The organism is Heyndrickxia sp. FW510-T9 (assembly GCF_058781025.1).
In genome coordinates, this window is sequence record NZ_JBYSWK010000006.1 from 1 (window position 1) to 57,671 (window position 57,671).

Annotated in this window: 54 protein-coding genes (1 of these 54 running past the window's edge); 3 read left to right on the forward strand and 51 right to left on the reverse strand. The window is 35.5% G+C overall.

From position 1 onward, the window contains the following. Nucleotides 1-604: 604 nt before the first annotated feature. The 23 genes from phnE (AC3WJF_RS04635) to dltX all read right to left on the reverse strand — a co-directional run bounded on the left by phnE (AC3WJF_RS04635) (nt 605) and on the right by dltX (nt 27,140). A complete protein-coding gene (gene phnE, locus AC3WJF_RS04635; RefSeq protein WP_492449954.1) occupies nt 605-1,402 on the reverse strand; it encodes a phosphonate ABC transporter, permease protein PhnE in 798 nt (265 codons plus the stop codon). Continuing rightward, nucleotides 1,399-2,175, reverse strand: coding sequence for a phosphonate ABC transporter, permease protein PhnE (gene phnE / locus AC3WJF_RS04640; protein WP_492449955.1), 777 nt, complete (start codon nt 2,173-2,175; stop codon nt 1,399-1,401). The genes phnE (AC3WJF_RS04635) and phnE (AC3WJF_RS04640) overlap by 4 nt, the downstream gene beginning before the upstream one ends. Beyond that, nucleotides 2,175-2,945: a phosphonate ABC transporter ATP-binding protein gene (gene phnC / locus AC3WJF_RS04645; protein ID WP_492449956.1), complete on the reverse strand. Its 771-nt coding sequence runs from the start codon at nt 2,943-2,945 to the stop codon at nt 2,175-2,177. Before phnC ends, phnE (AC3WJF_RS04640) begins: the two co-directional genes overlap by 1 nt. A 435-nt stretch (nt 2,946-3,380) precedes the next feature. Next, a complete protein-coding gene (locus AC3WJF_RS04650) occupies nt 3,381-3,518 on the reverse strand; it encodes a hypothetical protein (RefSeq protein WP_492449957.1) in 138 nt (45 codons plus the stop codon). Nucleotides 3,519-3,588: 70 nt separating this feature from the next. After that, nucleotides 3,589-4,824: a DEAD/DEAH box helicase gene (locus tag AC3WJF_RS04655; protein ID WP_492449958.1), complete on the reverse strand. Its 1,236-nt coding sequence runs from the start codon at nt 4,822-4,824 to the stop codon at nt 3,589-3,591. Nucleotides 4,825-4,946: 122 nt separating this feature from the next. Further along, a complete protein-coding gene (asnB, locus tag AC3WJF_RS04660; protein WP_492449959.1) occupies nt 4,947-6,794 on the reverse strand; it encodes an asparagine synthase (glutamine-hydrolyzing) in 1,848 nt (615 codons plus the stop codon). A 288-nt stretch (nt 6,795-7,082) separates the two neighbouring features. Further along, entirely contained in the window at nt 7,083-7,526 is a 444-nt protein-coding gene (locus tag AC3WJF_RS04665; RefSeq protein ID WP_492450085.1) for a threonine/serine exporter family protein, read from the reverse strand. 329 nt (nt 7,527-7,855) lie between these two features. Next, nucleotides 7,856-8,611, reverse strand: a complete 756-nt coding sequence (locus tag AC3WJF_RS04670; protein ID WP_492449960.1) for a threonine/serine exporter family protein — start codon at nt 8,609-8,611, stop codon at nt 7,856-7,858. Nucleotides 8,612-8,924: 313 nt separating this feature from the next. Then, nucleotides 8,925-10,334: an MBL fold metallo-hydrolase gene (locus tag AC3WJF_RS04675; RefSeq protein WP_492449961.1), complete on the reverse strand. Its 1,410-nt coding sequence runs from the start codon at nt 10,332-10,334 to the stop codon at nt 8,925-8,927. Between the two features lie 213 nt (nt 10,335-10,547). After that, complete coding sequence (locus tag AC3WJF_RS04680; RefSeq protein WP_492449962.1) at nt 10,548-11,864, reverse strand: ABC transporter substrate-binding protein; 1,317 nt, start codon at nt 11,862-11,864, stop codon at nt 10,548-10,550. 251 nt (nt 11,865-12,115) lie between these two features. Then, on the reverse strand, nt 12,116-12,940 hold the full coding sequence (locus tag AC3WJF_RS04685; protein ID WP_492449963.1) for a carbohydrate ABC transporter permease: 825 nt from the start codon (nt 12,938-12,940) through the stop codon (nt 12,116-12,118). A 187-nt stretch (nt 12,941-13,127) separates the two neighbouring features. Beyond that, entirely contained in the window at nt 13,128-14,018 is an 891-nt protein-coding gene (locus AC3WJF_RS04690) for a carbohydrate ABC transporter permease (RefSeq protein ID WP_492449964.1), read from the reverse strand. A gap of 13 nt (nt 14,019-14,031) precedes the next feature. Continuing rightward, the gene (locus AC3WJF_RS04695; protein ID WP_492449965.1) at nt 14,032-15,123 is read right to left on the reverse strand and encodes an ABC transporter ATP-binding protein; all 1,092 of its coding nucleotides are present in this window, start codon (nt 15,121-15,123) and stop codon (nt 14,032-14,034) included. A 213-nt stretch (nt 15,124-15,336) separates the two neighbouring features. Further along, entirely contained in the window at nt 15,337-17,208 is a 1,872-nt protein-coding gene (locus AC3WJF_RS04700) for an ABC transporter ATP-binding protein (protein ID WP_492449966.1), read from the reverse strand. Next, entirely contained in the window at nt 17,205-18,932 is a 1,728-nt protein-coding gene (locus AC3WJF_RS04705) for an ABC transporter ATP-binding protein (protein WP_492449967.1), read from the reverse strand. Before AC3WJF_RS04705 ends, AC3WJF_RS04700 begins: the two co-directional genes overlap by 4 nt. 9 nt (nt 18,933-18,941) lie before the next feature. Beyond that, a complete protein-coding gene (locus AC3WJF_RS04710; RefSeq protein ID WP_492449968.1) occupies nt 18,942-19,409 on the reverse strand; it encodes a MarR family winged helix-turn-helix transcriptional regulator in 468 nt (155 codons plus the stop codon). 217 nt (nt 19,410-19,626) lie between these two features. Next, on the reverse strand, nt 19,627-20,838 hold the full coding sequence (locus AC3WJF_RS04715; protein ID WP_492449969.1) for a serine hydrolase domain-containing protein: 1,212 nt from the start codon (nt 20,836-20,838) through the stop codon (nt 19,627-19,629). 310 nt (nt 20,839-21,148) lie between these two features. Further along, a complete protein-coding gene (locus AC3WJF_RS04720) occupies nt 21,149-22,591 on the reverse strand; it encodes an amino acid permease (protein WP_492449970.1) in 1,443 nt (480 codons plus the stop codon). A 210-nt stretch (nt 22,592-22,801) separates the two neighbouring features. Continuing rightward, nucleotides 22,802-23,968 carry a D-alanyl-lipoteichoic acid biosynthesis protein DltD gene (gene dltD / locus AC3WJF_RS04725; RefSeq protein ID WP_492449971.1) on the reverse strand — a complete coding sequence of 389 codons (1,167 nt, stop codon included), beginning with the start codon at nt 23,966-23,968 and terminating at the stop codon, nt 22,802-22,804. Further along, nucleotides 23,965-24,198 carry a D-alanine--poly(phosphoribitol) ligase subunit 2 gene (gene dltC, locus AC3WJF_RS04730; protein ID WP_492449972.1) on the reverse strand — a complete coding sequence of 78 codons (234 nt, stop codon included), beginning with the start codon at nt 24,196-24,198 and terminating at the stop codon, nt 23,965-23,967. Before dltC ends, dltD begins: the two co-directional genes overlap by 4 nt. A 92-nt stretch (nt 24,199-24,290) precedes the next feature. Beyond that, entirely contained in the window at nt 24,291-25,457 is a 1,167-nt protein-coding gene (gene dltB / locus AC3WJF_RS04735; protein ID WP_492449973.1) for a D-alanyl-lipoteichoic acid biosynthesis protein DltB, read from the reverse strand. Further along, nucleotides 25,454-26,974 carry a D-alanine--poly(phosphoribitol) ligase subunit DltA gene (gene dltA, locus AC3WJF_RS04740; protein WP_492449974.1) on the reverse strand — a complete coding sequence of 507 codons (1,521 nt, stop codon included), beginning with the start codon at nt 26,972-26,974 and terminating at the stop codon, nt 25,454-25,456. The genes dltB and dltA overlap by 4 nt, the downstream gene beginning before the upstream one ends. Before the next feature lie 19 nt (nt 26,975-26,993). Beyond that, the gene (gene dltX, locus AC3WJF_RS04745; protein ID WP_492449975.1) at nt 26,994-27,140 is read right to left on the reverse strand and encodes a teichoic acid D-Ala incorporation-associated protein DltX; all 147 of its coding nucleotides are present in this window, start codon (nt 27,138-27,140) and stop codon (nt 26,994-26,996) included. A 390-nt stretch (nt 27,141-27,530) separates the two neighbouring features. Between dltX and AC3WJF_RS04750 the strand changes: the two genes are divergently transcribed. Both AC3WJF_RS04750 and AC3WJF_RS04755 read left to right on the forward strand, forming a co-directional pair. After that, a complete protein-coding gene (locus AC3WJF_RS04750) occupies nt 27,531-29,048 on the forward strand; it encodes a GGDEF domain-containing protein (protein WP_492450086.1) in 1,518 nt (505 codons plus the stop codon). Between the two features lie 36 nt (nt 29,049-29,084). Further along, nucleotides 29,085-29,918: an HAD family hydrolase gene (locus AC3WJF_RS04755; protein WP_492449976.1), complete on the forward strand. Its 834-nt coding sequence runs from the start codon at nt 29,085-29,087 to the stop codon at nt 29,916-29,918. Between the two features lie 57 nt (nt 29,919-29,975). Here AC3WJF_RS04755 and AC3WJF_RS04760 read toward each other — a convergent pair whose 3' ends face one another. The 28 genes from AC3WJF_RS04760 to AC3WJF_RS04895 form a co-directional block, all read right to left on the reverse strand. Continuing rightward, entirely contained in the window at nt 29,976-31,646 is a 1,671-nt protein-coding gene (locus tag AC3WJF_RS04760; RefSeq protein ID WP_492449977.1) for a methyl-accepting chemotaxis protein, read from the reverse strand. A 147-nt stretch (nt 31,647-31,793) separates the two neighbouring features. Next, the gene (locus tag AC3WJF_RS04765) at nt 31,794-32,849 is read right to left on the reverse strand and encodes a sensor histidine kinase (RefSeq protein ID WP_492449978.1); all 1,056 of its coding nucleotides are present in this window, start codon (nt 32,847-32,849) and stop codon (nt 31,794-31,796) included. Next, nucleotides 32,846-33,520, reverse strand: a complete 675-nt coding sequence (locus AC3WJF_RS04770) for a response regulator transcription factor (RefSeq protein ID WP_492449979.1) — start codon at nt 33,518-33,520, stop codon at nt 32,846-32,848. The genes AC3WJF_RS04765 and AC3WJF_RS04770 overlap by 4 nt, the downstream gene beginning before the upstream one ends. Nucleotides 33,521-33,541: 21 nt before the next feature. Next, on the reverse strand, nt 33,542-35,305 hold the full coding sequence (locus tag AC3WJF_RS04775; protein WP_492449980.1) for an ABC transporter ATP-binding protein: 1,764 nt from the start codon (nt 35,303-35,305) through the stop codon (nt 33,542-33,544). A 118-nt stretch (nt 35,306-35,423) separates the two neighbouring features. Further along, nucleotides 35,424-36,458, reverse strand: a complete 1,035-nt coding sequence (locus tag AC3WJF_RS04780) for a SepM family pheromone-processing serine protease (RefSeq protein ID WP_492449981.1) — start codon at nt 36,456-36,458, stop codon at nt 35,424-35,426. A gap of 363 nt (nt 36,459-36,821) precedes the next feature. Then, the gene (locus AC3WJF_RS04785; protein WP_492449982.1) at nt 36,822-37,301 is read right to left on the reverse strand and encodes a methylated-DNA--[protein]-cysteine S-methyltransferase; all 480 of its coding nucleotides are present in this window, start codon (nt 37,299-37,301) and stop codon (nt 36,822-36,824) included. After that, nucleotides 37,288-38,202 carry a DNA-3-methyladenine glycosylase 2 gene (locus AC3WJF_RS04790; protein ID WP_492449983.1) on the reverse strand — a complete coding sequence of 305 codons (915 nt, stop codon included), beginning with the start codon at nt 38,200-38,202 and terminating at the stop codon, nt 37,288-37,290. The genes AC3WJF_RS04785 and AC3WJF_RS04790 overlap by 14 nt, the downstream gene beginning before the upstream one ends. Beyond that, on the reverse strand, nt 38,189-38,764 hold the full coding sequence (locus AC3WJF_RS04795; protein ID WP_492449984.1) for a bifunctional transcriptional activator/DNA repair enzyme AdaA: 576 nt from the start codon (nt 38,762-38,764) through the stop codon (nt 38,189-38,191). The genes AC3WJF_RS04790 and AC3WJF_RS04795 overlap by 14 nt, the downstream gene beginning before the upstream one ends. Nucleotides 38,765-38,781: 17 nt before the next feature. After that, nucleotides 38,782-39,558, reverse strand: a complete 777-nt coding sequence (locus AC3WJF_RS04800) for an isocitrate lyase/PEP mutase family protein (protein ID WP_492449985.1) — start codon at nt 39,556-39,558, stop codon at nt 38,782-38,784. A gap of 173 nt (nt 39,559-39,731) precedes the next feature. Further along, on the reverse strand, nt 39,732-40,250 hold the full coding sequence (locus AC3WJF_RS04805; protein ID WP_492449986.1) for a hypothetical protein: 519 nt from the start codon (nt 40,248-40,250) through the stop codon (nt 39,732-39,734). Beyond that, a complete protein-coding gene (locus AC3WJF_RS04810) occupies nt 40,237-40,899 on the reverse strand; it encodes an ATP-binding cassette domain-containing protein (RefSeq protein ID WP_492449987.1) in 663 nt (220 codons plus the stop codon). The genes AC3WJF_RS04805 and AC3WJF_RS04810 overlap by 14 nt, the downstream gene beginning before the upstream one ends. Before the next feature lie 6 nt (nt 40,900-40,905). Further along, nucleotides 40,906-41,754, reverse strand: a complete 849-nt coding sequence (locus AC3WJF_RS04815) for a DUF2705 family protein (protein ID WP_492449988.1) — start codon at nt 41,752-41,754, stop codon at nt 40,906-40,908. 2 nt (nt 41,755-41,756) lie between these two features. Next, nucleotides 41,757-42,554, reverse strand: a complete 798-nt coding sequence (locus AC3WJF_RS04820; protein WP_492449989.1) for a hypothetical protein — start codon at nt 42,552-42,554, stop codon at nt 41,757-41,759. Continuing rightward, entirely contained in the window at nt 42,541-43,347 is an 807-nt protein-coding gene (locus tag AC3WJF_RS04825; RefSeq protein ID WP_492449990.1) for a hypothetical protein, read from the reverse strand. The genes AC3WJF_RS04820 and AC3WJF_RS04825 overlap by 14 nt, the downstream gene beginning before the upstream one ends. Before the next feature lie 61 nt (nt 43,348-43,408). Next, a complete protein-coding gene (locus AC3WJF_RS04830) occupies nt 43,409-44,251 on the reverse strand; it encodes a hypothetical protein (RefSeq protein ID WP_492449991.1) in 843 nt (280 codons plus the stop codon). A 113-nt stretch (nt 44,252-44,364) separates the two neighbouring features. Next, entirely contained in the window at nt 44,365-45,201 is an 837-nt protein-coding gene (locus AC3WJF_RS04835) for a hypothetical protein (protein ID WP_492449992.1), read from the reverse strand. A 227-nt stretch (nt 45,202-45,428) separates the two neighbouring features. Then, complete coding sequence (locus tag AC3WJF_RS04840) at nt 45,429-45,848, reverse strand: DUF2712 domain-containing protein (RefSeq protein WP_492449993.1); 420 nt, start codon at nt 45,846-45,848, stop codon at nt 45,429-45,431. Between the two features lie 369 nt (nt 45,849-46,217). Next, a complete protein-coding gene (locus AC3WJF_RS04845; protein ID WP_492449994.1) occupies nt 46,218-46,526 on the reverse strand; it encodes a hypothetical protein in 309 nt (102 codons plus the stop codon). Nucleotides 46,527-46,800: 274 nt separating this feature from the next. After that, a complete protein-coding gene (locus tag AC3WJF_RS04850; protein ID WP_492449995.1) occupies nt 46,801-47,607 on the reverse strand; it encodes a hypothetical protein in 807 nt (268 codons plus the stop codon). 61 nt (nt 47,608-47,668) lie between these two features. Beyond that, nucleotides 47,669-48,505 (reverse strand): hypothetical protein, encoded by an 837-nt coding sequence (locus AC3WJF_RS04855; RefSeq protein WP_492449996.1) that lies wholly within the window; start codon nt 48,503-48,505, stop codon nt 47,669-47,671. Nucleotides 48,506-48,720: 215 nt separating this feature from the next. Further along, nucleotides 48,721-49,146: a DUF2712 domain-containing protein gene (locus AC3WJF_RS04860; protein WP_492449997.1), complete on the reverse strand. Its 426-nt coding sequence runs from the start codon at nt 49,144-49,146 to the stop codon at nt 48,721-48,723. Nucleotides 49,147-49,285: 139 nt separating this feature from the next. Next, complete coding sequence (locus tag AC3WJF_RS04865; RefSeq protein WP_492449998.1) at nt 49,286-49,918, reverse strand: response regulator; 633 nt, start codon at nt 49,916-49,918, stop codon at nt 49,286-49,288. Between the two features lie 29 nt (nt 49,919-49,947). Further along, nucleotides 49,948-52,287, reverse strand: coding sequence for a sensor histidine kinase (locus AC3WJF_RS04870; RefSeq protein ID WP_492449999.1), 2,340 nt, complete (start codon nt 52,285-52,287; stop codon nt 49,948-49,950). Then, nucleotides 52,271-52,426, reverse strand: a complete 156-nt coding sequence (locus tag AC3WJF_RS04875; RefSeq protein WP_492450000.1) for a hypothetical protein — start codon at nt 52,424-52,426, stop codon at nt 52,271-52,273. The genes AC3WJF_RS04870 and AC3WJF_RS04875 overlap by 17 nt, the downstream gene beginning before the upstream one ends. A gap of 15 nt (nt 52,427-52,441) precedes the next feature. Continuing rightward, complete coding sequence (locus AC3WJF_RS04880; protein ID WP_492450001.1) at nt 52,442-53,209, reverse strand: polyprenyl synthetase family protein; 768 nt, start codon at nt 53,207-53,209, stop codon at nt 52,442-52,444. A gap of 661 nt (nt 53,210-53,870) precedes the next feature. Further along, nucleotides 53,871-54,929 (reverse strand): NAD(P)/FAD-dependent oxidoreductase, encoded by a 1,059-nt coding sequence (locus AC3WJF_RS04885; protein WP_492450002.1) that lies wholly within the window; start codon nt 54,927-54,929, stop codon nt 53,871-53,873. A 173-nt stretch (nt 54,930-55,102) separates the two neighbouring features. Continuing rightward, complete coding sequence (locus AC3WJF_RS04890) at nt 55,103-55,594, reverse strand: hypothetical protein (protein ID WP_492450003.1); 492 nt, start codon at nt 55,592-55,594, stop codon at nt 55,103-55,105. Nucleotides 55,595-55,654: 60 nt separating this feature from the next. Next, a complete protein-coding gene (locus AC3WJF_RS04895; protein ID WP_492450004.1) occupies nt 55,655-57,139 on the reverse strand; it encodes an amidase in 1,485 nt (494 codons plus the stop codon). Nucleotides 57,140-57,375: 236 nt separating this feature from the next. Here AC3WJF_RS04895 and AC3WJF_RS04900 point away from each other — a divergent pair, with 236 nt between their 5' ends. Further along, nucleotides 57,376-57,671 carry the 5' portion of a hypothetical protein gene (locus AC3WJF_RS04900; protein ID WP_492450005.1) on the forward strand. It continues 172 nt past the right edge of the window, so only the first 296 of its 468 coding nucleotides appear in the window; its start codon is at nt 57,376-57,378; its stop codon lies beyond the right edge, outside the window.

A 57,671-nucleotide genomic window follows, 5' to 3' on the forward strand; every position in this document is an offset into this window, starting at 1 on the left:
GGCCTTTAAGGCCAAGGCCGGTAAGAGAGGCTTTCAGCCGCAGAGCAAACCACCAGTTCACACTGGTGGTTTTGATTATATAATGAACAAATGCGCAGGACTCCATATGGTTGCGTGAAATTTAAAGTGTAGTTATCACCTTCGTAGAAAAAGGCGAGATATTAGAAACACAACGAGGTTGTTCACGAGCTATTGAAATTAGCACTTCAAATTTCACCGAGTAAAATTTGAAGTTTAATTTTACAGAGTAAAGTTTGAAGTGCCAATTTTACCTGACCCCCAAATCAATAGGGATGCGACGTTGAAATCCGCTGGCTGGTAGGCGCTGAACTAGACATAGACAACTTTTAAAAGGTTATCCACTGTTTGTGACTCCCACTGCTAAAGCCGCAAGCCCTACACCTTTCGATGTGACGGGTGGGATTCTTGCATGACTAAGCGTTCGCAATTCATTTCTGCTTTGAACAGCCTGCAAGGTTGGGGTGTCCCATCACCCCTCCTAAGACAGTACCTGTAGCATCTTAGGCTGAATAATATTTGCTAATTTCCTAAAGCACTAAAAGAGGAATGAAGAATCAAATTGATTCTCCATTCCTCTTCTAAATTAAACGATTCTTTTACGAATCTGTGCCGAAATAATGTCGATAATTGTTACCATAATAATAATTCCGTATAAAATGATTCCAACACGACTCCATGAGTGACCATTTAATGCGAATACTAATGGGGCACCGATTCCCCCCGCTCCTACGATACCAAGTATAGTCGCAGAACGGACGCTGATTTCAAATCGATAAAGTGTATAGGATAAGAACGCCGGCATTACTTCTGGTATAATTGCAAACCATAATGTTTGAATTTTATTCGCTCCAGATGCAATCAACGCTTCCCTGGCGCTGAACTCGGTATTTTCAATAGATTCTCCGAATAGCTTACCTAACATTCCAATTGAGTGAAATCCAAGAGCAAGAATCCCTGCGAAAGGTCCTAATCCTACCGCTTTAATAAAGATTAGCGCCATAATAAGTTCTGGAAACACACGAATACAACTTAGAACAAATTTACCAACACTCGAAATAGCACGATTTTTGCTCATATTCCGTGCACCCCAGAATGCAAATGGTACACATAAAACGGCAGATATGAATGTTCCTAGAACAGCAATTTCTAATGTTTCAAGAAGGGATCTAAGTAAATCCTCACCCTCAGGGTCATATATATATCCCCAATCTGGATGTGCAAAACCATTTAAGATTCCTTTTAATGCTTGTTTTGCAGAATCTTTTATTTCAATATGTGGTGCTCCCCAAAACGCCCACACATAAATGGCGACAACAATCGCAAGAATGACCCAATTCATTACACGTTTTTTTAATGGCTTTTTTATCGATATTTGGTTCATAGCAACTTCTCCCGTATCTTATTACTAACGGCATCCACAAAAATAACGACAATTAGAGTATAAATGATGATCGTAAAAACACGATCGTATTGGAAAAACCCTAATGCAGTATTTAATACTAGCCCAATACCACCTGCACCTACATACCCTAAAATAGCCGCCGCCCGAATATTGATTTCAAAGCTGTATAAGAAAAAGGACATATAGTGAGCGATAACTTGCGGAATAACACCAAAGAAAATCCATTGAATTTTATTTGCCCCTACAGCTGTCATCGCCTCAAGTGGACCAGGATCGATAGCTTCAATCGCTTCATAGAAAAGCTTCGCAATAATACCAAATGAGAAAACGGCAATTGCTACTATACCCGGAACTTCCCCGATTCCAAACACTGGCACAAAAAGTGCAGCTAATAAAAGCTCTGGAATCGTACGAATTAAGTTCATTATAAATCTGAAAACTTGGTAGATAACTGGAACTTTCACAACATTGCTAGAGGATAGAAGTGCGAAAGGAATAGCAACAATTCCTCCAAATGTTGTTCCCAATACAGCCATTCTAATAGTTTCCAGCATTTGGTCTGTGATTGAAACGAAATAACCCCAGTCTGGTGGGAACATTTCCTTTATTAACTCTATTATGTTGGGAAATCCATCCCAAAGGTCGATAAACGATATTTGGGTGCCGATAATACTCCCCCAAATAATGGCGATAATTAATATAACAGTTAAGAGTGTTTTTAATTTCATTTTTTTCGGCTTTACTGTTTCCATTATTCTGTCTCTCCTAACAGCTCGTCCTTATTAATTTCGCGTCCATAAATTTCAGAGAAAACTTCATCTGTTGCCTCTTCAACAGGACCATCATACACAACCTCGCCAGCACGAATACCAATAATTCTTGTAGCATACTGTCTAGCCAAGTCTACAAAGTGAAGGTTTACTATCGTTGTTATTCCGAGCTCTTGGTTAATTTTCTTTAAATCATCCATTACTTGTCTAGTCGTAAATGGATCAAGGGATGCAACCGGCTCATCGGCAAGGATGATTTTTGCTTCTTGTGCTAAAGCACGGGCAATCGATACACGTTGTTGTTGTCCCCCAGAAAGCTCATCAGCACGTGAATACGCTTTCTCTTGAATATTAACGCGATCTAATGCTTTCAATGAAAGATCAACATCGTGTTTTGGAAAAAGTCCAAGTAAAGTACGAATTGTTGAATGGTATGCTACTCTTCCTGACAACACGTTTCGAATAACACTAGAACGTTTAACAAGGTTGAAATTTTGGAAAATCATCCCGATATCTCTGCGAATATGGCGTAAAGACTTCCCTTTAGCTGCAGTTATTGATTTGCCATCAATGAATATTTCCCCTTCTGTAATTTCATGCAATCTATTTATAGATCGAAGAAATGTTGACTTACCAGCCCCAGAAAGCCCTACAATTACAACAAAGTCTCCCTTATTAATCGTAAGGTTTACATTTTTCAGACCTTTTGTCCCATTCGGATATACTTTTGATACATTCTTGAATTCGATCATTTTTTTTTCATTTCCCCTTCTCTTCAAAAAGTAAGTTTGAACATTGCGGGCATTAAACCCCCACTAAGCAGCTTGCTAGAGTGAGGGCTTTGTCCCAATTGTACTATCTATAAACAGATATGAATAGAAAAAAAGACAAAAAACAACAAATTACAACATTAAATGTACTAGAGAATTCTAGTAAACTCAAGTTAGTTTTTTGTAAATAATTTATAAAGCAATATTTCTATGTCTATTATATAACAAAATCCCTAAATGAACTTATTAAATATAATAAAAAAGGATGTACTTTTTTCCATACATCCTTCATAACTACACAGCTATTGGTAATATTTCCGCATTTTGCAAACGATTTCAATGCATAATCTATACTCACAAAGTTCTTAGATCATTAATAAACATTATTTTAAAATACAATAGACAACTCTCTCTTGCTTATTTTTTTCCCGATTCATTTCCTTTTTGAATTCTCTTATGGGTATTAAATTCAACTAATTCATCACTCATTACATTCTGAGTCTTCACATTGTTATTTCTTTGTGCGTTTGCATTACCATGTTTGGTTCTTCCCATGCTCTTCACTCCTTTTTTCAACTACTACATTTTGTAGTTTGATGAAAATACAAATAATTATGCAAAGGATTTACCTTTTAGAGTTTTGTTTTTTTCGCCTGTCATTTCTTTTTTTCTTTACGGTGGATGGATTAGGTTTGCTTTTCATTTTCATCTGCATGTCACCTTTAGTGCTAGGTGAGTGCTTCTTTTGATTGGTCGATACCCTTTTTTCGATTTTAAGATGGATACCTTTCTCAATCATGTCTAGATAAGAGCGATCCTTTGGAGCTACCAGAGTAAAGGCAGTGCCCGTATCTCCAGCTCTGCCTGTTCGACCAATTCGGTGAATGTAGCTTTCCACATCTTCTGGGATATCGTAATTAAAAACATGAGTTACCCCTTCAACATCGATCCCTCTTGCTGCTACATCTGTCGCCACCAACAATTGTATCTTTGCATCCCTAAATAATTTCATCACTTTCTCCCGCTTCGCTTGCGAAAGATCGCCATGCAGCTCCTCAGATAAATATCCGCGTGCTTTTAAAGCATCATTTAATTTACTTGCACGTCTCTTTGTGCGGCAAAAAATAATCGCAAGAAATGGTCGATGCTGATTAATTAAATCGCACAGAGTGTCTTGTTTCGCACGATCAGTCGTTTCGATAACAAGCTGCTTAATATCATTTACTGATATTTCCGGACTCTTCACCCGTACATCAACTGGATTCTTCATGTATTGATTGGCTATTGCTTTAATTTGCTTTGGCATGGTTGCGGAAAATAGCATCGTTTGCCGATTCGTTGATAATCCTCTGATAATATCTTCAATTTCAGGTAAAAACCCCATATGAAGCATTTGATCTGCTTCATCTAAGACAAACATTGAAACATGAGAAAGATCTATTGTACCTCTCCGCATATGATCAAGCAGTCTTCCAGGGGTTGCAACGACAATGTGGATTGCCCCTTTTAACTTCCTCATTTGCTGGTCCACATCTTGTCCACCGTATACAGCTAAGATATGGATGCCGGCTAGCTTCTCCGTTAGTTTCTTTAATTCCGCCGTAATTTGAATGGCCAATTCTCTTGTGGGAGAAACGATTAAAGCTTGTACAAACGGACTTTCTGGATTCACTTTTTCAAGTATTGGTAAAATAAAAGCAAATGTTTTTCCTGTACCTGTTTTTGCCTGTGCAATTACATCCTTTCCTTCAAGAAGAAGTGGTATTGCCTTTCGTTGAATAGGAGTAGGTTCCAGTATCCCAAGGGAGCTCAGTATCTGGTTATATTTTGAACTTACACCTAGTTTTATAAAGTCGGACAAACAGTTCACACCCTTAATTTAATCTAGTCTTTATCATTTAATCATATCATTATCTATTATAAAAAACTCTGTCCTGCTTTTGGTAAAAAGGCAGCTCATTTTCTGAGCTACCCCAATGGATCCTATGCTTTGATATTAATTCCGTACTTTTCAAACCAATAGTGGATTTGAGCAAGATAGGCAAGTAATTGTGGACCTGTCATTAATTGACCAAACCAAGGTACTTGAAAAGCTTTCCCTTCCGATTCGATAATCTCTTGTAATTTTTCTCTTTTAAATAGCTCATAAAGAATCGAATTTTTATCTTCTAATATTTCATTTAGCCAGTTTTTCACTACTAGAGTATACGCTGGGTTATGTGTTTTAGGATAAGGGCTTTTCTTTCTATATAAAATCTCATTAGGTAATATTCCTTCCAATGCCTTTCGTAAAATACCCTTTTCCTGATTACCGTACATTTTCACTTCCCATGGAATATTCCATACATACTCTACAAGACGATGATCTGCAAATGGGACGCGAACCTCTAAGCTTGCCCCCATACTCATTCTATCCTTACGATCTAATAACGTAGTCATGAACCATGTCATATTTAAATAAAACAACTGCCGCCTTTTTGCTTCTATAAGGCTTTCACCATCAAGTACTGGAGTTTCCTTTACCGTACTCTCATATTGTGTCATTACATAATCCTTCAAGTTAAGCTTTCGATTCCAATTATCCTTTAATAAACCAACGCGTTCATCCACTGAGCGCATCCATGGAAATCCTTCGCGCTCCAAATCATCCTTGCGATAAAACCACGGATATCCTCCAAATATTTCATCTGCACATTCACCAGATAAACTTACGACGAAATCATTTTTAATTTCCCTGCAAAACCATAGTAATGACGAATCTACATCGGCCATCCCAGGGGTATCTCTCACAAGGACTGCTTCCTTTAAAAATTCAGTAAGATCCCCTATACTAATGAGACAATGATGATGCTTTGTTCCGAACGTTTTTGACATGAGATCTATCCAACTGCTATCTGCATCTGGCTGAAATTCATTCGATTTAAAATTTTGATCATTTCCTTCATAATCGATGGAATACGTGTGAAGTGGTCCTTTTCCTTCTGCTTGGAAATGATTAGATGCTATTGCGGTAATGGCACTCGAATCTACACCACCTGATAAAAAAGTACAAATAGGTACATCTGAAACTAATTGTCGTGTGACAGCATCTGTAAATAATGAACGTACATTTATCGCCGTTTCTTCCACACTATCTGTATGGAATTCACTTTTCACATTCCAGTATCTCCAGATTTTCAATCCATTTTTTGAAAAAGTTAATGCATGGGCCGGCTTTAATTCTTGAATCCCAATAAATATTCCATGTCCTGGTGTTCTTGACGGACCAAGTCCAAGTATCTCTGTCAAGCCGTCCATTCCAATTTCCGCTTTCATTTCTGGGTGTGCCAATATCGCCTTTATTTCAGAGCTAAAAAGAAAACGTCCGTTTTGTTCAGAATAAAACAATGGCTTCACACCCATACGATCTCTGGCCATAAATAAATGCTGTCTTTCTTCATCCCATATACCAAATGCATATATACCATTTAAAAATTGAACACAATCCTCTTTCCATTCCAGATAGGAAGTCAAAAGCACTTCTGTATCAGAATGACCTTGAAACTGATACCCTTTTCTTAATAGTTCTTTTCTAATATCCTCTGTATTGTAAAGTTCACCATTATAGCATATTGTGTAGGAGTATTCACCTTTTGTACGGGTCATTGGTTGAATGCCCCCTTTAGGATCCACAACAACCAATCGCTTATGTCCGAAAGCGGCATGTGGTGTTACCCATACATTCGTGTCATCAGGGCCACGCTTCGCTAATGTTTCGGTCATTTTTAGCAAGACCTTATACTCTGTTCTTAAATCCCCCAGGTAATCAATCCATCCGGCAATACCACACATAAAGTATCATCCTTCCAGTTATTCATAAAAAACTATACTTATCGTATGAGCATTAGCCTATATGGAAAGTTGTACTAGAGTAAAAAAAGCAATGTCTTTCCTACCCAAGTGATTGAAAAAAGGAAATGCAGGGGAACAGTACAAAATAGTGACCAAACGGCACGATTTTATGCTTCAGCAGCACGAAACTATGTTTGAGCCGTGCAAAAATGTATGTAAACAGCACGTTTTAGCTCTTTTCACCTACAAAACTCCATTAAAAAACACCCAATTCTATGTGGGTGCTTACTAATTTCGAGCAGACCTAGGCTTTCTAAATAATTGCTTCACAACTTCTGAAAAAACAATGCCAATAGCAATTGCGCCCGACAGCATAAATGCCTTTGCTGCTAATTGGATGGCCGAATTATAGTCATTTTCAACAAAGTGCCTCATTGCATCATAAGCTCGTCCGCCAGGAACCATTGGAATAATACCAGATACACTAAAAATAATAATCGGTTCCTTATATATTCGAGCAAAGGTTTGGCTAATAATTCCTACTATAAAAGCCGCAATAAACGTAGCAATGACAGAATCTGTATGGAGGTATATGGTAAGAGCAATATATACGATCCATCCGAGCATACCTACAAGTCCACATAATAAAAGCTTACTACGCGGAACGTTAAAAATAACCCCGAACGCTGCGGTTGAAATAAAGCTGGTTACAAGCTGTCCAAGCATCATCATCAACTTTTGCCACTCCTTTCTTACATAGGCTTTTTTCTTAAATTTTGTTGTTTTTAAAGGCTCTTTTCTTAAACTATGTTGCTTTTATATTAGAAAATCATATAAACTGCTTCATTCACCTTTAGAATAGGTATCTTTTTTAAGAAAAGATGCCCCGAAGCTAGTCTATGTTAGGATTCAAAACAAATTGCGAAAAGCAACAATTTATTCGAAAACAGCCTTTTTAAAAGAATACTTTACAATTTTCGAGATAGTAATCGATGCATTCAAAGAATAAATGCCAAAAGATTTTTCCAAAATAACGAAATCTAACTCCATACTAAAGCATCTTACCTAAAGGAAAGCACTACTGCGATTCCTGCTCCTATTGCAAATGCTGTTAAGAAGGCTTCTGCTCCTTTGGAAATTCCAGCAACTAAATGCCCCACCATTAAATCCCGGATAGCATTCGTGATTAATAACCCTGGTACCAACGGCATTACAGAACCTATAATAATTTTATCTATTTCGGTACCTATGCCTATTTTTACAAACAGGGCCGCAACTAATCCCAGGATAAACGAACTTAAAAATTCAGCAAAAAAACGTATTCGCGCAATCTTGTCAAAATATAACAGACCAAGATATCCTATTCCACCTGTAATCATCGCCGGAATAAAATCCTTCCACTGACCTTGAAACATGATAAGAAAACAACCGCTTGTCAAAGAGGCGGCCGCAATTTGAATCCATATTGGAAATTTATAATCCGCTTTCTCTGCTTCCTTTAATTTTTGATAGGCTTCCTCTAACTGTAGTTCGCCGCTAGCAATTTTCCTCGAAATACTGTTAACTACCGTGACCTTTTTTAAATCCGTGGATCGCTCCTCAATCCTCACTAACTTTGTCGGTTCCACCCCATCAATGGAAAATATAATTCCTGTTGGGGTCACAAAACAATGAGAACCATATATTCCGAATGCATTCGCAATTCTAGTCATCGTATCCTCCACACGATACGTTTCCCCACCACTTTGCAGCATAATTTTCCCCGCAAGTAAACATACATCTACAACTTTATATGTCTCACTATATTCTCGTTCCATTTTTTACTCCTATACATTCATATTCATGAAATCCTTTATCATCTTAAAGGAAATACGAGTTATTTATCAACACAATTTTTTATAGTGTTTCCGAATTAATTGTTACATTTCTTCAATTGTTTTAAATCCTAAACAATATTGGATTCGGGGCACCATTTCTTATTCATTTCTAATCCAAATATGGTCTTTACCAAGAGTCTTTATATGCAAAGGCATCAAAGTTTAAGAAAAGAGCCTTTCTTAATGTTACTATACCGTTTGTTACAAATAAAAACGAGGCTTATTTTATAGCCTCGTTCGTTGAAGTGAATAATTATTCATTTACCAAAATTTGATGATCCTTTAAAACATATTCTACATTATAATCAGGTAGCAGTTGAACCCCTGATTTTGGTTTTAATCTTTCCGGATTAAAACTGTGTAATGGTATCAAAATTTTCGGATCAATTTGATCGACAATGTATTTCAAATGGTTAGGAATAGCATGACCGGATGTTCCGATAAAATCATAACTAATTTCCATTTTACCTAAGAGTTTCTTCAAATTATCAAACGCAGGATCAAAAGCTCCTAATGGTACACCATTGGAATGAATGTATAGCCCTTCGTTTACATGGATATCAAATAACTCTAAGACATTTTCATATGTGTTTTGCACAAAATATTGTCCTGGATTTTGATTGATTTCTTCTGCTTGGATTGTTTGATACTTATTTAATAAGTCAGCCTTCCAAACTGGTAAAGTGCCTGTTTCTTCTTCAAAAACAGTATCAGAAGATTTATAAACAAGAAAGTTATCATCATTCGTTAAAGCATCAAGTAAATACGCTGTTTCAGGTTCATAAACAGCTTTTCTAGAAGAAGCTTGAGCTGCTTGGATAATCCCTAATAACCTGTCAATATTACGATGATATACATTAAAAATCCCAAGACCAGTTGTCTCTTTCAACCTCTTACTCATTTGCTCTGGTATTGTTATTTCCGTTAACATTCCCTCAGGAAGGGTATTATCCACAACAATCGCCGCTCGCAATTCTTCTACACTTCCCAATGTGGTTCCTTCCATAATAAGAGCATCAAGCCCCAGCTTCTTCACTTCATTTATAAAATGCTCTATTCTTTCAGGGTTTTTCCCATGTAGTCTTAAATCACCTGTATAAACAATTGATCCATCTGGAGTTTCGATATGAAATGCACATGCCCCAGGGATATCGTGGTCAACTTGGATTGGAGTAATTTTAATTTGCCCTATTGTGAATGGCACACCATATTCACATGTTTGATAATCACGATCTCCAGGAACACCTTCACCTATTACTTCTAAAGCACTATAAAGTTTATGACTTTCTTTTGTTACGTAGACTGGAATAGAAGGAGCAATTAATCCCATTGCGCCGATGTGATCGAGATGGAGATGTGAAATGATGACTGCCGTTTCCTGATAATAGCTTTCAGCAGGAATCAACTCTTGATTTTTGCCTAGACTCTTTGTAGAATAAATCCCATCGATAGGGGGGATTAGCTTTAACTTTAAATTGTCACGTACCATTCCATGAAGACGTTTTTTTATTTGTCCGTCAAAAATATTCGCTCCTGGGTTAAAGGTCATACCAAAATCAAAAATAACACGCGCATCTTTATACTCCACGGTAACAACTGTACCGCCAATAGTCTTTAATCCACCCCAAAATCGTATTTTTGTGTGTTCTAACTGTTTTTCCATTTATTAGGTCACCTCATTTGTTTCATTGAGTTTTTTCAATAATTAATGCTTAACGTCATTTGCTATTTTCTTACCGAGTTTATATTTTTTTCACCCAAATTTCGGTGTTATTTAGAATTTTGGGTATAAAAGCAACAAAATTTAAGAAAAGAGCCTTCACTGAAAGAAGAAGGGAACCATATAAGAGTCCCCTTTTCATTGTGTATTTAACTGTTATTGTTTCGCTTTATCTAAAGCATCTTGTGAATCTTTGGTCGCAGTCGCCAGACCTTGGTCAACTGTTTTTTGTCCAAGCAACACAGCTTGTACTGCATTAGAATAAGCTGTTTGCATTGCATATGCACCATCGATATGTGGGAAATAATAACCAGAATCGAACTGTGCTTCAGCCGCTGCATAATTAGGATTTTGCGCAATAAATTGCTTCCAATCAGCATCACTTAAAGCAGATTCACGTACTGGAACATACCCTGTGTTTTTAGCCCAGAAAATAGTTTCATCTTTACTTGTAAGGAATTTCATATATTCCCAAGCAGCAAGTTTTTGTTGATCTGTCGCTGAATCGAATACTACAAGATTTGTTCCTTGGAATTGTGTAGATGCTTTTTCACCCTTTGGAAGTGGAGCAGTCGCCCAATTAAAATGTCCTTTTGTAGCAGCGCCTACAAATGGTATTCCTGCTGAAGAACCAATATACATCGCTACATCTTCGCGACCAAATGGATCTGACATATAATTATCTTCTCCTGCTAATCTAGCAACCTTTTTCTTATTTACCATATCATTTAAAAATGTTAAAGCTTTCTTACCTTCATCAGAATTAAACGCTACTTTATTGTTGTCTACATCTACAAATTGGCCTCCCGCTTGTTGAACCCATGTAGGAAAATCAAGACCAATGGAATTTTCGAAGCCTAGCCCGACAACTTTTCCTTTCGTAAGCGTTGCTGCAGCACTTTCAAGTTCATCCCATGTTGTAGGAACATTTACATTATTGTTTTTGAACATATCAGCGTTGTAATAAAGAACTTCTGTACTTTTATTAAATGGTACACCATAGTATTTTTCATTCCACATATTTTCTTCACGGAAAACTGGTACGATATCGTTTAGATCAGCATCTGACCAGCCTACTGTTTTATTAGTAATATACGGCGTTAAATCCGTTATTAAATTATTATGAATATATTCTTGCATCCAATCTTCATAAGCTTGTCCCATAACTGGTGAAGTATGTGACTTCGCTGCTGCCATTAACTTTTTATTAAGGTCGCCATAATTACCTTGATTTACTAACTTAACCGTAATATTTGATTGTGACTTGTTAAATTCATCAGTCATCGTTTTTAATGTTTTTTCTAAGTCGCCACTCATGGCATGCCAGAATTCAATTGTTACAGGCTTATCAATTTTTGTCGGGATTTTTGCAGCACTCTCTTTTTCATTTGTCGATGGTTTTTTTGCTGTTGAACAAGCACCAAGACTTAACGCCAACATAAAAACTAAAAATAATGATACAATTTTTTTCATTATTGCTAACCTCCAAGTTTTTTATAAAGGGCTGTTTTACTATTTATAAATTGCTATAAATACTAATTTAGACTTAGTTCTGGGGCATTTTTTCTTAAATAAGTTATTCATTCTTAATCAAAATAAGGATGTTTATGAGGTTCCTTTCTACAAAAACAACACAGTTTAAGAAAAGAGCCTTTGATAAAGATAATGTCTGTATAATCCATTAGCACACTAAGGGCAAACCACCCCCTTCAATGTCCGTCCTTTTACCCCTTAATACCAGCTCTTGCAACACCTTCAATGATATATTTTTGTAAAACAATATAGAGAATGATCATCGGCAAAATAATCATAGTGGAAGCTGCCATTAACAATTGATATTTCGTTCCAGTATCCGTACTAAAAGCTATTAATCCTACCGGTAAAGTCCTCATTTTTTCAGAGTTAGTAACAATTAATGGCCACATAAATGCATTCCAGCTTCCGATCGCTTTCAATAATGCAATGGTGATTAAAGCTGGTTTTGCAAGAGGTACCATGACGGACCATAAGAAACGGAAATCACTACAACCATCTATTTTCGCAGCAAAAGAAAGCTCCTTTGGTATCGAAAAGAAGAACTGGCGCAGTAAAAAAATTGAAAAAATACTCGCTATCCAAGGTACAATTAACGCTTCATAATGATCAATCCATCCTAAGTTTGCTAATGTTACAAAGTTTGGAATTAATAATACTTCACCCGGAACCATCATGGTTCCTAGTAAAATAGAGAATATAATATCACGACCATAAAAGTTAATTCTTGTAAAAGCATAAGCAGCAAGAATCGTCGTAATCAACTCACCTACCGTACTTGCAACAAGAACGATGATACTATTTAAAGTATAACTAGCAAAAGGAGCTGCAGCCCAAGCCTTTGAAAAGTTACTCCAATGAAAAATAGAAGGAATCCATTTTGGAGGCATAATCATCACTTCATTAGCTGCTTTTAAAGATGTACTTAACATCCATGCAAATGGCAACAGCATCAAAATACCGCCAATAATCAATAATAGATAAATAAAACCTTTAGAAAGGGCTTCTCTTTGCAACCTTTTCCCTCCTTACGATTAATTATCGTTGTTTTCCTACAGATTATTTCTTTTCGTAAATTGTTAAAATCTTAATGTAGACTCAGTTTTGAGGCATCTTTTCTTAAAGAGCTAATCAATCTTAACCGTAATAAGAATTTTTATAGGGTTTCGTCTAAAAAAAGTAACATTGTTTAAGAATAGAGACTTAATAATTCACTTTCTTTTTGCCAATATAAAGTTGAATTAGCGTAAAAATAAAGATTACTAAAAACAAAATATAGGCTGCTGCGGAGGCAACACCGAAGTTCCATTCTCCGTAAAATTTATTAAATATATAGTAAACAATTGTCTCTGCACTGCCTGCTGGTCCTGGTTGTCCGCCAAAAAGCGCAAAAACTTCATCGAAAACTTTAAACGAATTTATAATAGAAACAATCGAGATAAAAAAAGTCGTAGGTGATAATAACGGAACCGTAATATTCTTAAACCTTTCCCATGCACCTGCACCATCTATTCTAGCTGCTAAATAGTACTGTTTATTGATATTCTGTAATCCGGCTAAAAAAATGATGATATTATAACCGAGACCTTTCCAAATTGCTAAAATAATTAAGGATGGCATTGCCCACTTAGGATCGGTTAACCATTTAACCGGCGATATTCCCACCAAATGAAGTCCGTAATTCAACACACCATATTGACTGTGAAAAATCCATCGCCACACAATCGAAACTGCTACAACAGAAGTAACAAACGGGATAAAATAGACGGTTCTAAATAATCCCCGAAACTTAATTTTTTGATTTAATAACGTAGCAATAACCAAAGAAATGATGATTGAAAGTGGAACTACACCGACAACAAAAATTAAGGTATTTTTCATAGAATTCCAAAATTCAGGATCATGAAAGATATATACGTAGTTATCCAAACCTCTTGCATAAACAAGATCTTTGAAATAATCATAGTCAGTATAAAAACTCATTAAAAAGGACTTAATAATTGGGTAAATATTGAAAATTCCAATGATTAACAATGCCGGGATAAGATACAGAATTCCCTTGATTGTTTTTTTCATTGTTGGTTTTTCGTTCAAAATATAGCCCCCCCTATCCTTCCTGATGAAGCAAGTTTTCATCATTGCTTACATTAAATAAATGGGCGCGCCCAGGACGAATCCCTAATTTTACAACGTCCCCTTTATCGATTTGGAGATCCGGAGAAACAATTGCTCTTACATTCATTTGTCCAACCTTTACATTCAGTAGGCGATCTCTACCAATTCGCTCAACCATAACAGTCTCCGCTTTGATGCCCTCTTTTGCTGGATCAGTCTCGACAAAAAAGTCCTCAGGTCTTACACCTAGTTCATATTTTTTATGTACATCTAACTCAGTTTGTATAGGAAGATCTAACTTTAAAATATCGTCAGTTTCTGGAATGACTATTTTTTTCAAGTCCTCTGATAGTTTAATAGGGAAGATATTAATAGGCGGATTTCCTAAAAATTGTGCAACAAATTTATTTTTCGGATAATCGTACATATCTTGCGGCGGACAAAATTGTTGTTTCTTCCCATCCTTCATAAGCAAAACTTTATCAGAAATACTCATTGCTTCCTCTTGATCATGAGTAACAAATATAGTGGTGATGCCGACCTCTTGTTGTATGCGCTTTATTTCCTCACGCATCTCTAATCGTAGCCTTGCATCTAAATTGGATAATGGTTCGTCTAAAAGCAGTAATTTTGGTTTCTTAACGAGGGCTCTAGCAATGGCAACACGTTGTTGCTGACCACCTGACAATTGTCCAGGCTTACGTTCTAATAAATGATCGATTTGAACGAGACGAGCCATGTCTCGCGCTCTTTCTTCTGCTTTTTTTTGCGGCACTTTTGCCATTTTTAATGGAAACATAATATTTTTGAGAACAGTTAAATGAGGGTAAAGTGCATAGTTCTGAAATACCATACCAATTTCTCGGTTTTCTGGTTGAATTTTGTTCACTACCCGATTACCAAAATATAATTCACCTTCTGTTGGTTGGTATAAACCGGCTAACATAAACAAAGTTGTGCTTTTCCCACACCCACTCGGTCCTAATAATGATACTAGCTGACCTTCTTCTATTGTTACATTTAAGCGATCAACTGCAGTCATATCATCGAATTTCATGGTGATATCCTTCAGTTCAATTTTCAATAGAATACCTCCTCATAAAGGTTAAATAATTTCATTTCCTATTTTATCAAATAACCGACAAATTTTTATTAAAATTTTGTAAAATTTTATCGCTTTTTATAATTTTTTGTAGTATGATAAAATGTTATAAGTGTACATATTGATAAATAAGCAAAAAAATAACACTCTAAAAATAGAGTGTCATTCAATGGATTTTACCATTATAACTCGCTTCTACAATACTTCTTTCTGTGCAAATTGGCTGTTATAAAGATCGGCATAAAAGCCACCTTTAGCAAGGAGTTCCTCATGATTTCCTTTTTCTACTACATCACCATGGTTCATAACTAGAATGAGATCTGCATCTCGAATAGTTGACAAACGGTGAGCAATGACAAAGCTTGTTCTACCATCCATCAATTCATTCATTGCTTGCTGAATAAGAATCTCAGTTCTTGTATCGACACTACTTGTCGCCTCATCCAGAATAAGAATAGCAGGATTCGCTAAAATCGCCCTCGCAATCGTCAGCAACTGCTTTTGTCCTTGTGAAATATTTGATGCTTCTTCATTTAAAATGGTCTCATATCCATCTGGAAGGGTACGAATAAAATGATCGGCACGGGCTGCTTTAGCCGCACGGATGATCTCATGCTCCGATGCATTTTCACGGCCATAGGCAATATTTTCCCTAATCGTCCCATTAAACAGCCATGTATCTTGCAGTACCATTCCAAACATGCTTCGCAAATTCCCTCTTTTTAACTCGGTAATATCGACACCATCAATAGTAATTTTTCCTTCATTAATTTCATAAAATCTCATCAATAAATTAATAAGGGTTGTTTTCCCCGCACCAGTAGGACCTACAATAGCAATGGTTTGGCCTTTTTTCACATTAATATTCATTCCTTTAATGATGGTTTCATCTTCCTTATATCCGAAGACGACATTTTCAAAAGAGACATTACCATTAGGGATTTGGATTACTTTTGCATCTACAGCTTCCGGAATTTCTTCTTGCTCATCTAGAAGTTCAAAAACACGCTCCGCAGATGCAATGGTTGATTGAATGATATTCGCAATTTGCGCTGTTTGCGTGATTGGTTGTGAAAACTGTCTAGCGTACTGGATGAATGCTTGAATATCCCCAATTTTAATCGCTCTTTTTGTAACAAGGATTCCACCGACAACAGACACAAGAACATATCCGATATTATTAACGAATGCCATAAGCGGCATAATAATTCCAGAAATAAATTGTGCTTTCCTGCCTGATTCATACAACCTTTCATTAATGGTGTTAAAGTCTTTAATCGACTTTTCCTCCCTGCCAAACGCCTTCACAATTTGATGCCCTGTGTACATTTCCTCGACATGACCATTTAACTCACCTAAAGCCTTTTGCTGTCCCATAAAAAACTTCTGTGACCGCTTTGCAATTCCAGTAGTCGCCAAAATACTTAATGGCAAAGTTAAGACAATAATAAGGGTCATTAACGGACTGATTGTTAGCATCATAACGATAACACCGATAAGCGTCACAATCGCAGTGATGAGCTGCGTTAAGCTTTGCTGTAAGGTATTGCTAATATTGTCCATATCATTAACAACACGGCTAAGTACTTCACCATGTGTTCGGGAATCAAAAAATTTCAATGGGAGTCTCGTTAATTTTCCGTTTACTTCCTTACGTAAATCATAGACTGTTTTCTGAGCAACCCCTGCCATCACATATTGCTGAATATAACTAAATAAGGAGCTGAAAATATAAAGTCCTGCTAAGACCAACAGGATGTGCAAAATGTAGCCAAAATCCACTTCCGCACCTGGTACTCCTTTCATTTTCATCATCATGCCTTCGAACAATTTCGTAGTTGCATTACCCATTAATTTCGGGCCGATTATAGTAAAAACAGTGCTCAAAATCGCCATGAAAAACACAGTAATTAAGCGGCCTTTATGCGGTTTTAGATAACCGATTAGACGTTTAAATGTATCTTTAAAGTTTTTTGCCTTCTGTACTGGCATTCCAAAACCATGTCCATGCCCTGGGCCAAATCCCCTTCTCGGCTGTGGGGCATTACGGTTATATTTTTCACTCATGCGATCTCCTCCTCTGACAACTGTGAGGATACAATTTCCCGATACACTTCACATGTTTCCATCAATTCTCTATGGTTCCCGATTCCAGCCATTTTTCCCTGATCCAATACGATAATTTGATCAGCATCCATGACCGTACTTACTCGTTGTGCAACGATCACAACCGTTGCGTCGCCAGTTTCCTTTTTCAATTCAGCACGTAATTTGGCATCTGTTTTAAAATCAAGTGCTGAAAAACTATCGTCAAATAAGTAAATTTCCGGTTTCCTTACAAGGGCTCTTGCAATGGAAAGTCGCTGCTTTTGTCCGCCAGATACATTCGTACCACCTTGTGCCAAGACAGATTCGAAGCCATCCTTCATTTCAGAAATAAATTCTGTTGCTTGTGCTATTTCTGCAGCATGCACAATATCATCGTGATCCGCACTATCATTTCCATAGCGAATATTTTCGGAAATAGTTCCTGTAAAAAGTACCGCCTTTTGTGGAACGAGACCGATTTTTTCTCTTAACGCTTCCTGCGACATGCTACGTACATCCACATCATCCACCAATACCTTGCCATGACTTACATCATAGAATCTTGGAATTAAATTAATCATTGTGGATTTTCCCGAACCAGTTCCTCCAATGATCGCCGTCACCTTCCCTGGTGTAGTTTTAAACGATAGGTTTGAAATTGCCGGATTTTCTGCTCCAGGGTAGCTGAAAGTCACATCTTGAAACTCAATATATCCTTTTTTATCATGTGCTTTTTGAACTTGTTCCGCATCCTCGATAGTTGGTTGAATATCAAGTACTTCATTAATACGAACAGCGGATACCGAAGCACGCGGAATCATGATGAACATCATTGATAACATGATTAACGAAAACATAATTTGCATAGCATATTGAATAAAAGCCATTAAGTCCCCGACATGCATATCTCCATTATTAATTCGAATTCCACCGAACCAGATAATGGCAATTGTGGAGAAGTTCAGAACAAGCATCATGATTGGCATTAAGGTAGCCATAATTTTATTTACTTTAATTGCCGTTTGGGTCAAATCTGCATTCGCATCATCGAAACGCTTTTTTTCATAATCGATACGATTAAACGAACGGATGACACGAATTCCCGTCAGATTCTCACGCAATACAAGGTTTAATTTATCTAATTTTTTTTGCATAGCTTTAAATAACGGTATTCCTTTTCTTTGAACAAGAAGAATTGCAACAAATAGAACCGGCAGTGAAACAACAAGTACTAACGAAAGCTTTGCATCCCTTGAAACAGCCATAATTATTCCGCCGATACACATTAATGGTGCCATAGCCATCATACGCAGCATCATAATTAGTACTTGCTGAACTTGATTAATATCATTAGTTGTTCTCGTAATAAGGGAGGCTGTTCCTACTTGGTCAAATTCATTAAGTGAAAAGCTCTCTACATGGCTAAAAACCTTCGTACGAAGATTCTTACCGAAACTTGATGCGACCTTTGAAGAATAGAAACTCGCAATAATCGAACACACTGCTCCTATACCAGCAATTAAAAGCATCCATCCACCAGTTTTTAAAATATACGGTTCGTCACCGTTTACTACACCTTTATCAACAATATCTCCCATTAAGGACGGAAGATATAAATCGGAAAGCGAGCGAAGGAAAACCAATATAATAACAAATCCAATTAATAATCGGTAAGGCTTAAGCTGCTTAAACAAACGCATCATATAATATGATCATCTCCATTCATCCCGTGTAGAATTAGAATCATTATTGGAAAAGTACTGGATTGTCTCGGAAAGCAACTCGGCAAGCTGCCTGCTTTTCTCTTCCCCAAAATGGTCAATTAATCCTTGAAGTTTTTTTAAATTTGCGTCTACAACCATTTTTGTAACCTTTTCTCCTTCTTCTGTTAACGTCACCTGAACCGACCTTCTATCATTTGGGTCTATACGACGCTCCACGAGCCCATCCGCTTCTAAACGGTTAATTATTTGTGTAACAGATGGTGCTGTAACTTGAAGATACTTACTTAAACTAGATACTGTTAAATCAACTCCATGATGCTTTTTCGCCGATTTAATCATAAACAACATTTTGTATTCACTTGGTTTTAACCCTTTATATGCTTTCGGTCGAAAATGATTTCGAAATTGCATTAATGAATGAAGAAGCTGTTTAGCAATTGGATTATTTTCTTCCATTTTCTCACCTCATTTTTCAAATTAGTTTAGTTACTAAATAATTAAGTAAACTAATTATATTCCTCTAATTGATTATCGTCAATAAATTGTTTAAATGGCCTTTAATCGACCTTCTTTCGTTTTTCAACTAGTACGTTACTATTCTGTACGTTGAGTATATGATTCTTATATGAACTGAATATGAACTATAAAAATTGAAAAAAAAAAATCCCAAGGCTTAGAACCTGGGATTTACCTGTTTATTCACTGTTGCTAATTGACGGTAAATTTTCCTACTAATTGGAGCATAAGATTTTACACCATTTTGTATGTTGGAAATTAATACCACATACTCATTTCCACCCTTAGAAAAGGTATTCATTCCATTCCATCCTGGCAACACACCGTGGCTGGAATAATTTCCTGGTGGTACACTCCAACCTTTTCGATTAATATACCAGCCATATCCGTACCTAGATATACTATGAGGGGTAAACATTTGCTTATAGCTTTCTCTAGATATGAGTTTCCCTGATTGTAGAGCATGATCAAATTTATATAAATCATACGGAGTGGAATATATATCTCCGCAGCCAAACACTTGTGAAAAATCCTGTAATCTTGGAGTGTAAATAATCCCCATCTTTAACTTATAACCAGTAGAATGATATTTTACTTTTTTCAAATCACTTCCAAACCCAGAATGACTCATCCCTACTACGTTGAAAATATGCTCTTTAATATATTCATGTAAAGGCATTCCACTTACTTTTTCAATTACATACCCAAGAATGGAATAGTTCGCATCCGAGTATCCCCACTTCGTTCCAGGAGTAGATTTGAGATGTTCCGCTGATTTCCCAATATCGCTAATAAGCTCTTCTCTAGATACCCTTCCCCCAAATTCATTACGTACAGGAATGCCGGAAGTGTGTGTCAGTAAATTATATAATTTTATTTCCTTTGCATGTGGAAAAGAAGGGAGATAGTTGGATAAAGGTTCATTTATATTCACTTTTCCGGCTTGTTGTAGTTGCAAGAAGGCTGTAGCAACAAAAGATTTCGTTATAGACCCAATATAGTAAACGGTATGAGGGTTATTGGGTATTTTTTTACTTTGATTAGCATAACCGTACCCTTTATTTACGATAACCTTACCATTTTTTACAATAAACGCTGAACCGTTAAAATGGACCTTTTTCAAGTATTTATCAATTTTTTTATTAGTTGAAACTCCTTTACTAGGAATCTTTTTCGGCACTCTATATTTTTCACCAGATGTGATGATACTTTTTATGGTCTGTACATCCTTTGCAGTTATAAAATGCTTAGAAGAACGTTGGTGAACAAATACGGCAGCTACTACTGCAAATATAAGACAGATAAGAACAGTAAATCGCAACCGACTCTTTCTTGTTTGAGTTGATTTATCTCTAAAATTATTATGCATATTCTCGCTCCTCATAATGGTAAAAATATCCCTTAAAAAATGTGAGTGTAAAATCTATTCTTACCTTATAATAGACGTTCGATTCGACTTAAAGGTTCTCTTAAATCAAAAATTATTTATTTCTATTTTATTTTTCATTTAAATGATCAGCACATCACTCAGGACAGTAAATATCCTACTTCTGAATAATATATTTCAGGCAGTTTCGGACATAATTCAGGCGATTCGAAGAATAATTCAGGCACTACATACAGGACATAATTCAGGCGCATCAAACATTAATTCAATCAAAAAGCAAAAAAGCCAAGCATTATACTTGGCTCTTTTGTGGGCGTGTAAGAACTGTACTTTCTAATTCTTTCTGTTTAAGTCCATCCCTCATGATAAATGGATAGAATACTAAACCGACTACAAATAGTCCAATTCCTAAAAAAAATGTTTTCATGTCGGCAGTACCTGTTTTAATAACCCATATAGAATATATAATTGCGAAAGAAGTTATAATTCCATCCAATTTCCTTGATCCTCGTATTGTATCGTATGTTTCTCCTGTAATAACAAGCTTTAATTGGTAGATTGCAGATACTAGGTACGGAATTAAATATGCTAATGTCGCTACAACAATAGCAAAATTGTAAGCCTCTGAAACCGTACCTGAAATAGTAGAAAAGAGAAATACTTGTGTCATGATATTTGTAATAGATAATGATTTTATTGGACTGCCAGATTTATTTGTTTTTGCAAAGAAAGATGGAAATAATCCAACCTTTGCTGCTTGATACGGCACTTCTGAGCTCACTACAATCCAACCGACTGTAGATCCAAATAATGATACAAGCGCCAGCAATGCCATCAAATACGTTCCACTATGTCCAACTACCATACCTAATGCATCTACTAATGGTTTTTGTGATTCCTTTAATTGTTCTTGTGGCAATGCACCCATTGTTAATAAAGTAATCCCAATGTAAATAAGAAGAGAGATAACTAGACCAATCATCGTCGCTTTTTTTACATCATTTTGTGACTTAGCACGGTTCGATAACATAACAGCTGCTTCAATACCAACGAAGGCCCAGAGTGTTGAAATTGCTCCAGCATTCACTTGTCCACCTAAGCCAATCTTATTACCTGCCATATCGACAAATGCCTTTGCATTCCCGAAATTTGCTACATCAAATACAAAAACCGTGAAGATTACAAATAGTAGAAAGCCGAGCACCTTCGTAATCGTAGCCATTAGATTTAATTTCCCAGCACCGTTGAAGCTTTTTGAAAGAATATATTGAATTCCCCATAACATAATGGTACAGACTATAAACGTAATAAGCTTCCCGTACTCAAGTTGAAAGCTTCCGATCGAAAATAATATTTTCCTACTTTGCATAATTGGGAAGAATGTTGTTAAATACCCCGCAAAGGAAATGATAACAGATGCTGTTGCAGCCCAGTTTGCTGCCCAGTATCCCCACGCCATACTAAAACCGGCTACTTTTCCCACTTTTGGTGAAGAAAATAAATTTTGTGCATAGCTTTGCGGACCTGCTTTTAACTCTTGCTTTCTAGTTGCTAGATTCCCAAATACTAACGCTATCATAAAAACCCCAAGCCCTGTTGCTAACCATGCAAGCGTCGACCCCCTCGGACTAGATACTTGCGCGAGATTTGCAGGAAGCATAAAAATACCTCCGCCTACCATATTACCAATTACAAATGTGGTTAAAACCCATAACCCCCATTTTTTCGTTTCCATTTTTTATCACCCTTCTGAGATGTCTTTGTATAAGTTCATGGACTTAGTATACTTCAATTCTCTATCATGGTAAAGTGATAATATACTAAAATGTTTATGGTAAATATAGCTAGTAGCTCGAATAATAGACCAAAAGAAAAACCCACAAGTCAAATTAACTTGTGGGTCTTTTGATTTGTCCAACGGATGTACAAGGCGCTTGCGCTTTTCTTACTTCCATTGTTGCTCCATCGCTTGATCTAAATAAACCCAACCTTTCCCTGCAATATGCATGGTATCCTTTAAGAAATATGGGTCATATTCATGACTAGAAAGATCATCGATTGGAAATCCTGCCGCCTCTACCTGCTGGCGAATTTTCTCATAATAAACATCGCGTCCTTTTCTCGGAAATCCTGTGTAGTCGTACCATCTACCATTCACAGGAATCGAGATAAAGATAGGTTTGGCACCCTTTTCCTTCAAAAGCGTTAAAACCATTTGGAAATCTTTGTACTCAACCGACTCACCATAGGTTGCATGTCTGTTATGGTTTCTCATCTTGTGTTCAACAGGAATGATTTTCTTTTTGTAAAAGCTATTAACAACATCAAACGGGTTTCCCTTTGCATTATTCTTCCCATAGTTGCCTGCAATCTGTTTTAGCTCTTCCCAAGATTTTCCCTTTACAAGCTTTGGATTTTTATATCGTTTATGCTTGTAACCACCATAGAGGGAATAATACAAATCTTTCTTTTGAAGAAGCTTCCAATTCATATAGGCAAGCGGCTTTATAACAGCAGTCCTGATTGGATTTGTACGGCCAATTTCTGACTGAAACATGGTCGTTAGCATATAATCCCTTTTCACAACATCGAAATGTAGGAGTCTATGGATAGCTTCTTTCTTTAATTTTGGATCAATACTACTGCTAAAAGCTAAATCATATGCCTGCAGCATGGAATAATTCGGATCAAAATGGACGTTATCGATTCCTTTTCTATGAAACCACTGAGGAGAAATGATAAATACCATCTTTTTCCCCTTTAGTTGGTTAGCGTGTGCAGCAAAGTTCATAAATTGAATCAATGACTGAGTTCCACCGCGGCCGTATAGAAAGGGCGTAAACCCTTGTGGATTTGCTTCAAAATAATTAGAAGGATGAAAAGGGTCAAACCTCGACAATTCTGATGATCCATAAATTGGATAGTATTTCTTATCTGCCAGCATCCTGCTTTGTACATAGTCACCTTGAAACATTAACGGACTAAGACTCGTTGCATCATTTTTGATCTTTTTGTCAGAAATTAAATGCATTAACCAAGAATTCGGTATGAATAGAAATACTAAAAATAGCACGATAGCTATAATTAGTGGACCGAATGTATATTTTTTCATTGGTGTTCCGCTAATTTCGCTGCGATATTGTTTGGTGTATTCCACTCCTCACGTGTAAATTCAGTAATAGGAATGTTTATTCCAAAACGTTCATCTATCTCAACTAATAAGTTGATAGTGCCAAATGAATCTAATAATCCTGACTCAAAAAGATCAATGTTTGGATCTTCCTTTACAACGTAATCTTGGCAAATCTCTGCTAATAAATTGATAATTTCTTGTTTTTCCATTTTATTCATTCTCCTTTAATGAGTCATTTCGTATAAATTGTTACTTATCGTAAATGGTTTTAATTTATAATCTAGTACTAGTTTAGGTGACTTTAATGAAATAATTGTCCAGAAAAGATGTAGAGACCGAAACACACAAAGTGAAATGTTATAATGACGGAAACGACATGTGTAAATTTATTCTTTGGCCAAAATTTATGCTTTCTGTTCCATCTATCAAAAAAGTCAAATCCTATCATTAATGCAGCCATATAAAGGCCGTATACAATATATTGAACCGCGATCCCATGCCAAACACCCATGATAAGAAATAATAATGTATAGCCGATATTAGAAACTGTGTAGCGGTCACTAATCCATTTCTTCTTTGTCATCCACAAGACAAATCGCATATACACGTAGTCCCTGAACCAAAATGACAATGTCATATGCCAACGATTCCAGAAATCCTTTATATTTCTGCTAATAAAAGGTGCATTAAAGTTTTCTGGTGTTTTAATTCCTAGAAAATAGCTTATTCCAATGGCAAATGCACTGTAGCCTGCAAAGTCGAAGAACAAGTACAAACTGTAAGAATACATATACATAATATTCGCCAATGGAAGCGGTATATAGACATAAGGATTACGTGGTAAATACGCAATCAAGTAATGGTGTAACAAATAAGCAATAATAAATTTATATAAAAAACCTTTGAAAATCTTGTTAATTCCTAAATATAAGTACTCTTGATATTGTTCTTTTGATAGAACCGTTAGACGATCCTTTTCAAATCTTCGCCAGCGATCAATCGGACCTGATGAGATTGTCGGAAAGAATAAGAGAAAGTATAGAAAATCCAGCGTTGGGATTTCATTCTTAATAAGACCATCCCTTATCTCCATAATCATTTGTACTGCCTTAAAGGTTAAATAAGAAATTCCTAAAAATCCTATAAGATTACTAATCCCTAAGAAGGGAAAAATCTTAACGAGGGCTAATGGGACGATGGATCCTATCACAGCCCATACAAATATCGATGTTTTATTTTCTCTTTGCCTATAAGCTAAATATCCTTTGACTAAAAAAAGCTGCCATATTGTAAAAACAATCAAAGATATTGGTCCCATAATACTATTAGAGAAAATGATTGCTAACATGATAAGTGTCAAAATCATATTATAAGTTTTTGATTGTTTCCCTTTAAGACCAAGAATAATCGTTGGTAGTAAAAGAATGCCCACAATCAAGAAAAAGATAAATTTTTCATACGGTGTCATACCAATACCTCAGCTGATAATTTCTTACGATCCACCTTACCATTCGGTGTCATCGGCAAACGATTCGTATAGGAAAATTTCCTTGGAACCATATATGCCGGTAAATACCCAGCAAGTTCTTTCTTAATTGCACCTGTTAATTGGTACTCTTTTTCGAAAGAATGTTTAGCTGGAACAATGAATGCCGATAGATAATCTATTTTCCCTTCTTTATAAACAGGAACGACCACACATGCTTCAACAAACTGTGATTTCGAAATATTATGCTCAATCTCCTCAAGTTCCATTCGATAACCGTGTACCTTTACTTGGAAGTCAAGCCTACCTTGATAATAATATAATCCGTCCTTACTAAACCCAGCATCACCTGTTTTATATGCCATGCCCCCATCTTTAATAAAGAAGGCTTTATCGGTTAGCTCTTTTTCGCCTAAATATCCTTTACTTACACTTGGCCCAACGATTATCATCTCGCCCTTTTCACCATGAGGGACGGAGTTACCTTCTTCATCCACGATTAATAATCGACTGTCACCTTTACAGTAACCAATCGGTAAAATTGAATGAGCTGCCAATAATTCGTCCGTCACCTCAACCATAGTGATTGCGACTGTCGCTTCTGTTGGTCCATATAAATTAAAAACTTTTGCTTTAGGAAAGCGTTCCTTTAACCCGCGAGCAACTTCCGCTGTGAGAACTTCTCCGCAGAATAAAAATACTTCAAGCTCTGGCAGCATTTCACTGGAAAACGTCGGTTCCATCAAACACATTTGTGCAAAAGACGGCGTTGATGTCCAAACATGAATGTTAGACTCCCTTAATTCCTCAAAAAGCATTTTTGGATTCGCAATTAGATCCTTTGTGATCGCAAATAATGTTCCGCCAGTACAAAGCGATGGGTAAAGATCCATGACCGATAAATCGAACGAAAAAGGGGCTTGATTTAAAAAGATCCTTTGTTCCCCAAGCGGAAAATCTGCAATCATCCAATCTACATAACTTTGAAGATTATTCGCTGTGATTTGCACACCTTTTGGATTTCCAGTACTTCCAGAAGTATAGATAATGTAAAACGTATCCTCTTCCTTTACCCACTTTTCTTCAGATGACACTCCTTCATGACTGTTTAAAATATGCTGAAGTTCTTCACTTTGAACAATTTTTATCGGGTAGCTTTCAATATGTTGACTGTCTATTTCTTCGGTTGCAAAGAAAAACTCTGCTTTCGAGCTTTCGATAATTTTTTTAATTCGTTCCATCGGAATCGATACATCCACTGGAATGTATGGATGCCCTGCTTTTACACTTCCTAAAAAAGATACAACCATTTCTGGTGCCATATGTCCATAGACTATGATAGGAGAGTGCTGAATTTCTTCATGATGCTCTATATAAGATGCTAATCGATTTGACTCGCTCCACAAATCTCCATATGTGATAGCTGTACCACGATTGATAAAAGCAGACCGATTTGGATTATTTGTAGCCAATTGTTGGACTGATTTAATTAGTTTCATCTTTTTCTCCTCCTTATCATTAAAATTCACTATATATAAACGGACCTGCACTCATATCATGGAATCCGTATATTAAAACGAGTAGAATCAGAATGAGTAAATAATACAATGTACGAGCACTCCATCTTACAACTTGATTCTCTGACCATTTTTTTGACTTTTTCATTAAAAGCCGTCCTTTCACACATAATGTCTTCTCTTACCCCTAGAAAGCATTACTTATGATAACCACATATAAGTCAAATAAATTTGTAAGTTACTGTATTTTTGTATTACAAATTTATTACAACAATATAATAGACGTAATACATAGTAAAATAGTTTCATGAAAAAAAGATGAAAAAAACATTAAAAAAGTTCATTTTTTTAAGGATAATTTAAGATTTTTTTTCTAAACTGAGGGTTTTGTCACAAAACGTTCTTTTTTAGGTATAAAAAGAGCATTATGTCGCCGTTTTTCTCTCGATTGCTTTTCTATAAGCAGTTTCATATACTATGATTGAGAGAACTTGTAAATATTTGATAATGGGAATAGGAAGGAATTTAGTTGGGGAAAATGTTAATTAATTTTTCAATAATGTCAACTCATATCCGAAATAGGCTAAAGAGTGGTATTAACAACAACACAGACTTTACTATATCTAATAACATTCTTTTATTAACAAGAATTAAAATCGCTTCTATCATTTTACTTGTGCTATACATGTATTTATTTTATGCTGACTTTTTATTATATAAAGATTTTCCTCAAAATGATTTTCCAATTTTTTTAACTGGCATTCATTTAAGTGGATTCATTCTATCAGTGGCTTTCTTATTTACATATAAAACATTAAAAAATAAAGCGACTCGTCATTCGACTTTACCTACTGTTATAATTAATTTCTATATTTTATCGTATGTAATAGGCGGTGCATTAGCATCCATTAATAGTCAGCAGCTAAATGGGAATATCTATGCCTACGTTATCATCCTAATGGGTGTAGCTGCAATCTTCCCTGTTCGTCCGAAGCATTTCTTTTTTATTCTTTTCTTCACTCATTTAATTTTCCTCTTTGGTATTTATCATTTTTACGATAGCAGTAAATACGACCTTGTTTCAAAACAAATAAATTCAACTGGTACAGTAACGTTTGCCTTCATTATTTGTTACGCCATTTATTCTTATCGAAAAAAAGACTTTCAAAATCAGCTCAGAATTCAAAATAGTGAACAAAACTTATTACATCTTTTCAGTGTTAATCCATATCCACTTATTTTATCTAGTTTGGAAAATGGAAACATTTTATTAGCTAATGAGAAAGCACTCGAATTTTATCAAGTGGAAGAAGAGCAATTAGATTCTATAGACGTAAATCAATTGTATACGAGCAAGGACGAAAGGTACTTCATTATGAAAGAACTGAGAACACATGGATTTATTGATAACTATGTAACGGAGCAAAAAACAGCTGATGGGGTAAAAAAGTGGGTATTAGTTAATTATAAATTGATAAATTATATGGATCAAAAATGTGTACTCACAGGGGCCACTGATATAACCGATCTTAAAAAAATTGAAGCAGAACTGGAAATGTACGCAACTACCGATATGTTAACGGGTGTATTAAATAGAAGAAAAGGCATGGAAATTTTACAAGATCTGATAGAAAAATCAGCCCTTGAGAGCATTCGATTTGTGTTATTATTTATTGATATAAATAACTTAAAACAAGTTAATGACCAATATGGTCACCCAGAAGGAGACTATCTTGTTAAAACAGTGTGTAATGTGATTATGTCTAGATTAGACAGTAAAGACATTATTTTTCGATACGGTGGAGACGAATTTATTATCGCCTTTTTGGATAAGCACACCGACCACGCGAAAAAACTTTGGAATGATATAGTAGATGTATTAAATGAAGAAAACGCCAAAAAAATAAAGCCTTATCATATTTCTGCCAGCCATGGACTATTCTATTATGATTCTATGCAAAAGATTTCACTTCAGGAAATAATAGATTTTGCTGATAGGGAGATGTATAAGGAAAAGGCAACAAGAAAGGCAAGAGTTACTCAGACTTCTATATAAAACCAATAAAATAGAAACATAGGAAGGTTTTTTTACATGTATAAAGATATTAAAGTACTTATTTTTGACCTTGATGGAACACTCTATGAGGATACTCATCATTTTGATTTTTACGCGAAAAAACTTTGCGAAAAATTACCTACAAATTATCAAGAGGCATTTATGGCTGACTACGCGGCAGTTTTAAACGGAAAGCATCCCTTGAAAATGGGTATGGCTTATGATGCTGTGAATGACTTAATTTTTAAACATCGTGATGGAAAAATAATTGAAGCATACCAATGGGATGGTAGTAAACTTAGTAATCATCTGTTAGGTGAACAGAACAAACAACCTCTGCAATATAATTATGACTCCCTTCTCCATATCGGAGACCTGTGGTGGGTACCCGCTACGATTGCAAGACATTATGGAATAGCTAAAGAATTAGCACAACAATCGTTTCTTGAAACACGTGAATATATGATGACTCCTGAATTTAACATGGCTGAATTGAATGGTTTTAAGGAGATTCTAGAAAAACTATCTCTAAACCAAAAGCTTGTATTGCTAACCAATTCTCCTCAAAGGGATAGTGAAGTCATTCTAACGAAATTAGGATTTTCAAATTTCTTTTCTGATAAAATATTCAATGGACAAAAACCGCTTCAAACCAAGCAGCATATTCAATTTATTCAAGAAAAATATGATGTCGGATATGAAAATATTTTATGTGTAGGGGATAATGCGGTTAATGAAATTCTTCCTGCTGGAGAGTTGGGTTGTAAGACACTTTTGATCGACCCTCATGGAATCTGTGAACCGTCTGACGCAGATATTATTGTGGAAAATCTTTCAGAAATGTTAGATGTCCTGGAACGTTTAAAATAATACAGTTTCAACAAAAAAGGAGCTTCCAGTCTACTAAGCTCCTTTTTTACTCTACATTTATCCCTTTACCTTTTTGATAACCTTCATCAATTCCAGCGCCAAATTGTGAAATGCTTCTGCTTCAATCGTTACATCATCCATTGAGATTTTCTGATACTCAGCCGCCGCCTTAATATGCTGCATACTTCCCGCAAATTGTTCGGATGTATCTGAAATTTGATGCATGTTTTCAATCATTGTTTTCATCTGCTCTCTTACTTCTATGGCAAAGTCCGATACTCCTTTTGACTCATTAGATACATCTGAAAGCGCATATACAATTTCTGCAAAAGCATTCTCCGTTTCTTGAACCTTTATCATACCTTCCTTTAGAACAATTCCTCCACGTGTCATAGAGTCGACTGCTTGTATGATTTCTTTCCGAATCTCGTCAGTAAGTTCCTTAATGTTCATTGCCGCTTTCCCTGACTGATCAGCTAATTTCCTAATCTCACCCGCCACAACAGCAAAGCCTTTCCCATGTTCGCCTGCTCGGGCAGCCTCTATAGTAGCGTTTAAGGAGAGCAAATTAGTTTGATTAGCAATCTCGCTAATCATATTAACGATTTGGTCGATATGTTTAGAATTTTGATCTAATGCATCAATTTTTTCAGACGTTTCTCCAATTGTTTTCTGTACAAGACCCATTTGATCCACTGTTTTCTCTACCAGTTCATTTCCTGTCTTTGCTTTTTCATTAGCCTGATCCAAGGATTTCTCTACTTTTTCAATAGACTTCCCTACCATTTCCATCCCTTCCGAAATCCTTAAGACATGAGTAGATGCCTGAGAAGATGCCTCCACCTGTATATCCGTTCCGCTCGCCACCTGACTAATCGCTGACGTTATTTGTTCAGAAGCATCTTTTGTTGATAAGGATGTAACACTTAATTTTTCAGAAGAAATAGATATATGCTTTGCACTATCTTCAATATGCGCAATTAATGTATTCACACTGTTAATCATTTGATTAAATCCATGAGTAAGAGCTTGAAGTTCTTTGCTTATAGGTGTTTTATCCAACCTAATGTGCAAATTTCCATTTGATACTTGCTCCATCGTCTCCTTTAATTTGGTGATAGGATTTGTGACATTTTGAATTGTAAAATATCCTATAGCACTAGCAAGAAAAATGGTAATAAAGGTGATGACGAATAACAAATTTCTATACTGAATAATTGGCTGTAAATACTCTTTATCTGATAAGGCAATGATATATATTGCATCATCTAATTCTACTTGATTCGCTACAGCGAATGTTAAACCTTTATAATGATATATTCCCTTTCCTTGCTTATGTATTTGCTCTTTTACCCTTTCCGGCAGATTGGGAAGGTTGTTTTTAATACCATTGAAATTTGCTAGTTCCTCCGTTTTTGTGAGTTTAAATTGAATAGGTGTTAAATGGTTAACTTGATAATTATTTCGTGTTAATGTTATGGCATAAGCAAGCTTCCGATCGAAATCTTCCTTTGGTACGGTTGCCTTTAACATTGTCACTTTTTCGGTCATGACCTCTGCAGATGAAGTCAATTGCTGTTCAATCGCTTGCTGTTTTAATTGTTTGTTTTTTTCATAGCTAATGAATGCAATAACAGAGGAAGACAATATAATGACTGCAACAATTGGTAAAATTAAAATGGATCGCAGTTTCATATTCTTTAAATCTACACCCCTAAGTTTTCTCATCCCTGTTCCTCTCTTGTCATAAATTCATATGTCTTTTGAACTATTACAATCTATTTAAAACTACAAATATTAAGGAAATATTGATGCATGATTAAGATTTTGTTTATGTAATTTGGTCATAAAAAAATGCCCGATTACATCGGACACTTATGTTTTATCTTTTAATATAGGCAAAGAGACGATAAAAGTAGTTCCTTTCTCGACTTGGCTTTTTACCGATATTTCTCCTTTATGCAGTTCTACTATTTTTTTGACAATAGAAAGTCCAAGTCCGCTGCCACCTGACGTTCGGGTCCTTGATTTATCTGCTTTATAAAAACGTTCAAAAATATGCATTTGGTCCTCGGCAGATATACCAATTCCTGAATCTGAAATATGAACAGAGAGATTATCCTGCTTTTTTGTTAACTTAATATGAATCTGACCATTAGGAGGAGTAAACTTGATACTGTTATGAATTAAGTTAATCCATACTTGGCTTAACAGATCTTCATCAGCTAGAACTGATACTTCCTCTAAAGATACATTCATTTCTAAGTTTTTTTCCGTCCATTGCGGTTCACTTGCTAGAACAATCTTTCTAATTTGTTTATCCAGCCGAAAGTTTTTCTGTTCAAAAGGATGATTCTGCGTTTCCAATGAGGTTAATTTCAATAAATTATCACTTATTTTAGAAAGCCGACTACTCTCCCCTTCGATAATCTCTAAATAATGGAGACGTTCTTCCTTAGTGAGATCATTCCCCTGCAATGCACGAGCAAAGCCACTAATCGACGTTAACGGAGACTGAATCTCGTGGGAGACATTTGAAATAAACTCTTGGCGCATTTCTTCCATTTGCTGCAGTTGTTTTGCCATGTGGTTAATATTATCGACAAGACTTAAGAATTGGTGATCACCTTTCTTATAATCTAAATGGATATTAAAATCCCCTCTTGATATTTTTCTAAGGGCATCAAAAATTGCCTCCCATAGGGCAAGGTGTCTTCTTCTCGTAGTGGTAGAAATAATATAGACAGTAACAATAAATAATACAATTCCTGTTAAGTCGGTTACGAGTTGAAAGAAATATCCCGTAGGCTGAATATGCTGCTGGCGAAAAAAGTACAGACAAATAAAATAGGCAACTGATTCCATCACAATTACCATGGCAAACATACCAAGAATAAATAATACCACTTCCCACACTCTTGGTTTTCTCATGTTAGAACCTCTAATCGGTAACCAAGACCGCGAATGGTTTTGATTTTAAATCCATTCTGATTTTCCGGAAATCTTTCACGGAGCCTTTTAATATGGACATCCACTGTACGTTCATCACCTTCATAATCATATCCCCATATTTCCTCAATTAACTGTTCTCTGGAAAAAGTTTTTCCGGGGTAGCTTGCTAGTTTAAAAAGAAGATCAAATTCCTTAAGCGGCAATGTTAAGCTGCATTCCCCAATTATTGCCTCATAGGTTTTTCGGTTTAATTTCAAGTTACCAATTTCAATTGTTTGTGATAAGGAAATGTGATACCTTTTTAGCAATGCTTTCACCCTTGCCACCAGTTCTACCGGTTCAAAGGGCTTCACTAAATAGTCGTCCGCTCCAAGTTCAAAGCCTTTCACCTTTTGGGTAGTCTCCCCTTTAGCTGTTAACATTAATACAGGGATATCATAAAATTCGCGCAGCTCCTTACATAATTGCCATCCATCCATATTCGGCATCATGATATCCAAAACGACTAATTCGGCCTTTACAGATTCTAGAATCTTGAGAGCTTCCAGACCATCCTTAGCCTCGAATATCTCCAAGCCTTCTTTTCTTAAAAATAATGCAACTAGTTCACGAATATGTGGATCGTCATCGACAATCATTATCTTTGCCATCTTACCTACTCCCCTCCCCCTCTAGATATTTACACTAGGTTCTTGGATTCTTAATTGTTGTGTGGAAAATTCACGATACATTTCATGGTTCTTGAAAAGTTCATCGTGGGTTCCACTACCCGTGATTCTACCTTTTTCAAAAAACAATATTTTATCCGCATCGACTACAGTGGAAAGACGGTGTGCGATGATAAGAGTGGTTCTTCCACTCATTAAATTTTGCAAAGCCTTTTGAACAACAATTTCTGATTTACTATCTAAGCTTGAAGTTGCTTCATCAAGCATTAATATATTGGGGTTTCGGAGAAGTGCTCTCGCAATGGCGATTCTTTGCCGCTGCCCTCCCGATAACTTGATGCCTCTTTCTCCTACCTCGGTATCAAATCCAGTCGGTAGCTCTTCTATAAATTGATCCGCATATGCCATTTTCGCAGCATTTCTTATTTCTTCCTCACTTACTTCTCTGCCTAATCCGTAACATATATTGTCGCGAATTGTACCGGAAATAAGGGAACTTTCCTGCGAAACATAGCCAATTTGACTCCGCCATGATTGCAGGGAAAAATCATCAATCGGTTGGTTTCCAAGTGTTATTGAACCCTTTTGTGGTAGATAAAATCTTTCTAATAACGAAAACAATGTTGTCTTCCCGCTTCCGCTCGGGCCAACTATCGCTGTGACTTTCCCCACCTCTACTTCAAAGCTTATATCTTTTAAAACTTCCTCGCCTATTTTATATGAAAACTGTATATTATTTACTTTAATCGATTGATCCACTTTTTGCACTGCTTGACTGGATAAATCTTCTTCCACTTCTTCGTTTAAAATCGAGATAATGCGTTCTGTTGCTCCCAATGCCTTTTGGAATTGCGTAAAGAACATGGTCAATTGCCCCATTGGCATGACAATTTGAAATAGGTACATGATAAAAGCAACCAAATCTCCTGCGGTTAAAGCACCTGATGATACCCTCATGCCCCCATACCCAAGAATGACAACAAGTAAAACCATGACCACTAAAGAAATGAGCGGAGATATCAACGCTTGAATTTTTGCTTCTTTAAGTCCAAATTGGAATAATTTAGTAATACCATTTTTTCCATTGTCATATTCTTTATTTTCCGCATTTGATGCTTTGACAAGCCGAACCTCTGATAAAACTTGATTTAATATGGAAGTAAAACTTGCTGTTTCATCCTGCGTTCTTTTGGAAATAATATGCATTTTCCTTCCTAGTGGCACTAATATTGCAAACGCGAGAGGAATCGCGGTGAAAATAAGCAACGTCATTCTCCAGTCCAAAAGAAATAACACAATCATGGATCCTAAAATGGAAATAATACCCGTCAAAAAACCGGTTAAATGTTCTGTAATCAAGCTTTTCACAACCGCAGTATCATTGGTCATTCTGCTTACCGTATCTCCCGTCTGATGTTCATCATAATAAGAAACAGGAAGAACAAGAAGCTTTTTCCATAGTCTTTCCCTTATTCCCGCAACAACGGTTTGACCAATATGATTTAAAAGGTAGACGGAAACTCCACCAGCTATCGCCTGAACAATAATAGCCCCAACAAGCAAAGCTATTTTCCCGGTACCCATTGAATGGAAGGAAAAATGATTGATCAAACTTTTTGTAAAAAGCGGCACAACCAATCCTGCAAGTGTTGTGCTGACACTTAAAATTAAAGCAATGAGGAGAAGAATCTTGGACGGATTCGTTTTAGAAATAAGTTGTATAAATGGCCGCCAATCGACCTTCTTTTGTTTTTCACCTTTTTTCATTATTCATACACCCTTTATCTTTTTCGTTGTCTTGAGTATAAGATTATTATGTGAACTGAATATGAACTTTAAAATTTGCAAATCAAAAAGGGCCATCTGGGCCCTTTTTACATTTTCCTTATTTTTTTGGAGATAATTTTTCCAAATAATTAATCGCATCCTTCATCGTTTTTACCGGAACGATCTTAATCTTATACCCTAATTTATGTGCTTCGTCCTTTATTTCCTTCTCGTTTGTATCGTCTTTTTGGATATCCGCTGGACAGAAGAAGATATCGATACCTGCTTTGTGTGCAGCAACAATTTTGTCGCGGATGCCTCCGATTTGTCCTACATTTCCATCCTGATCAATGGTTCCTGTTCCAGCAATTTGATAGCCTTTCGTTAAATCCCCTGGTACTAATTGATTGTAGATTTCTAAAGAAAACATAAGGCCAGCTGATGGACCACCAATGTCTGCTGCATTAATGTTGATCTTTCTGGATGGCTGGATGGTAAACTCATCCTCTGGAACAATTCCGATTCCTGCTCTATTTGTTTTTTTATCAAGGGTAACTAATGATATTGATTTTGTTTGATTATTACCATCATGTGTCCATCCTAATTGAACGGTATCACCAGCTTTTTTGTTTGATAGATAGTTAATGAAATCCATCGACTTTTTGACCGGATGTCCATCAACAGAATGAATAATGTCTCCAACCTTTATGGTACCTTTTGCCTTGGAATCTGGGAGAATCGCATATACGAATACCCCATTATTTGCGATTTTCACTTGTTCTCCCGCTGCTTTTAGCCCTGAAATAATGGCATTTTGTTGGGATGAACTCATCATATGCATTAATAACCGTTCATATTCGGCATCACTCATATCGCCTTTTACATCCTCCGCTTTTTCCATTTGCGTATGCGGAGCCATTAGACCATATAAATAGATATATATATTCGTTGCCTTTGTTGAAAGAACGGTTGTTAAATATAGATTTCCTTTTTCGTCCTTGTGTCCGTCTTGAACCGTTACCCGTGGGGACAATGCCTCAACTGAGCCTGGTTGTTCTAAGTAATATGGCGTTGGAATGAATAAACCGATAATAAGTATGACTGCAATAATAAAAATGGTGAGGGTTGATTTTTTATTTAGGAATTTGTTCATTATATTTTCCTTTCTATAATAAAGTGTCTACGTCCATGTTTCTTCTTTATACATTCGGCAATTCTGCAGAAGTTCCTTTTATTTTTTAGAAATTAGCCTTGGTCTAAATTTTAACATAGGATGATTAAAGGATGATTAGAGAATTATGACACTTTCGGGAGATTGAACATTTACATTTTATCTCAATTTTATAGGTATTTGTACTTAATTTGGGCCGTTTGTTGTTATTTTCGGGCTGTTTCCTACGTATTTCGGTCCGTTTACCTATTATTTCGGGCCGTTTACCATGTAAATCGGACCGTTCGCCATCTGACTCAAACAAAACGAAAGACCATTCCTCTAAAAATGGCCTCTTCATTACCTCTATTTAGTTTCAAAAGCTTTTTCATGCTTCAAAAGCCACTCTTTACGCCATAATCCACCTGCGTAACCAGTTAATGTCCCATTAGAACCAACAATTCGGTGGCATGGAACAATAATACTTATCTTATTTTTCCCATTCGCACTTCCAACTGCCCGGACTGCCTTTTCATTTCCTATTGATACAGCAATATCCTTATAAGAACCTGTTGTTGCAAAAGGAATTTGCGTTAATGCATTCCAAACTGTTTTTTGAAAATCCGTTCCTTCAAACGCATAAGGAATATTGAATTCCTGGCGTGTCCCTTTAAAATATTCATCCAACTGTTTGTAGCATTCTTTCAATATCTCTGGTGTATCCTCTTGAAGTTTGTGAACCACTTTATCTTGTTCATTAAATAAAATGGAATAAATAGCTTCGTCGGTTCCAGCTATCTCGATAACTCCAAGGGGAGATGCATAATCTAATTTATATAGCTCCATATAAAGACCTCCACAAATAGAAAGTGGCATATGCTTGCCAGCCTTCCCAGTTTATCGCTAATTCTTTGATTTCCTCAATGGATGGTTTCCGCTCTAATCCTAATTGAACCTTTAATGCATTATGGAGCCCAACATCTGCAATTGGAAAGGCAGCAGGATGATGCAGGCATTTCATGATTACATAGTCTGCCGTCCATGCGCCAACTCCTCGAATCGCTGTTAAGGAATTGTGCATTTCTTGAAAATCCTGTTCTTTCAACAATGCTTCCTTGCTTAATTCACCGCTTGCCATCGTTTTAGCAATACCAATTACATATTCTGCTTTTCTCATGGTGAATTGTAGTTTTCTAAGATCCTCAACTTCTAAAGAAGCAATTTTTTGAAAAGTAGGATGGACCCAGAAAGTGTCTCCATCAAGGTTTGTGCTTTCTCCAAACTCCTCCACAAAGCGTTTCTTCAAAGTATAGGCAAAGGTCAGATTGATTTGCTGTCCAATAATAGCCCAAACTAGTGCTTCGAATAAGTCTGGTATGCCCATTATACGCAACCCACTATACTTCCGGACGATCGGTTCTAGAATTTTATCTGACTGTGACATTTTATAAAAGTTCGTTAAGTCCTTATCTAAATCAAACCATTCCCATACAAATTTGGCAACTTGTTCGCGAATATTTTTAGATGGAACTCCATTAGGAAATTCAATTAGGAGTATTTGCGAATTACCACCTATTTTAAACAAAATCAGTTCTTCCTCTATATTTAAAAGCTTGAAAACATTCTGATCATGTATTTGGTGCAGCACTTCCTGTTCCGATCTTCCTAGAAACACTAGACATTCCTCTAAATTAAATTCATTTGGCGGAAAAATTTCGAGATAATTTCCATGATCAACCCATCTCATATTGAAGCTCCTTATTTCTATACTCACTAGGGGAACATTGCTTTACATTTCGAAACACCTTGTAAAAATTAGATGGGCTTTGAAATCCAACTTCATAGCAAATTTCCAAATTCGTGAGTTTCGTATTTTTAAGAAGATATGCTGCTTTATCCACTCGTATTTTTTCCAGATAAGTTCGCGGGGTTTCTGATGTTTCCTTTTTAAAAAGACGCTCAAGATAATATGGGCTTACTCCAACATGATCAGCAATATCCTGTAATAAAATCCTTTGCTTATAATGATTAATTAAAAAAGTAATGACATTTCGGACAAGCCCGATATGCGGGGAATGTTCAACTTCTGGCTGACATCGCTTGCAAGCTCGGAAGCCTGCTTTTTCCACTTCCTCGATGTTCTGATAAAATTCAACATTTATTTTTTTCGGCTTTCTTGACCTACAAGAAGGCCGGCAAAATATTTTTGTAGTTTTAACAGCAGTAAAAAACAATCCATCGTATTTACTATCGCATGCCATGATTTTTTCCCACATTTCATCAAATGAAAGATTAATACGAGCCTCCATTGAACATCCCATCCTTTCTAAAGCAATTCTTCATATAAGATTGAGGTATCTTTTAAATCCAATAATTTGGCTGCGTTTTTTTCTAAAAAGGCAATAATTTTATCTGATAATGCATTTCCAAAACTAAAGCGTTTCACTCCCAATGCTTTAAGCTTATTACAATTCGATAGTCCAGGTAAAGATAATACATTTAAAGGAGCCTTAATGTTGGACGCAATTTCCGTTATTTCTTCATCATGTGTCAGACCTGGAACAAATATCCCGCTTGCACCGCTTTCGACATACGCTTTCGCTCTATCAATAGTCTCTATAAGAGGATCTTCCTTTTGAAAATAAGTATCTGTTCTCGCATTTATATAAAAGTCTTTAAATCCATGTTGATCTAATGCAGATCTCATCTTTGATAGAAGCTTACTATGACTCGAAACATCTCGAAGACCTTTTTGATTTTTCAACGAATCCTCAATGTTAATGCCTGCTACCCCAACATCTGCAGTTTTTAAAACATTTGCTATTATCGTATCTATATCCTCGGCATACCCAGCTTCAATGTCTGCTGAAACAGGTATTCTTACATTTTCAGCTATCGATTTAATAATTCCCAAATGTCTGTCAAAATCTATTAATTCTCCATCTGCATATCCTAGTGAGTTGGCAATTCCCCAACTTGTAGTCCCAATCGCTTTATATCCTACTTTTTCAAGGGTTAAAGCAGACAGTAGATCCCAAGCATTCCCTAAAAAAAGAATATCCTCTAATGTATGCAGCTTATTGAATTCTTGAATTTTATTCATGCTACTGCCTCCTCGTTATTTGTTGTACCCAATTTTAACAAGGAATCTACATCCATTTCGTCCTCATTCTTGCTGTTATGGTCTAGTTAAAAGGGCAACAAAAAAAGAGGATTTATTATCCTCCGGCAAAAGATTTCTTTCTAATGGGAATAAGTTAATTAATTTAAATTCCTTTACTGATAGTTTAACGGTAATTTATGTTTGATTACTTTATCTCCCTTATATTCAAGAAAATAAAAATCTGCTTTTGTGTTAAGATGAACTCCCCATTCCTTTTGCATAGTAAAAAACAAAACTAGCTTTTCCGAAGAATTAGGTAATACTCCTTCTAAATTTATTTTTTTATCCGCAGCATACTCTATAAACCGTTCCCTGTCCAGCATGTTATTGGTTAAATTACTTCTTAAATAGAAATCTATTATTGGACGCCCCTTCATATCAGAAGTTTTATTTATTATGGATACTGGAATCTCATAATGAACTTCATTTTTTTCTTCCGTTAATGTTGGTTTACCAAAGGTATAAGTAAGATTATTAACAGTAAAGGGTTGGTCCAACTTTACTAGCTTCTCACTCACGGAATAGTTCTTATAAGGTCGATTGACCTGTTGATATCGAAATACACTAAAACAAATAAATAGTAAAATTAATATAGTAATAGCAATCCATTTCGTTTTTTTAGACAGCGACATGAGAAATCACCTCGTGCCCAATAATTTTACCTCCATCGATTGAGTAGATTTCATCGGAAACCTTATCTAATGATTCACGGTCATGACTAGCAATTAATATTGTTTTTCCTTCTTTCTTCAAATCGAGGATAATTTGATTAATTAATGCTACCCCTTCTTCGTCTAATGCATTGGTCGGCTCATCCAATATAATGAGATCGGGGTTTTCCATGATTGCTTGAGCAATTCCTAGTCTTTGTTTCATTCCTAAAGAATACTTTTTGAACTTTCTTTTATCCTTTGGATCTAAGCCGACTTTCGCAATCGCAGCTTCCACTTGCTCCTTCGTAATCTTCCTTTGAATTAAAGACAGAAGTTCTAAATTTTTCAACCCGGTATATTCGGGGATAAACCCTGGATATTCAATTAAAAGGCCTAAATTCTCCGGAAAGGAAATATCTTTTCCTATTATTTTTCCATCCACCGAAATTATCCCTTTTGACGGACGTATTAAACCCGCAATTGCTCGAAACAGCATTGTTTTTCCCGAACCATTTTTTCCTCTAAATCCATATATTCGTCCTTTCATTAATTCTAGGTGTATATCATTTAATACAGAATGGCTTTGAATCGTTTTAGAGACATGCTCCACTGCAATGTATTTATTCATTTCGTATCAGTCCCTTTCTTTCGGGAATATATCCCTATTTTTAAAAAGTATATATCCACAACAAACGACAATAATTAATAGCGTTACTGTATAGGTAACTGCCGTCCCCCAAACAAAACCTTGATCCGCATCCATGGAGTGATGTCTTAGAATCATACTGTAACTCCCGGGAAGTAACCTACTTGATGAAAAAACAGAAATTACAAGGGCCGCTAAAATAAGAACAAATGCGTAAATAGGGCGTATAAAAACAGTAATCACGGCTTGAACCATAACCGTTAATATAGTTGTTAAAAATGGTAGAAGCAAAATATTCATGGAAAAAGCAAATGGATTCACATATGTAGAAATAAGCGGTTGAATCACTTTTTTTCCGTATTCACTCCAATCCGTTGAAAAGGTAAGAAAAAAGAATGATAATAGTGCAATCACCACTACAATAAATAGATACATAGAAATAACAAGCACACAAGAAAAGAGTAACTTACTTAACCATAAAGACAATCGATGTTTTGCTCGTACAAACAAAAATGATGATTGTTCAAACAAATCTTCCCGAACATATCCTCCCAATATAAAAGGGCACATCATCTGAATAATTAGCCAAGAAAACGGAAATTTTGGGTTTGGATCATCCACTGGAAACTCGGTTCCTTTGAATAAAACAAATAATAAATCTGTGTAACTGAAATGAGAAAAATCCATCCCTTCGACTTTCGCTGAAAGCTTAAGTTGAAATAAAGAAACAACCAATATTATTACGAATAACACCATTGAGGATATCCAGCGAAAACGGATAGCGGAGAAGCCAAGAAATAAATCCCGTTGAAATAAAGACAGTGTTTCTTTCCTCATTTTTATTCATTCTCCTCCGTATTAGGTATAAAATCCCTTTTCACAGCAACAATGTACACTCCCATGCCTAAAATGATCATAATTCCCAGAAAATAGAATATATTTCCAACAAAATATGATGCATCTCCCCAGTTATCCAAAGTAACTGTAGCTTGCAATAAAAAGATCGTGAAGTGGAACAACGATTGGATCGTTGTATCTAATAATATGAATCCCTCAACGATAATAAAAACAATTACATATCGAGGAACCAACAAATAAAGTAATGCCGCGATTAAACCGATTGTCATAAACGCAAAGAGTTCAGTCGCGGTGTAGCGAAGAATCATATAACCTGTACTAAACAAGGACAAGTCTACTTTTCCTCTTGATTGAATGAACGGTTTCCCCGCTTCGGTTGCCCATGGATTATCTAATGAACCACCTTTCCACCATCCGTAAAGAAAGCCACAAATAAAATAGAAACATAAGAAAACGATGACTACGAATAGGACCGAAAATAGGATTGTCATCCCCAATGTGCCACGATTCTTAAAACGGACCATTCGCAATGGATCCATAAGCGGGGGTAAAATAAAGGAAAGAAAGAATAAAAAAATGGGAATGGTTAATGTTATTAAACCGCCCTTTGTAAAAAAGTAATTAAATACATCAGGAATCGAGTTCATGTCGTCTAGAAAGCTAGTGTATTTTGCAAACGTGATAATTCCAAATATCAAAACAGCTGCACCGATTCCTATTTTCCATAACGACTTTCTAAAATCTAAAAGAAACACCTTCATAACATTAAGTAATAACACGACGTTTCACCCCAAGTATATAGATAAGCGTGCTAATGATGATGAATCCGAAAAAAATAATCGTTGTGGTTAACAGGGAGACATTTGCACCAGCTACTTCTAGTAGAAAATAGGATGGAATCCATTCATAGTGTTCCGTAAATTGAGCTGCTAACGAAATAATCATTTGTACTAAAAAGCCCGCTACTAAAATCACAAATCGATTTTTGATATACAAAGAAATGCTTAAACAAATCGCGGCAAACATGCCCGCAAACAAAAACGTTAAAAATAAATAAAACAACATATGTAAAAATGGGTGACTATAGTAAAGGGTTGGGAAAAAGGTATTCATAAGATCTAAAGGTGCAAGATTATTAACCAAAGGATCTGGCTTTACATTTGGTAACATCATAAAACTTAGATAAATGTTTACAAGAAGTGGAATTATTACTATAAGACCTGAAACAATAAAATTAGTGAAAAACAAACCTCGAAAATATTGTTTTATTTTCCCCTTAGATAAAATAGAACGAAGATATCCAGATTGTTTATCCTTTGCAAATGTATCAGCAAAAGGCAGCGCGGCTAGAATAGGTAACATTAGAAAATAAATCCCAGCTAGTTGTGACTTGAAACCAAATTCAAACCATTTCGTATAAGGGGTAAATTCTACACCCTCATTATATTTTAAGTATTCTCTTGAAGAAATAAGTTCTATCTTAAAGTGCAGAAAAGCAAATATTAATCCAATGAGTAAAACGAAATATAAGGATTTGCTTCTAATAACACGTTGCCAAAAAAAATGAGCCATATATTTAACCCTCCAATAAAAAATAGAAAGAAAACCTCTTTGAAAGGAATAATAGATTTGATTATTTTACCTCTTTGTATTTCGCTAAATCTTTATCAAAGACCTTACCATCTATCCCTTTATCGATTTTAATATTTTTCGTTTCAAGGTAATATTTCACCTTACCTTTTTCATCATAAACATGAAAATCTAAAACAAGGCCTGCACTTTTTTCCACGACCATTTCGAACTTGCCATCCATATTTAATTGTGCATCTATTACACCGGTAATCTTATAACTAGGTAAGCCTAAGAAAGTTACATCTTTATAATCCCATTTGTCGAAATCAAGCAAGTAATTAGTGAATTCAGAATGAACTACATCGTGTGCTGTACTGCTGGCATAATCATCATCCTGTCGATCATTCGCCTGATACAGCCTTTCAGATGCACTAAGCTTTGTGATTTCTTCATTTTTAGGTTCCGGTTTCCAATTCCATACCCGGTAGGTATGAGCTTTTTCATCAAAATCAATTTTTTTATTTTCGCGCCCTAAAAATATTACTGTAAAATCTAGTATATGATCTGTTGAAAAGATACCTATTCCCCTCTGGTTTTTTACGTCAATTGCATATTTTATGGTTTTCACTTCATTGGTTAAGCGAAAATACTGTTCATATTCACCTTCAAGTTGGTTGAAATAGTCGACGGAGTCTAACATTTTCAAAAGCAATTTATCTTTTTCAGGTTGTTTTAAATTTGTTTTAATGCTATTTTTTATTGAATTTCTCGTAATAATTTCTCCATTTGTATTAGTACTTGTACTTGATTTTTTGAATCGATCGAAAAAATCATAATGATATAAAACATAAACTATCATAATAAGTGCAACTAAAACGGAAACTCCTAATTGTTTTCCCTTCATATCCCCCTGCCTTTCTTTTCTTTAAGGAAAAGATAAGTTTTATATGTGATAAGATCGGTTTACTTATTAGTATCTTGTATTTAGATAGGATTAGAAAAAAATAATAATCTATTTTATTTTTGCCTATTGTATTTAGATAAATCTTTTTCAAATACCTTATCATCCATCTCCTTATCGATTTTAATATTCTTCGTTTCAAGGTAATATTTCACCTTACCTTTTTCATCATAAACATGAAAATCCAGAACAAGTCCTGCGCTTTTTTCTACGACCATTTCGAACTTTCCACCTATATTTAATTCTGCATCTATTACACCAGTAATCTTATAACTAGGTAACCCTAAAAAGGTTTCTTCTTTATAATTCCATTTGTCGAAATCAAGCAAGTAATTAGTGAGTTCAGAATGAACCACATCGGATGCTGTAACGCTGGCATAATCATCATCCTGTCGATCATTCGCCTGATACAGCCTTTCAGATGCACTAAGCTTTGTGATCTCTTCATTTTTAGGTTCCGGTTTCCAAGGCCATATCCGATAGGTATGAGCCTTTTCATCAATATCAAATTTTTTATCTTCACTCCCCAAAAATATTACTGTAAAATCTAGTACATGATCTGTTGAAAAGATACCTATTCCTCTTTTATTTTTTACGTCAATTGCATATTTTGTTGTTTTCACTTCATTAGTTAAGCGAAAATACTCCTCATATTCCCCTTTAAGTTGGTCGAAATAGTCGACGGAGTCTAACATTTTCAAAAGCAATTTATCTTTTTCCGGTTGTTCTAAATTTGATTTAATGTTATTTTTTAGTGTGTTTCTGGTAATAGCTTCTCCATTTGTATTTGTACTTGATTTTTTGAATCGATCGAAAAAATCATAATGATATAAAACATAAACTACCATTATAAGTGCAACTATGACGGAAACTCCTAATTGTTTTCCCTTCATGTTCCCCACCCTCTTCAAATGTTAGGAAAAGAATAAGTGTATAAAAACTTATAAAGAGATAATAATCTCTTGTATATTTATAAATTAAGGATCTTTTAAAATCATTCTAAGGCACGGACTCTATTAAGGTTTTACAAACTCTGAAATTTAAAAGATAAAGAGAAGAGAGAATACTCACTTCTCTTTATCTTTAATCTACCAAACTTTGCATTACTTTTATGGTAAACTTAAGGCCCACCAACACTGTCAGGACTCCACTTACCTGAGGCTGCAAAGGTATTTGTACCTGAAACTTTTCTACCTTCTAAACGGACTTCAACACCGTAACCACCATGTTCCTCATATGCCCAGTTTTTCATCCAAACTTCTTTGTTCAGTGTTATATTGTAATGATTACCTTTGGAAACGTCCGTACCATCCTTTAAGGCAACCCAGGAAGTAAAAGATGTCCCTCCCCCAATGGAAGTTGCTTTTATATATGCAGAAGTGCTGTCATATTTAACCCTTGATTCAGTATGCTCGGATTCTCCAAAATTAAAGATAAAAGTTGAATCCTTGACATTCCCCGCAGCACTAGCCCGCTCAAAACCGTAGCCACCTGCAACAATCCCTAAAATTAATACTGCTGATATTACAAACTTTTTCATTTACTTTTCTTCCCCCCACTTGTTACTCATAAGGCCCTACGGTATGTCCATTTTATTACAATTATGTAAGACCTACACCGCAAAATCTCTGATATTTCGCGCAATTTTTCTTGCGGTTCGACAAGTCATAAGTACTAGACTTATAAAATACACATTTCTTTTGCTTTCTTCACAGCCTCCATTCAAAATAACCAGCGTGCAAAAAAAGTAACTTACCTTAACCATAAAGACAATCGATGTTTTGTTCGTACAAACAAAAATGATGTTTGTTCAAACAAATCTTCCCGAATATATCTTCCTAATATAAAAGGACCTATCATCTGATAATTAGCCAAGAAAACGGAAATTTTAGGTTTTGGTTATCCATTACTAGATACTCAGTTCCCTTGAATAGTTCAAATAATAAATCTGTATAACTGAAAGTTTATGTTGATATAAAGAAACAGCCAGTATTATTACGTATAAAACCATTGAGTATATCCAGCAATAACGTATAGATGAGAAGCCAAGCAATAAATCTACTTTCCCTTTTGATTGAATGAACGGTTTTCCCACTTCCGTTGCCCAATGGTTATCTAATGAACCAATTTTCCACCATCCGCCGTAAAGAAAGTCACAAATAAAATAGAAACATAGAAAAACAATGATCACAAAAAGGACAGAAAATAAGATTGTCATCCCCAACGTGCCACGGCCCTTAAATCGTACCGTCCGCAAAGGGTCCATAAGTGGGGGTAAAATAAAAGAAAGAAAGAATAAAAAAATAGGAAAAGTTTATGTGATTAAACCACCCTTTGAAAAAAGTAATTAATTACATCGGGAATCGAGTTCAAGTAATCTAAATAGTTTGTATATTTTACAAACGTGATAATTCCAAATATCAAAACGGCTGCCCTCGATTCCTATTTTCCATAACGACTTTCTAAAATCTAAAAGAAACACCTTCATAACATTAAGTAATAACACGATGTTTCACCCCAAGTATATAGATAAGCGTGCTAATGATGATAATTCCGAAAAAAATAATCGTTGTGGTTGGCAGAGTAACATAATCCGGAGCTAATTCCAATAATAAAGTAGATGGAGTCCACTCATAGTGCTCCGTAAATTGGGCTGCTAACGAAATAATCATTTGCACTAAAAAGCCCGTTACTAAAATCACAAATCGACTTTTGATATACAAAGAAATGCTTAAACAAATCGTGGCAAACATGCCGGCAAACAAAAATGTTAAAAGTAAATAAAACGAAATATGTAATAATGGATGACTATAGTAAAGTGTTGGAAATAAAGTGTCCATCAGATTTAATGGCATCTGATTATTAACTAATGGATCCGGCTTTACATTTGGTAACATCATGAAGGCTAAGTAAACATTTACAACAAGTGGAATTATTATTATGACACCTGAAATGAAAAAATTAGAAAAGAATAATCCGAGAAAATATTGTTTCATATTCCCTTTAGATAGGATTGATCGCAAATAACCCGATTGTTTATCCTTTGCAAATGTATCCGCAAAAGGGAGTGCAGATAATATAGGAAGTAATAATAAATAAATCCCGGCAAGGCCTGATTTCCCTCCAAATTCAAACCATTTAGTATATGGTGTAAAGACTACACCCATTTCATAATTGAAGTCGTTTTTTAAAGGAAGAATTTCAATTTTAAAATGAAGAAAGACTAATATCAGTCCAACAATTAATACGAAATATAAAGATTTACTCCTAATTATTCGTTGCCAAAAGAATTGAGCCATATACTTAACCCTCCAATAATAAATAGAAAGGAAACCTTTTTAAAGGAAATAATAGATTTCACTATTTTACTTTTTTATATTTAGATAAATCCTTTTCAAAAACTTTATCATCTAACCCCTTATCAATTTTAATATATTTCGTTTCAAGGTAATATTTCACCTTACCTTTTTCATCATAAACATGAAAATCCAGAACAAGTCCTGCACTTTTTTCCACGATCATTTCGAACTTGCCATCCATATTTCCTCCATCATCTATTACCCCAGTAATCTTATAACTTGGTAAGCCTAAGAAGGTTACTTCTTTATAGTCCCATTTGTCGAAGTCAAGCAAGTAATTAGTGAGTTCAGAATGAACTACATCGCAGGCTGTACCCCTGGCATAATCATCATCCTGTCGATCATTCGCCTGATAAATCCTTTCAGATGCACTTAGCTTTTCAATCTCTTCATTTTTAGGATCCGGTTTCCAATTCCATACCCGGTAGGTATGAGCTCTTTCATCAAAATCAATTTTTTTATTTTCATTCCCCGAATATAATATTGTTTTATCTAATCTATGATTAGTTAAAACGATTCTCATTCCCCATTGCTTATCTGTGTCAACTGCATATTTTACAGTATCTACTTCATTGGTAAAGCGAAAATACTGTTCATATTCACCTTCAAGTTGATTGAAATAGTCGACGGAGTCTAGCATTTTCAAAAGCAGTTTATCCTTTTCAGGTTGTTTTAAATTTGTTTTAATGCTATTTTTTATTATATTTCGCGTAATACCTTCTCCATTTGTACTTGTACTTGATTTTTTGAATCGATCGAAAAAATCATAATGATATAAAACATAAACTATCATAATAAGTGCAACTAAAACGGAAACTCCTAATTGCTTTCCTTTCATATTCCCCACCCCCTCCAAATGTTAGGAAAAGAATACGTGTATAAAAACTTATAAAGAATCAATAATCTCTAGTACATTTATAAATTAAGGATCTTTTAAAATCATTCTAAAGTACTGACTCTATTAAAATTTACAAACTCTGAAATTTAAAAGATAAAGAGAAGAGAGATTACTCACTTCTCTTTATCTTTATTCTACTTAACCATGCAATAAATCTATGGTAAAGGTCCACCAACACTATCAGGACTCCAAACACCTGAGGCTGCAAAGGTATTTGTACCTGAAATTTTTCTACCCTCTAAACGGACTTCAACACCATAACCACCGTGTTCCTCATATGCCCAGTTTTTCATCCAAACTTCTGTGTTGGCTAGTATAGTATAATGATTACCTTTTGAAACGTCCGTACCATTCTTTAAAGCAACCCAGGAATTGAAAGATTTCCCTCCACCAATGGAAGTTGCTTTAATATATGCCGAAGTACTGTCATACTTAGCCCTTGGTGTAGTATGCTCGGTTTCTCCAAAATTAAAGATAAAAGTTGTATCATTGATATTCCCTGCAGCACTAACCTGCTTGAAACCGTAACCGCTTACAACAATCCCTAAAATCAAAACTGCAACAAATAAGAATTTTTTCATTAACTCTTCCTCCCCCACTAGTTACTCATAAGGCCCTATTGTATGTCCATTTTATTACAATTATGTAATACCTACACCGCAGGATATCTGATATTTCGCGCAATTTTTCTTGCGGTTCGACAAATCATAAGTACTAGACTTATAAAATACACATTTCCTTTGCCTTCTTCACAGCCTCTAGCCTAGAACTGGCACCCAACCTTTTAAAAATATTCGTTAATGCATATTCAATCGATCTTTTACTCATAAATAAGCATTCTGCAATATCCTTATTTGATTTTCCTTGCTCTACTTCTATAAGAATTGTTATTTCCTTTTCGGTCAAAATCACTTCTTTTTGAGTTGCCACTTTGTTGCAGTTCGAATCCGGAATACGAAGTTGCTTAAACAACTCCAAAGGAAGTACAACATCATCCTTTACTACTGCCCTTATCGTATCTACTAGAGTACTACTTGCTGCTGCTTTACTTACCATTCCTGATACCCCGATCTCAACTAACTTATTAAAAAATGGCTTAATTTCATGGCCAGTATAAATAACGATCTTTGCATCAGGATAAACATGTAAGATTTGTTGCGTAACATCCATTCCGTTTGATTTAGGCATTTGTAAATCTACCAAGTATACATCATAGCGACGATTAGATAATGTCACAGCCAAAAGAGTAAAGGAAGATAGAACATCTACTTGAATGTTTTCGTTTTTCTCAAGGATTGATTTTACTCCGTAGCCCACTATCTCATGGTCGTCAATTAATAAAACAGATATCATCCAATCCCCCCTTTTATATTTCCAGATTCTTAAATAAGTGCATAACTAACACTTAATGTGGACTCAAAGGTAATATCTGCTTTAAACCCTTTCCCCTTTTTAGAGACTATTTTCACATCCCCATCTAGACCTCTAACTCTTTCCCGAATCCCAGCTAATCCTCTTGTACCAAAAATAAAAGAGTTTTGTATACTGCAGCCAATTCCATTATCTTGATAGCTTAAGATAATTTGATTACCTTTTCTTATTAATTTCAGAGAAACTTCACTTGCTTCCGAGTGTTTCATTGCATTATTCAATAGCTCTTGAATAATTCGATAAATCGCTAACTCATCCCCTTTATCTAGGAGAGCGATATTCTTTTCAATATGACTATAAAAAAGAAAATTAGATTCCAAGTTTACTTTTTCGAATAGCATGGACAAAGATTGATGCAATCCTAATTCATGTAAAACCACTGGATGTAACTCATTCGATACCTCTCTAATGGAATAAGCATAGTCTAAAAGGTTTTCCCTAATGCTATTCAAAAATTGGACCTGATTGGGGTCGTTATATTGTGTTATTTCATCACCTATTTTTCGTGCAAGACTTAATTGATCTTGTAGGATTGTGTCATGTAAATCCCTTGCTAAACTCTTTCGTTCCTTTTCCGAAATAGATAACAATAATTTCGATAAAGATAGTGGGATTGGTTTATCACTTTCAAGATTACCCAGCCTTTTTATTACTTCTTCTATTTTGTATAAATTCTCTATCATTACTTGTGTATAGTTTAAAATAGTCTCCAGCCAAATCATTTCCGATGTATTTAATTTTTTTATTGGGGTTTTCCATTCTCCTATTAGCACCAAATATTGCCCATCTCTATCTGATAATAGTACGAAGAAACCATTCGGAAGCTTTTGAATAGCACCGATATTATTCAAGTTTTGAAATATCGTAGGATCAAGTAATGGCACGGCAATCTGTTTCCCATCTAAATTGGAAACAATCTTATGATCCTCGTTTATTTGAATAAGTGTTGTTTTCGTTACTGGGAGATGGCTCTCTATTTCCTTTTGAAGTCCAATCAATAGATTTTTAAAATTCGTCTCTGCCTTCATTGTGTGTAAAAACCGATTGAGGCTTAATTGATATTCCCTTTGCTTTGGATAAAGTATTTTTCTTAGTAGGAAATCCAGATGGTCTTTTACATAGAGAATTCCAAAAGTAATAGTAAAAATAATAAGACTTAATCGAACGATTTCCATACTATTATCTAAAACGTTAGATTTAGTAATTAAAAGAAAGCTTGTAAGAATAGCAGAAGTTGCAACGAAACTAATTGCCCCACAGTAATAAAATTTTCGAATCACAAATGTCATATCGATAAGCTCTTGGGCAACGACTAAATAAAAAAGGCATAATGGCAAAAGGATAATAAACATAGTTGTTAATTCGGCCGGCATGATTGGTTGATTGAGTATTATTTTGGGAACGGCAAATAACATAATAAATGGGATAAGTGATACGTATATTCCGGTCATTAGGATTAGAATCGAATGTTTATATTCAGTTTGCCTATAATGAAAATATTTCTTAATTAAAAGGATATTTAAAATGAGAAATACCGAAACAAAAAAGATTAATTCTGGCGGGAATAATTGGATTATGTCTGAGTTTTGGAATAAAACACTACAAATAAAAGCTATAAACCCAATAACATACAAACTATAAACAAACACTTTATTTATAAATTGTAGTTTCCAATTTGAAAAGTAACGACGCACCAAATCAAATAATAGTACAATTGAAAAAACAATAGTAAAATCCATAATTGCTTTCCCAAGGGAATCCTTTCTTGCCGAAGCTCCAGCGCTTAATAACGTTAGACCCAGGACATTCAAAAAGTAAATTAACAAAGTAATTGTAGGATTGTTTTGCTTTCTCATAATCAAAAAACAACATAATGATAGACAACACAGATAAAAAATAACTGGAAAAACCAAATGATAGATAAAATATCGGTCTACACCGTTGTATTTAATAATATAACGATAGGTTTTATTTTCATGCAGTAATTCTATAGCGTGTGCTTTTTCTATTGTATTATGCTTTTTAATAGTAAAATGAAGATCAGGTTTCCTATCATCAATCGATAAGACAATATCTCCAATTGTAATCCCGTGTTCTTTCGACCATCCAGTTTGTGAAACTTTTTTAATAACAAATTGATTATCCTGCTTCTTCACATCTATTCCTATAAAAGGGTATTGAACAACAACCCGAATTAAACAGCCCATAACTATAAGTCCACAAAGCATAACTAACAACGGTGGAATCTTTGATTTATAATCATTCATAGCTTTATTACGTCCAATAATCATAGTAAATCGTAGGTTCCTCTTCTTTTAAAGCTGCCATAACTGCATTCTTTTCATTAAATGACAATAAACTTAGATTTTCTTTTAATAATTGATCTTTCATTTCTGGACAATTTACCATGTTATAAATTAATTCTTTCATTTTCATTTCTCCCTTTTATTTTATATATTGCAATATAAGATTTTTGTAGACTTCTGTAATTGTTAGTTTATCTAATTCTTCAACTACCTTACTTTGGTATATTTTTATCATCGCAGTTGAATATAGGATTACTCCCGATTCTAGCAACTCATTTTTCATAAAATCCCGTTGATTCAATAGATACTGTTTGGGCAAATCTTGCTGATAATACTCACGAACAAAATTGAATCTTGGGTTTGGATGTTCTAGTAAAAATAATGTCGCTAACGTTTTCTTTCGATTTATTAGATCGCTTTTCGAATCTACTCTTAGTACATCCTTTAAGTCATTTCTTAATTGTGCTATTACGCCGATATTCACTGCATAATTTTCAATTTTGGAAACATCAAGATCCTTTCCAGATGCAATTATTCCAATTACACTGGCCAGGGCAGTTAAAGAGCCTGACTTTCTATTAACTATTTCTATATAATCAGATTCACTTCGAACTTTATTCGTCAAATCCATATGCTGTCCATTTATGGCAACTAAAGCATGATTATGATACATTTCAATAATTCTTTTTTTATTAGGCGCAGTTATGGAATGCAGTGCCGAAAGTGCGGCAAAAAGATATCCTGTCGCAATATTTAAAGCTTTATCCTTATTTTTCATCCATGGTGGTTCTTCATTATCGTTATCTTCCAGGTCATCAAATATATGAAAAGATAAGATCAGTAACTCGACCCCAGCGGCAATTTTATCTATTTCTTTGCAACATCCATGGAACATGTCATGATGCACAATAGATAAATTTCCAAAAGGGTAGATTTCCAATAGCGTGATAATAAATGTATTGAGTGGCTAACTCTTTCATATCTTCTTGTTGGAAATATTGATTAATACAATCTATTATTGAGTGTCTAATTTCATTGGTGCGATTAATATTCCCCATCAACTCCTGTTCTTTAACCTCCAAAAAAATAGTTATATGAACATTCCTATAATTATTATTTTACCATTTATTTTACAAAGCAGGAATATTTAAAAAACATAGCAAAGTAAATTTCACCTCATATAAAATACAGTAAAATTAGACTAAATTATAATACTATTCAAACCTTCATAATCCTAAGGATGAAAAGATTGGAGGAGAGTCTTACATGACATTGCTACGGGAAATTTATATATTGAAATATAGTGATTCGACAAATTATTATCGCTATTGATCGTTATTTTACCTTTTAAGCGGACAGAGCATCCGTTATTTATATTAAATGAGCCTTATTTTTGGGCTAAGCGGACACTGAGTACGTTATTTGCGAAAAAACACATGTAAATCACTATTTTTTTACTAAATAGCGGATCCTCTGTCCTCTAAATTCTAAAAATAACCCGTTTTGTCACAAATAACGGAACTGGTGTCCTCTATCTCCAACATCTACTATTGTCTTGGGGAACTTTTTCAAATAAGACTTTTATGTATCCAAATTGCCGCTTGTAAACCTTCCCCCATTGCAATCGTTAATTGCTCGGAGTGTGCGACAACGTCACCTGCGGCCCATACATGTTCAATATTCGTCATTTTCGTTCTTGGATCAACGAGGATATGCTTGTTTTGGTGAAGCTTCACACCTAATTTTTCTGTGATAGAAGAATGGATCTTATTGCCACCGAATGCGACAAATGCCCGATTTGCTGTTATTTTTTTACCGTTTTCTAAAATAACTCCTTGTATAGTAGAACCATCTGCAATGATTTCTTTTATTGCTTCTTGATATAATTCAATTTTTTTATCCTTTAATTGTTCCAGTTTAGTTACATCTATAGGTGCCTTTTCATGATTAATATAGATCATTTTGTCTGTCCAATAGGATAGAGTTAATGCCATGTTCGCTCCAACATTTCCCGACCCTAGTACAAGTGCACGCTTATCCTTCACTTCATAACCATCACAATCCGGACATACATAGACACTGATTCCAAGACAAGGATACAGGTTAGGAAATGGTGGCAGCCTATCCATTACCCCCGTTGCAATTAAAATCCTTTTGGCATAAAAGGTTGAGCTAGCTTTAGAGTGTAGAATAAATTGCCCTCCTTGTTTTTCAATTTCTACAACTTCTTCCTCCATGAATTGAACTCCTAACTTTTCCGCCTGCGATTTTCCTGTTTCTCTAAGAACTGGTCCGCTTATACCATCTGGCCAGCCCAAAATATTATGATACGCGTGACATAAACTGGATCGTCCATAATTGGAATCAATCACAAGCACCTTATGACAATACCGTCCTAATTGAATAGCCGCTTGCAGACCTGCTATTCCGCCGCCAATAATGATGCAATCATGGACTTTAGATTCTTTTTTACTGCTAGACGCGACAAATACTCTATCAGGAAATACATTGTCAAATTTACCGAAATGTTCATCACGGTCCATAGTAGCACCTCTACTTATTACCTTTTTAACATTATATCCCTTATTAGTAGGTGTTATTATATCCATTAGCTTAAGGCTTTCCATTGTATTTCCCTCCCGAAAAGTATTTTTGTGCGAATTCTTTAGCATATATAATTAAAGATTATTAGCTGACTGCCAAAATGATAACCACCAAGACTTTCATAATAGGATATAATTGCCCAAATCAATTAAAAAAACCGTTTCTATCGGTATTGCCAATAGAAACGGTTTACTTTTTATTTCTTTCTTAAACTAAGCAAAACTTTGTTCTTGGAAATGGACTCAATTTGTACGACATAATCACCTTTTGGATATTGAAGTATCTTTGTCACCTTTTTTACCTTGTGAAGATTGCCCAGCCTTTTATTAGCTTCTTTTATAGACATATTTAATTCAACCAAGGTGATATAGGCGATATTGGTTTCATCTACGACAAAGGTGATTTTTTGACCATGCTTTATATAAACGTAGTCATGGATGTCTTCGTAATCGATAATTTTATTCGGCTTTCCCCATTTTTTTGTTATTTCATCAATAGGTGTGCGGCCGTGTTGTTTAAAAGGAATTACTTTAATCGTACCCATTTTAAATTGGCTGATTGTATCCTTATCTAATACAACAAGTCCGGATTCTTTAGTTGGCTTTTCTTCACTTGTTTTGTTCGAACATCCAGCGACTCCGGCAAAACAGAGGAAAAACACTATAAAAACATAACCGATTTTTTTCAAATAGTCACCCATCCTTAATCACTATCTCAATCAGTATAGTCTATGCAACTTTAATAAGATTTAAAACATCGGATTCCCTTTCATTCCTACCCACAAATCAGACTGTTCTAATTGAGCAGCCATCCAAAGCAACCAATCCTCTTTTCCTTTAGGAGCATTAAATTGCACACCTAACGGAAGACCATTAGAAGTGAGATGTGTTGGTACACTGATAGATGGCGCACCTGTTAAATTAGCAAGCTGTGTGAACGGAGTATACGTTAAGCTCGGTAAAAACATATCGTACACAAGTTTTTGTTGTTCGGTTTTGACAAGGTCCGTCACTTTCATTAACTCCTCTATTTCCTGCTGAGTTTGCGTAAGCTCGCCAACCTTAGGAGCTGGAAAAGCTGTCGCTGGAGTTACATAGAAATCATAGGTTTCATGGAACTGAGCCATCTGGGCAGCGGCAATATCCCATTCTGCTAAACTATTAGTAAATTCTGCTGCAGTGACAGATTTTCCGGCAACATTGATAACCCAAGCAACAATTTCCATATCGTTTGCGGTGATTGGTCTGCCGAGCGCCTCTTCCATCGAAATAATCATGGCAGAAATTTCACCATTATTCATTAAATAGTAGTTCTCTATTAAGCGAATTCCGTCTACAGAATTGGCTTGTTCCACCACTTCATGTCCTTGTTCTTCCAACCATTTTGCAACATTGTGTACAGCTTGTTTCGCTTCATCGCTCACTGGTGTTCCAACAGGAGATTCTGTCGTAAATGCCACCTTAAATTTTCGAGTTGGAGATTTTTGTATTTCTTCCAGATAGCTTCCTGGGAACAAAGGTACTTGAAAGGCAGCTTCCGGTTGAATTGTTTGTAAAAGGTCAAGCATGGCCGCGCTGTCTCTGACCGTTCTTGTTAAGCAAAAATCAATGGATGCTCCTTGCCATTGACGGCCTACTCCTGGGCCAACCGGGGTTCTGCCTCTCGTAGGCTTGAGTCCAAAAAGGCTTGTGAAGGATGCTGGAATTCGAATAGAGCCTCCACCATCGCTCGCCCCTGCGATTGGAACAATCCCTGATGCTACGCTTGCTGCTGAACCCCCGCTCGAGCCGCCCGCAGAGTAATCTGTATTCCATGGGTTTCTTGTCGGTCCATACACGACCGGCTCTGAAATATTCTTGAGCCCGAACTCTGGTGTATTAGTTTGTCCAATAAATAAGAAGCCTGCTTTACGTATGCGTGCGACCAAATTAGAGTCACGTCGTGCGATATTTTCCATTAACAGCCCTGAACCAGCTGTTAATGGCTCACCTTCAATTGCTTGAGAAATATCCTTGAGTACGATTGGCACCCCAGCATATGGTTGGTCCTCAATCGAAATGTGTTCCGCCTCTTTCAATACTTTTTCTTTTCTCGTTCGAATCACGCCATTTAGCGTTGGATTCACTTCTTCTAGACGTTTGAATGCAGATTCTATTAATTCCTGTGGTGAAACTTGTTTTGCTTTTATTAAATTTGCTAATCCTAATCCATCATATGTTGAAAAATTGTCCATTTAGAGTCTCCTTGCTTTTAGCGAAATGAAATCTTCATTGATTATATGATACAATGTATTTTACACATTTGCTAAGGCTCTTTTCTTAAACTTTTATTCCTCTAATAAAAGATAATCCTTCATTTGACTTATAATAGGTATCCTTTTAAGAAAAGATGCCCCGAAACTAAGTCTAATGTAGAATTTAAAACAATACTTTATGCGAAAATAGCCTTTGCTAAAAATATGGAGGATTTATGCTAACTTTTGAAGAAAAACTAGCGATTGCCGAGTTATTTCCGGAATTACAAAGAAAAAACGTGTCCATGGGACGAGTGAATTTTCACTATGAGGAAAGTGTTTCAGATAAGAAAAATGTTGTTTATCATCTTCATCCGAATGGAAATGGATTTGTTTATGGAGAGCTATTAAGCGAATATGACACGGATGAACGAGGAATGGTCAATATTCGGGACTTTTCCGAAGAAGAATTCAAGACGATTATTCAAAAATCTATTGAATCCCTGTCTAGAACTTTGGAAGAAGCAGCTAT

Coding starts and splice junctions, on each gene's coding strand:
- phnE (WP_492449954.1), bottom strand. CDS start 1,402: ATGAACCAAATATCGATAAAAAAGCCATTAAAAAAACGTGTAATGAAT.
- phnE (WP_492449955.1), bottom strand. CDS start 2,175: ATGGAAACAGTAAAGCCGAAAAAAATGAAATTAAAAACACTCTTAACT.
- phnC (WP_492449956.1), bottom strand. CDS start 2,945: ATGATCGAATTCAAGAATGTATCAAAAGTATATCCGAATGGGACAAAA.
- AC3WJF_RS04650 (WP_492449957.1), bottom strand. CDS start 3,518: ATGGGAAGAACCAAACATGGTAATGCAAACGCACAAAGAAATAACAAT.
- asnB (WP_492449959.1), bottom strand. CDS start 6,794: ATGTGTGGTATTGCCGGATGGATTGATTACCTGGGGGATTTAAGAACA.
- AC3WJF_RS04665 (WP_492450085.1), bottom strand. CDS start 7,526: ATGATGATGCTTGGACAGCTTGTAACCAGCTTTATTTCAACCGCAGCG.
- AC3WJF_RS04670 (WP_492449960.1), bottom strand. CDS start 8,611: ATGGAACGAGAATATAGTGAGACATATAAAGTTGTAGATGTATGTTTA.
- AC3WJF_RS04675 (WP_492449961.1), bottom strand. CDS start 10,334: ATGGAAAAACAGTTAGAACACACAAAAATACGATTTTGGGGTGGATTA.
- AC3WJF_RS04680 (WP_492449962.1), bottom strand. CDS start 11,864: ATGAAAAAAATTGTATCATTATTTTTAGTTTTTATGTTGGCGTTAAGT.
- AC3WJF_RS04700 (WP_492449966.1), bottom strand. CDS start 17,208: ATGAGTGAAAAATATAACCGTAATGCCCCACAGCCGAGAAGGGGATTT.
- AC3WJF_RS04705 (WP_492449967.1), bottom strand. CDS start 18,932: ATGATGCGTTTGTTTAAGCAGCTTAAGCCTTACCGATTATTAATTGGA.
- AC3WJF_RS04710 (WP_492449968.1), bottom strand. CDS start 19,409: ATGGAAGAAAATAATCCAATTGCTAAACAGCTTCTTCATTCATTAATG.
- AC3WJF_RS04715 (WP_492449969.1), bottom strand. CDS start 20,838: ATGCATAATAATTTTAGAGATAAATCAACTCAAACAAGAAAGAGTCGG.
- AC3WJF_RS04720 (WP_492449970.1), bottom strand. CDS start 22,591: ATGGAAACGAAAAAATGGGGGTTATGGGTTTTAACCACATTTGTAATT.
- dltD (WP_492449971.1), bottom strand. CDS start 23,968: ATGAAAAAATATACATTCGGTCCACTAATTATAGCTATCGTGCTATTT.
- dltC (WP_492449972.1), bottom strand. CDS start 24,198: ATGGAAAAACAAGAAATTATCAATTTATTAGCAGAGATTTGCCAAGAT.
- dltB (WP_492449973.1), bottom strand. CDS start 25,457: ATGACACCGTATGAAAAATTTATCTTTTTCTTGATTGTGGGCATTCTT.
- dltA (WP_492449974.1), bottom strand. CDS start 26,974: ATGAAACTAATTAAATCAGTCCAACAATTGGCTACAAATAATCCAAAT.
- dltX (WP_492449975.1), bottom strand. CDS start 27,140: ATGAAAAAGTCAAAAAAATGGTCAGAGAATCAAGTTGTAAGATGGAGT.
- AC3WJF_RS04750 (WP_492450086.1), top strand. CDS start 27,531: ATGTTAATTAATTTTTCAATAATGTCAACTCATATCCGAAATAGGCTA.
- AC3WJF_RS04755 (WP_492449976.1), top strand. CDS start 29,085: ATGTATAAAGATATTAAAGTACTTATTTTTGACCTTGATGGAACACTC.
- AC3WJF_RS04760 (WP_492449977.1), bottom strand. CDS start 31,646: ATGAGAAAACTTAGGGGTGTAGATTTAAAGAATATGAAACTGCGATCC.
- AC3WJF_RS04765 (WP_492449978.1), bottom strand. CDS start 32,849: ATGAGAAAACCAAGAGTGTGGGAAGTGGTATTATTTATTCTTGGTATG.
- AC3WJF_RS04770 (WP_492449979.1), bottom strand. CDS start 33,520: ATGGCAAAGATAATGATTGTCGATGACGATCCACATATTCGTGAACTA.
- AC3WJF_RS04775 (WP_492449980.1), bottom strand. CDS start 35,305: ATGAAAAAAGGTGAAAAACAAAAGAAGGTCGATTGGCGGCCATTTATA.
- AC3WJF_RS04780 (WP_492449981.1), bottom strand. CDS start 36,458: ATGAACAAATTCCTAAATAAAAAATCAACCCTCACCATTTTTATTATT.
- AC3WJF_RS04785 (WP_492449982.1), bottom strand. CDS start 37,301: ATGGAGCTATATAAATTAGATTATGCATCTCCCCTTGGAGTTATCGAG.
- AC3WJF_RS04790 (WP_492449983.1), bottom strand. CDS start 38,202: ATGAGATGGGTTGATCATGGAAATTATCTCGAAATTTTTCCGCCAAAT.
- AC3WJF_RS04795 (WP_492449984.1), bottom strand. CDS start 38,764: ATGGAGGCTCGTATTAATCTTTCATTTGATGAAATGTGGGAAAAAATC.
- AC3WJF_RS04800 (WP_492449985.1), bottom strand. CDS start 39,558: ATGAATAAAATTCAAGAATTCAATAAGCTGCATACATTAGAGGATATT.
- AC3WJF_RS04805 (WP_492449986.1), bottom strand. CDS start 40,250: ATGTCGCTGTCTAAAAAAACGAAATGGATTGCTATTACTATATTAATT.
- AC3WJF_RS04810 (WP_492449987.1), bottom strand. CDS start 40,899: ATGAATAAATACATTGCAGTGGAGCATGTCTCTAAAACGATTCAAAGC.
- AC3WJF_RS04815 (WP_492449988.1), bottom strand. CDS start 41,754: ATGAGGAAAGAAACACTGTCTTTATTTCAACGGGATTTATTTCTTGGC.
- AC3WJF_RS04825 (WP_492449990.1), bottom strand. CDS start 43,347: ATGGCTCATTTTTTTTGGCAACGTGTTATTAGAAGCAAATCCTTATAT.
- AC3WJF_RS04830 (WP_492449991.1), bottom strand. CDS start 44,251: ATGAAGGGAAAACAATTAGGAGTTTCCGTTTTAGTTGCACTTATTATG.
- AC3WJF_RS04835 (WP_492449992.1), bottom strand. CDS start 45,201: ATGAAGGGAAAACAATTAGGAGTTTCCGTCATAGTTGCACTTATAATG.
- AC3WJF_RS04840 (WP_492449993.1), bottom strand. CDS start 45,848: ATGAAAAAGTTTGTAATATCAGCAGTATTAATTTTAGGGATTGTTGCA.
- AC3WJF_RS04845 (WP_492449994.1), bottom strand. CDS start 46,526: ATGACAATCTTATTTTCTGTCCTTTTTGTGATCATTGTTTTTCTATGT.
- AC3WJF_RS04850 (WP_492449995.1), bottom strand. CDS start 47,607: ATGGCTCAATTCTTTTGGCAACGAATAATTAGGAGTAAATCTTTATAT.
- AC3WJF_RS04855 (WP_492449996.1), bottom strand. CDS start 48,505: ATGAAAGGAAAGCAATTAGGAGTTTCCGTTTTAGTTGCACTTATTATG.
- AC3WJF_RS04860 (WP_492449997.1), bottom strand. CDS start 49,146: ATGAAAAAATTCTTATTTGTTGCAGTTTTGATTTTAGGGATTGTTGTA.
- AC3WJF_RS04865 (WP_492449998.1), bottom strand. CDS start 49,918: ATGATATCTGTTTTATTAATTGACGACCATGAGATAGTGGGCTACGGA.
- AC3WJF_RS04870 (WP_492449999.1), bottom strand. CDS start 52,287: ATGATTATTGGACGTAATAAAGCTATGAATGATTATAAATCAAAGATT.
- AC3WJF_RS04875 (WP_492450000.1), bottom strand. CDS start 52,426: ATGAAAGAATTAATTTATAACATGGTAAATTGTCCAGAAATGAAAGAT.
- AC3WJF_RS04885 (WP_492450002.1), bottom strand. CDS start 54,929: ATGGAAAGCCTTAAGCTAATGGATATAATAACACCTACTAATAAGGGA.
- AC3WJF_RS04895 (WP_492450004.1), bottom strand. CDS start 57,139: ATGGACAATTTTTCAACATATGATGGATTAGGATTAGCAAATTTAATA.